General features: G+C 71.8%; 47 protein-coding genes, 2 tRNA genes and 1 pseudogene (1 of these 50 only partly in view). 22 read left to right on the top strand and 28 right to left on the bottom strand.

Annotated features, from left to right (window positions below; genetic code table 11):
- Positions 1 to 13: 13 nt before the first annotated feature.
- From ACZ63E_RS42600 to ACZ63E_RS42575, 6 genes are read left to right on the top strand one after another with little or no spacing between them, the layout of a single operon-like run.
- A complete protein-coding gene (locus ACZ63E_RS42600) occupies positions 14 to 1360 on the top strand; it encodes a ferredoxin reductase family protein (RefSeq protein ID WP_465342015.1) in 1347 nt (448 codons plus the stop codon).
- A gap of 10 nt (positions 1361 to 1370) precedes the next feature.
- Entirely contained in the window at positions 1371 to 1823 is a 453-nt protein-coding gene (locus ACZ63E_RS42595; protein ID WP_465342010.1) for an FMN-binding protein, read from the top strand.
- Positions 1820 to 2560 (top strand): FAD:protein FMN transferase, encoded by a 741-nt coding sequence (locus ACZ63E_RS42590; RefSeq protein ID WP_465342009.1) that lies wholly within the window; start codon positions 1820 to 1822, stop codon positions 2558 to 2560. The genes ACZ63E_RS42595 and ACZ63E_RS42590 overlap by 4 nt, the downstream gene beginning before the upstream one ends.
- Positions 2561 to 2614: 54 nt before the next feature.
- The gene (locus ACZ63E_RS42585) at positions 2615 to 2995 is read left to right on the top strand and encodes a VOC family protein (protein WP_465342008.1); all 381 of its coding nucleotides are present in this window, start codon (positions 2615 to 2617) and stop codon (positions 2993 to 2995) included.
- Positions 2992 to 3816: a class I SAM-dependent methyltransferase gene (locus ACZ63E_RS42580; protein ID WP_465342007.1), complete on the top strand. Its 825-nt coding sequence runs from the start codon at positions 2992 to 2994 to the stop codon at positions 3814 to 3816. The genes ACZ63E_RS42585 and ACZ63E_RS42580 overlap by 4 nt, the downstream gene beginning before the upstream one ends.
- A 9-nt stretch (positions 3817 to 3825) precedes the next feature.
- Positions 3826 to 4806, top strand: coding sequence for an asparaginase (locus ACZ63E_RS42575; protein ID WP_465342006.1), 981 nt, complete (start codon positions 3826 to 3828; stop codon positions 4804 to 4806).
- Between the two features lie 6 nt (positions 4807 to 4812).
- On the opposite strand, the gene ACZ63E_RS42570 is transcribed toward ACZ63E_RS42575, so the two are convergent.
- From ACZ63E_RS42570 to ACZ63E_RS42550, 5 genes are all read right to left on the bottom strand, one after another.
- The gene (locus ACZ63E_RS42570; protein WP_465342005.1) at positions 4813 to 5238 is read right to left on the bottom strand and encodes a hypothetical protein; all 426 of its coding nucleotides are present in this window, start codon (positions 5236 to 5238) and stop codon (positions 4813 to 4815) included.
- Complete coding sequence (locus tag ACZ63E_RS42565) at positions 5231 to 5533, bottom strand: PadR family transcriptional regulator (RefSeq protein ID WP_465310410.1); 303 nt, start codon at positions 5531 to 5533, stop codon at positions 5231 to 5233. Before ACZ63E_RS42565 ends, ACZ63E_RS42570 begins: the two co-directional genes overlap by 8 nt.
- 57 nt (positions 5534 to 5590) lie before the next feature.
- Positions 5591 to 6070, bottom strand: coding sequence for a cysteine dioxygenase (locus ACZ63E_RS42560; protein ID WP_465310409.1), 480 nt, complete (start codon positions 6068 to 6070; stop codon positions 5591 to 5593).
- Between the two features lie 193 nt (positions 6071 to 6263).
- Positions 6264 to 7280 (bottom strand): NAD(P)H-dependent glycerol-3-phosphate dehydrogenase, encoded by a 1017-nt coding sequence (locus ACZ63E_RS42555; RefSeq protein ID WP_465342004.1) that lies wholly within the window; start codon positions 7278 to 7280, stop codon positions 6264 to 6266.
- Positions 7280 to 7999, bottom strand: a complete 720-nt coding sequence (locus tag ACZ63E_RS42550; protein ID WP_465310407.1) for a lysophospholipid acyltransferase family protein — start codon at positions 7997 to 7999, stop codon at positions 7280 to 7282. Before ACZ63E_RS42550 ends, ACZ63E_RS42555 begins: the two co-directional genes overlap by 1 nt.
- Positions 8000 to 8702: 703 nt before the next feature.
- On the opposite strand from ACZ63E_RS42550, the gene cofC reads away from it, so the two are divergent.
- From cofC to ACZ63E_RS42535, 3 genes are read left to right on the top strand one after another with little or no spacing between them, the layout of a single operon-like run.
- Complete coding sequence (gene cofC, locus ACZ63E_RS42545) at positions 8703 to 9314, top strand: 2-phospho-L-lactate guanylyltransferase (protein WP_465342003.1); 612 nt, start codon at positions 8703 to 8705, stop codon at positions 9312 to 9314.
- A 42-nt stretch (positions 9315 to 9356) separates the two neighbouring features.
- A complete protein-coding gene (locus ACZ63E_RS42540; protein WP_465342002.1) occupies positions 9357 to 11711 on the top strand; it encodes an RNA degradosome polyphosphate kinase in 2355 nt (784 codons plus the stop codon).
- Entirely contained in the window at positions 11708 to 12661 is a 954-nt protein-coding gene (locus ACZ63E_RS42535) for an NUDIX hydrolase (protein WP_465342001.1), read from the top strand. The genes ACZ63E_RS42540 and ACZ63E_RS42535 overlap by 4 nt, the downstream gene beginning before the upstream one ends.
- Positions 12662 to 12746: 85 nt before the next feature.
- On the opposite strand, the gene ACZ63E_RS42530 is transcribed toward ACZ63E_RS42535, so the two are convergent.
- From ACZ63E_RS42530 to leuC, 4 genes are all read right to left on the bottom strand, one after another.
- A complete protein-coding gene (locus ACZ63E_RS42530; protein WP_465342000.1) occupies positions 12747 to 15545 on the bottom strand; it encodes an AfsR/SARP family transcriptional regulator in 2799 nt (932 codons plus the stop codon).
- Positions 15546 to 15830: 285 nt separating this feature from the next.
- A complete protein-coding gene (locus tag ACZ63E_RS42525) occupies positions 15831 to 16469 on the bottom strand; it encodes an HU family DNA-binding protein (RefSeq protein ID WP_465341999.1) in 639 nt (212 codons plus the stop codon).
- A 218-nt stretch (positions 16470 to 16687) separates the two neighbouring features.
- Complete coding sequence (gene leuD, locus ACZ63E_RS42520) at positions 16688 to 17290, bottom strand: 3-isopropylmalate dehydratase small subunit (RefSeq protein WP_465341998.1); 603 nt, start codon at positions 17288 to 17290, stop codon at positions 16688 to 16690.
- 22 nt (positions 17291 to 17312) lie between these two features.
- On the bottom strand, positions 17313 to 18740 hold the full coding sequence (gene leuC, locus ACZ63E_RS42515) for a 3-isopropylmalate dehydratase large subunit (RefSeq protein WP_465341997.1): 1428 nt from the start codon (positions 18738 to 18740) through the stop codon (positions 17313 to 17315).
- A 147-nt stretch (positions 18741 to 18887) separates the two neighbouring features.
- Between leuC and ACZ63E_RS42510 the strand changes: the two genes are divergently transcribed.
- The 3 genes from ACZ63E_RS42510 to ACZ63E_RS42500 all read left to right on the top strand — a co-directional run bounded on the left by ACZ63E_RS42510 (position 18888) and on the right by ACZ63E_RS42500 (position 20598).
- The gene (locus tag ACZ63E_RS42510) at positions 18888 to 19589 is read left to right on the top strand and encodes an IclR family transcriptional regulator (protein WP_051183801.1); all 702 of its coding nucleotides are present in this window, start codon (positions 18888 to 18890) and stop codon (positions 19587 to 19589) included.
- Positions 19590 to 19706: 117 nt separating this feature from the next.
- A complete protein-coding gene (locus ACZ63E_RS42505) occupies positions 19707 to 19961 on the top strand; it encodes a hypothetical protein (protein ID WP_465341996.1) in 255 nt (84 codons plus the stop codon).
- 58 nt (positions 19962 to 20019) lie between these two features.
- Positions 20020 to 20598 (top strand): hypothetical protein, encoded by a 579-nt coding sequence (locus tag ACZ63E_RS42500; RefSeq protein WP_465341995.1) that lies wholly within the window; start codon positions 20020 to 20022, stop codon positions 20596 to 20598.
- 216 nt (positions 20599 to 20814) lie between these two features.
- Here ACZ63E_RS42500 and ACZ63E_RS42495 read toward each other — a convergent pair whose 3' ends face one another.
- Positions 20815 to 22872, bottom strand: a complete 2058-nt coding sequence (locus ACZ63E_RS42495; RefSeq protein ID WP_465341994.1) for a glycoside hydrolase family 3 C-terminal domain-containing protein — start codon at positions 22870 to 22872, stop codon at positions 20815 to 20817.
- Positions 22873 to 23036: 164 nt separating this feature from the next.
- Between ACZ63E_RS42495 and ACZ63E_RS42490 the strand changes: the two genes are divergently transcribed.
- Entirely contained in the window at positions 23037 to 23522 is a 486-nt protein-coding gene (locus ACZ63E_RS42490; protein WP_465341993.1) for a hypothetical protein, read from the top strand.
- A gap of 521 nt (positions 23523 to 24043) precedes the next feature.
- On the opposite strand, the gene ACZ63E_RS42485 is transcribed toward ACZ63E_RS42490, so the two are convergent.
- From ACZ63E_RS42485 to ACZ63E_RS42470, 4 genes are read right to left on the bottom strand one after another with little or no spacing between them, the layout of a single operon-like run.
- Positions 24044 to 25021 carry a hypothetical protein gene (locus tag ACZ63E_RS42485; RefSeq protein ID WP_465341992.1) on the bottom strand — a complete coding sequence of 326 codons (978 nt, stop codon included), beginning with the start codon at positions 25019 to 25021 and terminating at the stop codon, positions 24044 to 24046.
- The gene (locus tag ACZ63E_RS42480; RefSeq protein ID WP_465341991.1) at positions 25018 to 28419 is read right to left on the bottom strand and encodes an AAA family ATPase; all 3402 of its coding nucleotides are present in this window, start codon (positions 28417 to 28419) and stop codon (positions 25018 to 25020) included. Before ACZ63E_RS42480 ends, ACZ63E_RS42485 begins: the two co-directional genes overlap by 4 nt.
- 1 nt (position 28420) lies before the next feature.
- A complete protein-coding gene (locus tag ACZ63E_RS42475; protein WP_465341990.1) occupies positions 28421 to 29581 on the bottom strand; it encodes an exonuclease SbcCD subunit D in 1161 nt (386 codons plus the stop codon).
- A gap of 38 nt (positions 29582 to 29619) precedes the next feature.
- Positions 29620 to 31359, bottom strand: coding sequence for an ATP-binding protein (locus ACZ63E_RS42470; protein WP_465341989.1), 1740 nt, complete (start codon positions 31357 to 31359; stop codon positions 29620 to 29622).
- Between the two features lie 664 nt (positions 31360 to 32023).
- On the opposite strand from ACZ63E_RS42470, the gene ACZ63E_RS42465 reads away from it, so the two are divergent.
- From ACZ63E_RS42465 to ACZ63E_RS42455, 3 genes are all read left to right on the top strand, one after another.
- A complete protein-coding gene (locus tag ACZ63E_RS42465) occupies positions 32024 to 32686 on the top strand; it encodes an HU family DNA-binding protein (protein ID WP_465341988.1) in 663 nt (220 codons plus the stop codon).
- Between the two features lie 444 nt (positions 32687 to 33130).
- Positions 33131 to 33319, top strand: a complete 189-nt coding sequence (locus tag ACZ63E_RS42460; RefSeq protein WP_465341987.1) for a hypothetical protein — start codon at positions 33131 to 33133, stop codon at positions 33317 to 33319.
- Between the two features lie 187 nt (positions 33320 to 33506).
- Positions 33507 to 33920: a histone-like nucleoid-structuring protein Lsr2 gene (locus tag ACZ63E_RS42455; RefSeq protein ID WP_465341986.1), complete on the top strand. Its 414-nt coding sequence runs from the start codon at positions 33507 to 33509 to the stop codon at positions 33918 to 33920.
- A gap of 1093 nt (positions 33921 to 35013) precedes the next feature.
- On the opposite strand, the gene ACZ63E_RS42450 is transcribed toward ACZ63E_RS42455, so the two are convergent.
- The gene (locus tag ACZ63E_RS42450; RefSeq protein WP_465310389.1) at positions 35014 to 35205 is read right to left on the bottom strand and encodes a hypothetical protein; all 192 of its coding nucleotides are present in this window, start codon (positions 35203 to 35205) and stop codon (positions 35014 to 35016) included.
- Positions 35206 to 35459: 254 nt separating this feature from the next.
- Between ACZ63E_RS42450 and ACZ63E_RS42445 the strand changes: the two genes are divergently transcribed.
- Positions 35460 to 38279, top strand: a complete 2820-nt coding sequence (locus tag ACZ63E_RS42445) for a helix-turn-helix transcriptional regulator (RefSeq protein ID WP_465341985.1) — start codon at positions 35460 to 35462, stop codon at positions 38277 to 38279.
- A 220-nt stretch (positions 38280 to 38499) separates the two neighbouring features.
- Here ACZ63E_RS42445 and ACZ63E_RS42440 read toward each other — a convergent pair whose 3' ends face one another.
- The 5 genes from ACZ63E_RS42440 to fae are packed head-to-tail and all read right to left on the bottom strand — an operon-like array spanning position 38500 to position 43717.
- The gene (locus ACZ63E_RS42440; RefSeq protein WP_465341983.1) at positions 38500 to 39636 is read right to left on the bottom strand and encodes an iron-containing alcohol dehydrogenase family protein; all 1137 of its coding nucleotides are present in this window, start codon (positions 39634 to 39636) and stop codon (positions 38500 to 38502) included.
- Positions 39637 to 39650: 14 nt separating this feature from the next.
- Positions 39651 to 40577, bottom strand: a complete 927-nt coding sequence (locus ACZ63E_RS42435) for an NAD(P)-dependent oxidoreductase (RefSeq protein WP_465341982.1) — start codon at positions 40575 to 40577, stop codon at positions 39651 to 39653.
- A 1-nt stretch (position 40578) separates the two neighbouring features.
- Positions 40579 to 42069 carry an aldehyde dehydrogenase family protein gene (locus ACZ63E_RS42430; protein ID WP_465341980.1) on the bottom strand — a complete coding sequence of 497 codons (1491 nt, stop codon included), beginning with the start codon at positions 42067 to 42069 and terminating at the stop codon, positions 40579 to 40581.
- Positions 42057 to 43166 (bottom strand): mandelate racemase/muconate lactonizing enzyme family protein, encoded by a 1110-nt coding sequence (locus ACZ63E_RS42425; RefSeq protein WP_465341979.1) that lies wholly within the window; start codon positions 43164 to 43166, stop codon positions 42057 to 42059. The genes ACZ63E_RS42430 and ACZ63E_RS42425 overlap by 13 nt, the downstream gene beginning before the upstream one ends.
- The gene (gene fae / locus ACZ63E_RS42420) at positions 43163 to 43717 is read right to left on the bottom strand and encodes a formaldehyde-activating enzyme (RefSeq protein WP_465341978.1); all 555 of its coding nucleotides are present in this window, start codon (positions 43715 to 43717) and stop codon (positions 43163 to 43165) included. Before fae ends, ACZ63E_RS42425 begins: the two co-directional genes overlap by 4 nt.
- A gap of 135 nt (positions 43718 to 43852) precedes the next feature.
- Here fae and ACZ63E_RS42415 point away from each other — a divergent pair, with 135 nt between their 5' ends.
- The 4 genes and pseudogenes from ACZ63E_RS42415 to ACZ63E_RS42400 all read left to right on the top strand — a co-directional run.
- On the top strand, positions 43853 to 44641 hold the full coding sequence (locus ACZ63E_RS42415) for an IclR family transcriptional regulator (RefSeq protein WP_465341977.1): 789 nt from the start codon (positions 43853 to 43855) through the stop codon (positions 44639 to 44641).
- 84 nt (positions 44642 to 44725) lie between these two features.
- Positions 44726 to 45181, top strand: coding sequence for a VOC family protein (locus ACZ63E_RS42410; protein WP_465341976.1), 456 nt, complete (start codon positions 44726 to 44728; stop codon positions 45179 to 45181).
- Positions 45182 to 45623: 442 nt separating this feature from the next.
- Positions 45624 to 46040, top strand: coding sequence for an IS5 family transposase (locus tag ACZ63E_RS42405; protein WP_465341974.1), 417 nt, complete (start codon positions 45624 to 45626; stop codon positions 46038 to 46040).
- Positions 46037 to 46234, top strand: a pseudogene (locus ACZ63E_RS42400) (transposase); the annotation flags it as partial. The gene ACZ63E_RS42405 and the pseudogene ACZ63E_RS42400, both read left to right, overlap by 4 nt.
- Positions 46235 to 46628: 394 nt before the next feature.
- Here ACZ63E_RS42400 and ACZ63E_RS42395 read toward each other — a convergent pair.
- From ACZ63E_RS42395 to gltX, 6 genes are all read right to left on the bottom strand, one after another.
- Positions 46629 to 49079 (bottom strand): phospholipase D-like domain-containing protein, encoded by a 2451-nt coding sequence (locus ACZ63E_RS42395; RefSeq protein WP_465341973.1) that lies wholly within the window; start codon positions 49077 to 49079, stop codon positions 46629 to 46631.
- 2 nt (positions 49080 to 49081) lie between these two features.
- Positions 49082 to 52333, bottom strand: coding sequence for a hypothetical protein (locus ACZ63E_RS42390; protein ID WP_465341972.1), 3252 nt, complete (start codon positions 52331 to 52333; stop codon positions 49082 to 49084).
- A gap of 338 nt (positions 52334 to 52671) precedes the next feature.
- Positions 52672 to 52744, bottom strand: a tRNA-Glu gene (locus ACZ63E_RS42385).
- A gap of 102 nt (positions 52745 to 52846) precedes the next feature.
- Positions 52847 to 52918, bottom strand: a tRNA-Gln gene (locus tag ACZ63E_RS42380).
- 59 nt (positions 52919 to 52977) lie between these two features.
- Positions 52978 to 53712, bottom strand: a complete 735-nt coding sequence (locus ACZ63E_RS42375) for an HAD family hydrolase (RefSeq protein ID WP_465342014.1) — start codon at positions 53710 to 53712, stop codon at positions 52978 to 52980.
- A gap of 280 nt (positions 53713 to 53992) precedes the next feature.
- Positions 53993 to 55483 carry a glutamate--tRNA ligase gene (gene gltX / locus ACZ63E_RS42370; RefSeq protein WP_465341971.1) on the bottom strand — a complete coding sequence of 497 codons (1491 nt, stop codon included), beginning with the start codon at positions 55481 to 55483 and terminating at the stop codon, positions 53993 to 53995.
- A gap of 95 nt (positions 55484 to 55578) precedes the next feature.
- On the opposite strand from gltX, the gene ACZ63E_RS42365 reads away from it, so the two are divergent.
- Positions 55579 to 56826 (top strand): FAD-dependent oxidoreductase, encoded by a 1248-nt coding sequence (locus tag ACZ63E_RS42365; RefSeq protein ID WP_465341970.1) that lies wholly within the window; start codon positions 55579 to 55581, stop codon positions 56824 to 56826.
- On the opposite strand, the gene ACZ63E_RS42360 is transcribed toward ACZ63E_RS42365, so the two are convergent.
- Entirely contained in the window at positions 56823 to 57593 is a 771-nt protein-coding gene (locus tag ACZ63E_RS42360; RefSeq protein ID WP_465341969.1) for a fumarylacetoacetate hydrolase family protein, read from the bottom strand. The genes ACZ63E_RS42365 and ACZ63E_RS42360 overlap by 4 nt on opposite strands.
- Before the next feature lie 31 nt (positions 57594 to 57624).
- Positions 57625 to 57671: the final stretch of a citramalate synthase gene (cimA, locus tag ACZ63E_RS42355; protein WP_465341968.1), read on the bottom strand. 1558 nt of this gene lie beyond the right edge of the window; the window shows 47 of its 1605 coding nt (coding positions 1559-1605); the start codon falls outside the window, past its right edge — the gene reads right to left on this strand; it ends in the stop codon at positions 57625 to 57627.

Below are 57671 nucleotides of genomic sequence, written 5' to 3'. Positions count from 1 at the left end.
CCGTGTGACCAGCATGACGCAGACCGCCGAGGCCACGCGCCCGGCGATCCGCCCCCGGATCGCCGCGAAATCCGGCCTCTTCCTTTTCCTGGGCGCCAACGTGGCCGCCGTCACGGTCCTCTTCACCGAGGCCGGGCTCTCGGACAACGTGCTGATCACGATCGGCAGGCTGGCCGGGCTGTACGGCGCACTGGCCATGGCGTTCCAGCTGCTGCTCGTGGCCCGGCTGCCCTGGCTGGACCGGCGGCTCGGGATGGACCGGCTCACCTCGTGGCACCGCTGGACCGGCTTCACGATCCTGTGGACCCTGCTGGCGCACCTGGTGTTCATCACCTTCGGCTACGCGGAGGTCGAGAGCAGCGGCGTCGTCGACGAGCTCGTGGAGATGGCCAACCGGCTCGAGGGGATCCTGCGGGCACTGGTCGCCTTCGCCGTGATCCTCATCGTCGGCGCGGCTTCGGCGAAGTTCGCGCGCAAGCGGATGGCCTACGAAACCTGGCACTTCGTCCACCTCTACACCTACGCCGCCGTGTTCCTGGCGTTCAGCCACCAGGTCGCGCTCGGCCAGACCTTCACCAGCTCCCCCGCCGCGAAGACGTACTGGTGGGCGCTCTGGCTCGGCGCCGGCGCCGCGGTGCTCGCCGGGCGCGTCGTGCTGCCGCTGTGGCGGAACGTGCGCCACCAGCTGCGAGTCACCGCGGTGGTTTCCGAAGCCCCCGACGTCGTTTCGGTGTACATGACCGGGAAGCACCTGGACAAGATGCCGGCCAAGGCGGGCCAGTTCTTCCTCTGGCGGTTCCTCACGAAGGACCGCTGGTGGCAGGCCAACCCCTTCTCGCTGTCCGCCGCGCCCGACGGCCGCACGCTGCGCCTGACCGCGAAGGCGCTCGGCGACTCCAGCGCGTCGCTGCGCTCCCTGCGGGTCGGGACGCGGGTGTTCGCCGAAGGCCCGTACGGCGCTTTCACGACGATCCACCAGCAGCGGCCCGACGCGCTGCTCGTGGCCGGCGGGGTCGGCATCACGCCGATCCGCGCGCTGCTGGAGGACATCGAAGGCCACGTCGTCGTGCTGTACCGGGTGCGCACCCAGGCCGACGCGGTGCTGCTGCCCGAGCTGAACGCGCTGGCCAAGGCCCGCGGCGCGATGGTGAGCGTCCTCACCGGACCCGACCAGGCGGTCGGCCCCCGCGGCACGATGCTCGGCCCGGCGAACCTGCACATGATGGTGCCGGACGTGCACGAGCGCGACGTGTTCGTCTGCGGCCCGCCCGGGATGACCTCGGCCGTGCTGCGCAGCCTCCGGGAGCTGCGGGTGCCGAACCGTCAGGTCCACGCCGAACGTTTCAGCCTCGCGGCCTAGGGGGATTGCTGTGAAGAAGACCATCTTCGTCGTCGCGCTCTCGATCGCGGGGTTCATCGCGGTCTGGCGGTTCGAGCCGGAACCGTTGCGCAGCACCGCTGTCGCGCAGGCGCCGCCGCCGAGCGTCAGCGCACCGTCCACATCGGCCCCTCCGCCGTCGACCGGCACCACGACGTCCACTCCGGACAGTGCAAACGCGACGGTCACGACCCAGGGCACCCCGGAGTCCAGCAGCTACGGCACCGTGCAGGTCCAGGTGACGTTCACCGGTTCCCGGCTCGTCGCGATCACCCTGCTGCAGGCGCCGGACAGCGGCCGGGCGCTCACCGCCCTGCCGCGCCTGCAGGACGAGGCGATCCAGGCGCAGGGGGCGGACATCGACACGATCACGGGTGCGACCGAGACCAGCGAGTCGTACAAGACGTCGCTGCAGGCCGCCATCGACGCGAGAGGCAGCAGATGACCACGCGCGTCGACCAGGTGATGGGCCTGCCGATCTCGCTCGACCTGCGGGACGAAGAGGACTTCAGCGAGGTCGTGGACGAGGTCTTCGCCTGGTTCCGCGACGTCGACGCGCGGTTCTCCCCGTTCAAGGAGGACAGCGAGGTCAGCCGCTACGACCGCGGCGAGCTGACGGCGGCCGAGCTGAGCGACGACCTCCTGGAGGTGCTGGAGCTCTGCGCGTACTACGAGCAGCTCTCCGGCGGCGCGTTCCGCGCGCGGCTGCCCGGCCGCGGCCTCGACCCGTGCGCGGTGGTGAAGGGCTGGGCGGTGCAGCGCGCCGCCGACCTGCTCAAGGCCGAGGGCGCGACGACGTTCTGCCTCAACGCCGGCGGCGACGTCGTCACCGCGGGCGAGCCGGAACGCGGCCGCCCGTGGCGGGTCGGCGTGCGCCACCCCGAGCAGCCCCTCGCCGTGTGCGCGGTGCTGGAGTCGCGCAACGGCGCAATCGCGACGTCGGCCGCCTACGAGCGCGGCTCGCACATCCTCGACGGCCGCTCGGGCGCCCCCGCGACCGGGCTGATGAGCGTCACGGTCGTGGCCGGGGACCTGGTCACCGCCGACGCGCTGGCCACCGCGGCGTTCGCGATGGGCGCCGAGGGCATCACGTGGGCGGCCGACCGGCCGGACTGCGAGATCCTCATCGTCGACGACAGCCGGCGCGTGCACCGGACCGCGGGACTCGCCCTGGCTTCCTGACGGCGTCGCCCAAAACCGGTCGCCTCCGCGCGGGCGCTCGGCCAGACTCGGGGCATGCCTTCCGCCGTGTTGCACGTGTCCGTCGACTGCGCCGATCCCTACACGCTCTGCCAGTTCTGGAGCCAGGTCACCGGGAAACCCATCCCGGACATCGACTCCCCCGGTGACGACGAGGTCGGCATCGAGCTCGAAGGCGGGATCGACCTGCTGTTCCTGCGTGTGCCCGAGCCGAAGACGGTGAAGAACCGGCTCCACCTGTGCCTGCGGCCGGACGACCCGCGCGACGAGGAGGTCGACCGGCTGATCGGCCTGGGCGCCACGCTGGTGCACGACCGGCGCAACCCCGACGGCACCGGCTGGGCCGTGCTCGCCGACCCGGAGGGCAACGAGTTCTGCGTGCTGCGCAGCGCGGCCGAGCGCGCGGCGACGTCGTGACGGACTCGTTCGCGGTCAACAAGGCGAACTGGGACGAGCGCGCGGTGCTCCACGCGGCGTCGCCGGACTACTGGTTCGCCGAGCTCACCGCGGATCCGGCGTTCCTCAGTCCCGTGGTGCGCTTCGACCGGCCGCGCCTGGGCGACATCGGCGGCCTGCGCGGGGTGCACCTGCAGTGCCACATCGGCACGGACACGGTGTCGCTCGCCCGGCTGGGCGCGCGGATGTCCGGTTTGGACTTCTCGGGCCCGGCGCTGACCGAAGCGGCGCGGCTGGCGAAGGCGGCGGGCGCGGAGATCGACTTCCACGAGGCGAACGTCTACGACGCCGTCTCGGTGCTGGGAGCGGGCGAGTTCGACCTGGTCTACACCGGGGTCGGCGCGCTGTGCTGGCTGCCGTCGGCGGCTCGCTGGGCCGAGGTGGTCGCGGGCCTGCTGCGCCCGGGCGGGCGGCTGTTCGTCCGCGAAGGACATCCGATGCTGTGGACGCTCGACGAGACGGCCGACCCGGCGTGGCCGCGGTACCCGTACTTCGAGCACGCCGAACCGCTGGTGTTCGACGAACCGGAGTCCTACGTCGAGACCGAACGGCCGCTGACCCACAGCGTCAGCCACTCGTGGAACCACTCGCTGGGCGAGATCATCACGGCGCTGCTGGACCAGGGCCTGACGCTGACGGCGTTCACCGAGCACGACAGCGTGCCGTGGAACGCGATCCCCGGCCAGATGGAGGCCGACGAGACCGGCAACGAGTGGCGGCTGAAGGACCAGCCGTCGCGCGTGGCCGCGAGCTACACGCTCGAGGCGGTCAAGGCTGCCTAAGGTGGCGGCATGCCCTTGATCGCGGTCGCCACGCTGGGCGGCACCATTTCGATGGCCCCGGACACCGGCGAAGCGGGCGGCGCGGTCCCCCGCCTCGGCGCGGCCGACCTCCTCGGCGGCCTCGGCGACCTGCCGGTGGACGTGCTGGCCGAGACCCTGGCGGGCGTCGGCAGCGCGTCGCTGGACTTCGCGACGCTGCTGCGGTGCGTCGACTGGGGGCTGCAGCAGGGGGCGGACGGGTTCGTCGTGGTTCAGGGCACGGACACGCTCGAGGAGACGGCGTACTTCCTCGACCTGCGCTGGCCGTCGGAGATCCCGGTGGTGGTCACCGGCGCGATGCGCCACGCGGGCCTGCTCAGCCCGGACGGCCCGGCCAACCTGCGCAACGCCCTGACGGTGGCGGCCGACCCGCGCAGCCGCGGGCGTGGCGCGTTGGTGACGCTGAACGACGACGTGCACGCGGCGCGCTGGGTGCGGAAGGCGCATTCGAGCCACCTGGACGCGTTCTCGTCGGCGCCGGCGGGCCCGCTCGGCATGGTCGTCGAGCACGCGGTGCACTATTTCCACCCATCCCCGCCACGGCCGCCGGTCCTGACCGGCGACCAGTTCGACGGCCTGGTCCCGGTGGTGGAGGCCGGGCTCGACGACTCCGGCGCGGTGCTGGAGTTCACGGCGTCCCAGCCGGGAGTGCGCGGTGTGGTGCTGGCGGCGACCGGCGCCGGGCACGTGTCGGCGGGCACTGCCGACGTGGTCGAGCGGCTGGTGGCTTCGCTGCCGGTGGTGGTCGCCTCACGAACGGGCGCGGGCCCGACGCTGCGCTCGACGTACGGCTTCCACGGCTCGGAGTCGAGTCTGATCACGATGGGCGCGACGATGGCAGGCTGGCTCGACGCGCGGAAGGCGCGGATCCTGCTCCACACCCTGCTGGCGGGCGGCGCGGACCGGGAGACGATCAACCGCGAGTTCCGCCTGCGCGGCGACCTCGACTGAGCCCGGTCAGTGCGGCGGCGGACGTTCGGTTTTTGCGGACTCCATCACCCACCGCTTCTCGTACTTCTTCCAGTCCTCGGCGGTGACCACCGGCGGGCGGGCGGAACCGCGCCCCGCGTAGTCGGGAGTCCGGACGGACCGGGCCGGGGAACCGTTCGGCGCCTTTCCCCTCTCCCGGTTCCGGACCCGGATCTGGTGAACCCGGCTGGGCGGCCCTTCGAGGAAGGCGGCGCCGAGCACGTCAGCCACCCAGAACGGACGCCAGATCGGCTTCACCGCGTACATTTCGGCGACCAGTTCCCGACGCCGCGGGTCGTCCTTCGGATAGAGCTTCACCGCGAGCCGCAGGACGAATCCCGGGGCGAACCCGTAGATCACGAGCGCCACCAGGAGCGTCTCCCACGAAGCAGCGTGTTCCAGCAGCTCAACCACGGGCCCACCCCACCCGGAGGTCGCGCTGTTCGACGGCTCGGGCCGCCGCGGCGAGCTCGGACCGGCCCTTGTCTGTCAGTTCGTAGTAGCGGCGCGGCGGGCGTTTCCCGGTGATGGCGGCGGGGTCCTCCCACCCGTCCGTCACCAGGCCCTCGGCCAGGAACCGGGACAGCATCGGGTACAGCACCCCGGACGGGACCCCGGAGGCCTTGCCGAGGGAATACCCCCAGTGGCGTCCGTGCGGGTCCGCCAGGAACGCGACCGCGACGTCGGCGAGAGCCCGTGTTTTGCGCACGACTCTTATCCTACCTAGGTAGCTCTGGTAAGTCTACCTAGGTAGGACTGAGCTGGGTCAGTCGAGGACCGGGCCGCCCAGGGGGTCGAGGTGGTACGAGCGCATCTCGCGCTCCGCGTCGCGGTAGACGTGCACCGAGACCGCCGGGTCCGGGCCGTCGTTGCGGACCTCGTGCACGTACCCCGGCCCGAACACCCGGGACTGGCCCGCCGCGAGCGCGTGCAGCTCGGTGACCGCGCGGCCGCCCGGGGCGCGGCGGGCGACCGCCTCGGTCAGGCGGCCGCTGACCACCGTGAACGCGCCGCTGGCGAACGCGTGGTCGTGCAGGTCGGTGTGCTGGCCCGGCAGCCAGCTCATCAGCCACACCTCCTGCCGCTCGTCCTTCGTGACGAGCGTCGCGAACCGCTCGTCGGGGTCGTAGCGCAGGAGGTGCTTCCAGCGCTCGCGGTCGGCGGCGACCTCCAGCGCGACGCGCACCGGGTGGCGCAGCGCGGGGTTCTCGGGACGCAGCAGGGTGTTGTCGGGAACGGCGAACATGAGGGTCCTCACGGAAGCAGAAAAGGGGTGTCGAACTGGGTCGTGCGGTCGGTCAGCGACAACAGCGACACGCGCACACGACGGCGCAGAGGTCGTGGCGACCCCGCAGCTCAGTCATCCCGTGCGCGAACATACGACCAGGTTGGCAGCCACCCCGGAACCGGTCAAGACCTCTCAGCAACCGGGAAGAAGGTCAGGACCACTCGTGCTTCTGCGAGCGCCCCAGCAGCTCCGCGCCGGCCCGCCGCGGGTCGACCCCTTCGTGGCAGACGCGGTGCATCGCGTCGGTGATCGGCATGTCGACACCGAGGCTCAGCGCGAGCGCCCGGATCGACGAGCACGACATCACGCCCTCCGCGACCTGCCCGCCGGTGGCCGCCTGGGCCTGCTCCAGCGTCTCGCCGCGGCCGAGGCGCTCACCGAAGGTCCGGTTGCGCGAAAGCGGCGACGAGCACGTCGCCACCAGGTCGCCGACCCCGGCGAGCCCGGCGAACGTCAGCGGGTCGGCGCCCAGCTTCGCGCCGAGCCGGGCCATCTCGGCCAGGCCGCGCGTGATCAGCGTCGCCATCGTGTTGGTGCCGAGGCCGAGGCCCGCGGCCATGCCGGTGCTGAGCGCGATGACGTTCTTGCACGCCCCGCCGAGCTCGCAGCCGACGACGTCGGTGTTGGTGTAGGGCCGGAAGTAGGAGTTGGCGCAGGCCCGCTGGATCGCGACGGCGCGCTCGTGGTCGGCGCACGCGAGCACCGCCGCGGCCGGCTGCCCGGCGGCGATCTCCTTGGAGAGGTTCGGCCCGGTGACGACGACGACCTGGTCGGCGTCGATCCCGACGATTTCGCCGATGACCTCGCTCATCCGCTTGAGCGTGCCGAGCTCGACCCCCTTGGCGAGGCTGACGAGGATCGCGTCCGGCGGCAGCAGGGGGCGCCACTCCGAGAGGTTCGCCCGCAGGCTTTGGCTGGGCACCCCGAACACGACGGCCTGGGCACCATCGAGGGCCTTCGTCGGATCGCTGGTGGCGGTGATGTTCTCCGGCAGCACGGTGCCGGGCAGATAGGCGCTGTTGACGTGCCGCTCGCGGACGTCCTCGGCGACCTCCTCGCGGCGCGCCCACATCGTGACGTCACGGCCGGCGTCGCCGAGGACCTTCGCGAAGGCGGTGCCCCAGGAACCGGCGCCGAGCACGGTGACCCGCTGGACGTCGGCGCGCATCAGGCGGGGTCCCCCGGCTTCGCCGACGGCGGTTCTTCGTGCCGGACCTCGCCGAGCAGCCGGGTCACCTCGTCCATCATGACCTTGGTGACCTCACGCAGCTTCGACGCGCTGCGGACGCTGCCCTCGCGGTAGGCCGACAGGTCGAGCGGGTCGCCGACGCGGTGAGTGATGGTCTTGCGCGGGAAGGGCTTGAACTTCTTGGTGTAGCCGTTGAAGAGCTCACTGGTGCCCCAGCGCGCGATGGGGATCACGGGAACGTCGTTCTGCAGCGCGAGCCGGGCGGCGCCGGTGAAGGACTCCTTCGGCCAGCCGGCCGGGTCCTTGGTGATGGTGCCCTCGGGGTAGATGACGACGACCTTGCCGTCTTGAAGGGCCTGGTGCGCGGCCTTGAGACTGTCCCCGGCGGCGGCCGAGCCGCGCGAAACGGGGATCTGCCCGGAGCCGACGAAGACCTTCCCGAAGACGGGGGTCCGGGTGAGGCTTTCCTTGCCGAGGAAGCGCGGAACCCGCTTCGCCCGGTGCACGAAGACGGCGTCGACAACGGGATCGAGGTGCGAGATGTGGTTCAGGACGAGCAGCGCGGGCCCCTGCCGCGGCACCTTCTCATCGCCGACGTAGACCCGCCGCGCAATGCCGGTGAGCGGGTAGAACACAGCGGCGGCCAACCCCACCCAGAAGCCGCCCTTCTCACGCCGGGCCACGATCTCCTCCTCCACGTCACACGTCTGCGTCAGATCCTGCCGCGCCGGGGTCGGCGCAGTCCAGGGAGGGTGGGTTCAGCCTGTTCCGCGCAGGCCGAGGGGGCTTTTCGGGGTGACGCCGGGTGCGTGGTTGGTTCCGGTGCGATCGGCGGGGAGTGGGTTGTCGCGAATGGGTCATTGGGGACGTCCCGCGCCCCGAATGGGTCATTCGCGACACCCGAGACCCGGCGAGCAGGCAGAGGCTTCCACGGGACCAGCCAGCCGGTTCCTGCACGATCACCCAAGGCGCACCGTCGCGAATGAGTCATTGGAGACGTCCCGCGTCCCGAATGGGTCATTCGCGACACCCGAGGCCCGGCGAGCAGGCAGAGGCTTCCACGGGACCAGCCAGCCGATTCCTGCACGATCACCCAAGGCGCACCGTCGCGAATGAGTCATTGGGGACGTCTCACGTCCCGAATGGGTCATTCGCGACACTCGAGACCCGGCGAGCAGGCTGAGTTCCGCGCCTCCACCTGCGGTCCCACCAGCCATCAGCCCCACCCCAGCAGAGCCCACCCTCCCTGGGGGCCACCCCGTCGTCAGCGTATCGCCCCCCCACCCCCAAAAAACCCCGCCCGCAAACCCCCACCCCTTAAGTTGTCCACACCACCCGCACCCTGTGGACAACCACCCCGCAACCCCACCCCCTCCCCCGCTTTCCGGTAAAGATGGACACGTGGATGTGGACCTGGTCGTGCCGATGAAACACCCCCGCGACGGCAAGTCGCGCCTGCGCGGGGCCATCCGCACAGACCTGCACCCCGCGCTGGTCCTGGCCCTCGCCGCCGACACGCTCGCCGCCGTCACCTCCGGGGGGCAGGTGCGGCGGGTGCTGCTCGTCGCCGCCGATCCTCAAGCCGTGGCCGACCTCGCCGACCTCGGCATCGAGATCGTCCGGGAACCGACCCAAGGCGGCCTCAACGAAGCCTTCCGCCACGGCGAGAACCTCCTGCGCGCCGACGACCCGCACGCCGTGGTCGGCGCCCTCCAAGCCGACCTGCCCGCCCTCCGCGCCGGGGACCTCACCGACGCCCTCGCCGAAGCCGCCGGACAACGCGCCTTCGTGGCCGATCGCCAAGGCACCGGCACCACCCTCCTGCTGTCCGCGCCCGGCGCGCCCCTTGACCCCCACTTCGGCGTCGGCTCGGCGAAGAAGCACGCCGGCTCCGGCGCGACCAGCCTCCGGCAAGCGCTCCCCAGCCTGCGCAGCGACGTCGACACCCCGGAAGACCTCGCCCACGTGCGGGCCCTGGGTGTCGGGAAACACACTGCCGAGCTGTTCACCTGACCTTCACCGCGGCCTGCGCAATTCCGCGTGGCTTGGTGAAGAATGGGAGCCGTGAGCACAGACGACGGCAGCACGCCCGCACCGCGGAGGCGACGGAACCCGGCCACTGGATCTTCGGAGACGGCGAAGAAGTCCACCACCGCCAAGAAGACTCCGTCGAAGTCGACCGCGCGCGACACCGCCGCCCGTGCCACCGCCGGGAAGGCCAGAGTCCGCAAGAGCACTCCGGCGACCACCCGCAGCCGCAGCTCCGTGCAGGGCAACGCGCGCAACGCCGAGGAGTTCCGCGCCGTCCCGTCCGCGCCGCCCGCGGTCACCACCACCGCGCCGACCGCCGCCGAGACGCTGCCGGACGACCGGTACTTCAACCGTGAGCTCTCCTGGCAGGACTTCAACGCCCGCGTGCTCGCGCTGGCCGAGGACGAGTCGCAGCCGCTGCTCGAACGGACGAAGTTCCTCGCCATCTTCGCGTCCAATCTGGACGAGTTCTACATGGTGCGCGTCGCCGGCCTGAAGCGCCGCGACGAGACCGGCCTGCTGGTGCGCAGCGCGGACGGGCTCACCCCGCGCGAGCAGCTGGACTACATTTCCAAGCGCAACCAGGACCTGGTCGAGCAGCAGACCGGCGCGTTCGAGAAGGGCCTGCGCCCGCTGCTGGCCGAGCACGATATCCGGATCGTCGGCTGGGCTGACCTCACCGGCGCCGACCAGCTGCGGCTGTCCAGCTACTTCTCCGAGCAGATCTTCCCGGTGCTGACGCCGCTGGCCGTCGACCCCGCGCACCCGTTCCCGTACATCTCCGGCCTTTCGCTCAACCTGGCCGTCACGGTCCGCGACCCGGAAGGCGGCACCGAGCGCTTCGCGCGGGTGAAGGTGCCGAGCAACGTGCCGCGCCTGATGCGCGTCGAGACCGAGCGCACCAGCCGCACCGCGACGTTCCTGCCGCTCGAAGAGCTCATCGCCGCGCACCTGGGCGAGCTGTTCACCGGCATGGACGTCACCGAGCACCACGTCTTCCGCGTCACCCGCAACGCCGACTTCGAGGTCGACGAAGACCGTGACGAAGACCTCCTGCAGGCCCTCGAGCGCGAGCTCGCGCAGCGCCGCTTCGGGCCGCCGGTGCGCCTCGAGGTCGCGCAGGACATGAGCGAGCACATGCTCGAGCTGCTGCTGCGCGAGCTGGACGTCGACCCGGCGGACGTCGTCGAGGTGCCCGGCCTGCTCGACCTGACCTGCCTGCACCAGCTGTCCGGTGTGGACCGCAAGGAGCTGAAGGACCGGCCGTTCGTGCCGGCGACGCACCCCGCGTTCGGCGAGCGCGAGACGCCGAAGAGCGTCTTCGCGACGCTGCGCGAGGGTGACGTGCTCGTGCACCACCCGTACGACTCGTTCTCCACGAGCGTGCAGCGGTTCATCGAGCAGGCGGCGGCCGACTCGAAGGTCCTCGCGATCAAGCAGACGCTGTACCGCACCTCGGGCGACTCGCCGATCGTCGACGCGCTGATCGACGCCGCCGAGGCGGGCAAGCAGGTCGTCGCGCTGGTCGAGATCAAGGCGCGCTTCGACGAGCAGGCGAACATCACCTGGGCGCGCACGCTGGAGCGCGCGGGTGTGCACGTCGTGTACGGCCTGGTCGGGCTGAAGACGCACTGCAAGGTGTCGATGATCGTGCGCCAGGAGGGCTCGACCATCCGCCGCTACTGCCACATCGGCACCGGCAACTACAACCCCAAGACCGCGCGGCTCTACGAGGACATCGGCCTGTTCACCGCCGACCCGAGCATCGGCGCGGACGTCACCGACCTGTTCAACGTGCTCACCGGCTACTCGCGGCAGGACACCTACCGGACGATCCTCACCTCGCCCCACGGCATCCGCCGGGGCATCGTGCGGGCCATCGGCGAGGAGATCGAGCTGGCCCGCGCCGGGCAGCAGGCCGGGATCCGGATCAAGTGCAACTCGCTGGTCGACGAGCAGGTGATCGACGCGCTCTACCACGCGTCGCAGGCCGGGGTGCCGGTCGAGATCGTGGTGCGCGGGATCTGCACGCTCAAGCCGGGGGTCGAAGGGCTGTCGGAGAACATCCACGTCCGGTCGATCCTGGGCCGGTTCCTGGAGCACTCGCGGATCTTCAACTTCCGCGCCGGCGGCACGCACTGGATCGGCAGCGCGGACATGATGCACCGCAACCTCGACCGGCGGATCGAGGCGCTGGTCCGGGTGAAAGACCCGAAGCTGACCCGGCAGCTCGACGACATCTTCGACTCGGCGCTCGACCCCGCGACGCGGTGCTGGGTGCTGACCGCGAGCGGCGAATGGTCGCCGTTCCCCGCCGACGGCTCGCGGGTGCGCGACCACCAGCTCGAACTGGCGAAGCTGCACGGGGCCGCCGGATGACCCAGGAGGTACGGGCGGCCGGCGCGGTGCTCTGGCGCCGCGCCGGGAGGACGACGGAGGTCGCCCTGGTGCACCGCCCGCGGTACGACGACTGGTCGCTGCCGAAGGGAAAGCTCGACCCGGGCGAGACGATCGCCGAAGCCGCCGTCCGGGAGCTGCGGGAGGAGACCGGGTTCGACGCGGTCCTCGGCCGCTACCTGACCCGGTCGGCGTACCCGGTGCCCGCGAAGAACGGGTCCGGGACGGTGCCGAAGACGGTCGACTACTTCGCCGCCGAAGCGGTGTCCGGCGAGTTCGCGGTCAACCACGAGGTCGACGAGCTGCGCTGGCTCGACGCGCCGGCGGCGGAACGCACGCTGACGCGGCCGGAGGACGTCCGGGTGCTGCGGACGTTCTGCGAGCTGCCGGTGGGCCTGACGACGCTGGTGCTGGTGCGGCACGCGAAGGCGGGCAAGCGCGACGACTGGAACGGCGACGACGACCTCCGGCCGTTGTCGGACGCGGGACAGCGCCAGGCGTCGGCGTTGCGGCGGGTGGTCACGCTGTTCGGGCCGGACCGGGTGCTCTCGGCGCCGCGGCTGCGGTGCGTCCAGACGGTCCACGGCATCGCCGAGGACATCGGCGCCGACGTCCGGCACGAGCCGCTGCTGTCGGAAGAGGGCTACTGGCCCGACCCGGTGCTGGGGCTCGCGCGGCTGCTGGCGATCGCCGGTGACGGTGGGACACCGGTGATCTGCAGCCAGGGCGGGGTGATCCCGGACCTGGTGAGCGTGCTGGCCGACCGCGACGGCGTCGAGCCGGCGGCGGCGCGCGGCGGGGTGGTGCCGAGCAAGAAGGGCTCGTTCTGGGTCCTGTCGTTCCGCCCGCCGACCGTCCGGGACGGCCCGCTGCTGCTCTCGGCGGACTACCACCCGAGTGCGTTGCCGACTCCCTCCCCCAGCCACTCCTGACACGGACGGCCTGCGAACCGGCGCGACAGCGTCGTGACAGTGGACCTTGGTGTACTGGTCTCGGGCCCCGTTGGGCTGCGCCGGGCTAGGGGTACGGCGCATCCCGCGCGGGGAGTCGTCCCGCGGGCACCGTCGCCAGCAGGGCCTGGATCTCCGCGCTGCGGGGGTCCCCGAGGCGCTGGCTGACGGTCAGCGCCTCGGCCCAGTGGTCACGGGCCTCGTCCAGCCGCCCGGTGCGGTGGTTCAGCCGGCCCAGCGTGATGTGGACGTCGATGGTGCCGTAGTCCGCGTTCAGCTCCTTCAGCTCTTCGAGCGCCTCGAGACCGGCCTTCTCCGCTTCGTCGTGCCGTCCGGCGCCTTCGAGGGCCTCGGCGACGTTCCCCAGCGCGAGCGCCGCGTGGTAGCGGTCGCCGAGCTCGGCGAAGGCGACTCGCGCGGCCAACGCGGCTTCGGCGGCGTGGTCGTAGTCGCGCAGGCCGATGCGGCTGGCGCTGACGTTGAGGAGCGCGTGCGGGACGAAGGTGCGCTGCCCCTGGTCGCGGGCGAGGTGGACGGCCTGGAGCGCGTGGCGTTCGGCCTCGGCGTACTCGGCGCGGACGTAGTAGGCGCCCGCGAGGTTGGACAGGATCGCCACCGTGAGCGCCGTGTTCTCGCCGGTCTCCGACGCCGCGCGCGCCTCCTCCAGCGCTTCGAGCGCCTTGTCCGGCTGCAGGGTGCGCAGGTACGCCGAGCCGAGGTTGTTGGCGCTGTACTGGAGGCCGGTGCTGTCCCCCGCATCGCGCGTCGCGGTGACGGCGGTGCGCGCGGTGGTGATCCAGTCGTCGCGGTCGTGGCGCTCGGCGAAGAACCCGCGCAGCAGCCACGCCAGCTTCCAGGCGTGGCCGGGCCGGCCGTGCTCGGCGGCGACCCCGACGAGCGCGGTGAGGGCCGGGCGTTCGGTGGCGTACCAGGCGATCGTCTGCTCGTGCTGGGTGAACCGGACGGCCGGCACCGGCGCGGGGTCGAGCGTGATGTCCTCGGTGAGCAGGTCCGGCCGGACGAGCTTGATGGCTTCGGCGACCGTCGCGAGGTACCAGTCGAGCAGCCGCCGCAGCGCCGCAGCGCGGTCGGCCTCCGTCGTCTCGGTCTCGACGAGCTCGGCCGCGTAGACGCGCAGGAGGTCGTGGAACTGGTAGCGGTCGGTGCCGGGCTGGTTGAGCAGGTGCGCGGCGGCGAGCTGGTCGGCGAGCTCACGCGCCTCGCGCAGTCCGGCGCCGGCGAGCGCGGCGGCCGAAGACAGGCTGAAGCCGTGCCCCGGGTGCAGGCCGAGCAGCCGGAAGAACCGGGCGGCGGCCGGGCGCAACGCCTTGTAGGACCAGGAGAACGCGGCCCGCAGGTCGGTGCCGGCGTCCTGCGGGTCGCGCAGGGTGTCGAGCCGCAGCCGCTGGTCGCGCAGCTCCTCGACGATCCCGGCCAGGGAGACGCCGGAGAAGCGTGACGCGCGTTCGCCGGCCAGCGCCAGCGCCAGCGGCAGGCGGCCGCAGAGCTGCACGAGCTCGGCGACGGCGCCGGGTTCGGCGGCCAGGCGCCGGGGTCCGACACTGCCGGCGAGCAGCGCGGTGGCGTCGCGGTCGTCGAAGGAACGCAGGGCGATGCGCCGGGCGCCGTCGCGAGCGACCAGGCCGCGCAGCTGGTTGCGGCTGGTCACGACGACGAGGTTGCCCGTCCCGGGCAGCAGCGGGCGGACCTGGTCGGCGTCGCGGGCGTTGTCGAGCAGCATGAGGGTGCGGCTGCCGGCGAGCCGGCTGCGCAGCAGCGCCGAGCGTTCTTCCACTGTGGAAGGCAGGGTCTCGGGTGGGACACCGAGGGCCCGGAGGAAACCGGCGAGTGCGGCCTCCGGCGTCACCGGCGTGTCCGCGGAGTGGCCGCGCAGGTCGAGGAACAGCTCGCCGCCGGCGAAGCGGTCGCGGACGCGGTGGGACCAGTGCACGGCCAGCGACGTCTTCCCGACCCCCGCGGTCCCTTCGATGACCACGATGCCGGACGCGCCCCCGGGCGGGAGCCGGTCGAGCTCGGCGAGCTCCGGCTCGCGGCCGGTGAACCCGGCGACGTCGAAGGGCAGCTGCCGCGGCACGGTCGCGCCGGCGGCCGGCCCGGCGTCGGCGGCGAGCAGCTCGGCGTGCAGCCGGCGCAGGCTCTCCCCCGGCTCGACCCCCAGCTCGTCGGCCAGCAGCGCGCGCAGCCCGGCGTAACGGGCCAGCGCTTCGGCACGGCGGCCGGACCGAGCGAGGGCGCGCACCAGCCGTTCCCACAAGGACTCCCGCAGCGGGTGCTGGGCGACGAGGTCGGTCAGCTCGGCGACGAGCCGGGCGTCGGGCACCAGCCCGGCGTCGAGGTCGATGCGCTGCTCCACCGCGAAGAGGTACCGCTCGGTCAGCAGCGGGCCCCATTCCGCGGTGAGCGCGGGTGAGCCGACCCCTTCGAGCGGTGTGCCGCCCCAGGCGTCGAGGGCGGTGGTGAGCAGGTCGCGGCGGCGCGCGGGTTCCGTCGCGGCGGCGGCCTGGTCCAGCGTGCGCAGGAACCGCAGGGCGTCCACCCGGGACGGGTCGACGACGAGCCGGTACCCGTCCGGTTCGGTGACGACGGTTTCCTCGCCGCACAGCCGGCGCAGGCGCATTACGTAGGTCTGCAGGCTGCCCCGGATGTGCGCGGGCGGGGCTTCGCCCCAGACCCCGCGGGCGAGGGCGTCGATCGTCACCAGGCGGCCCGCGGACATCGCGAGGGTGGCGAGCAGCGCGCGTTGCCGCGAACTGGTCAGCACGACCGGCGAGCCGCCGGCGGACGCCTGGAACGGACCGAGCAGCCGGATCTCGATGGTGGTCGCCCCCAGGTTCGCTCCGCGCACCGCCGGGCCCCGCCGAACGCGGGCCCCGAGGAGGCAGCGTGGCACCACTCGGCCGGGCGCTCAAGCCACTTTGCGAAATTGCCCGGAACCGGTCCCGGGAACGGGTTCGGCCGGGCGGGAAGTCCGATGGGGACGGCGAATCACGTTGCGGGGTCGGTTGATCACGCGAACCGGGTGCGGCGCAGGACATCGCGTTCGGGCGAAAAATTGTTCATGTTCGCGACGGCGAAAACAGCGGCCGTGAGAAGGCCTCGCACACCTCGGCGCGGGGCCTTCCCACTCGCCTCACTTCTTCTTCGCGGCCGTCGAAGCCCGCCTCGCCGGCGCCTTGGCCGCGGCGGGCTTCCGCGGCGTGGCCGCCTTCGTGGCGGCGGGCTTCGCGGCTGTCGTCCTGGCCGCCGTGGTCTTCGCCGCGGTCGTCTTCGCGGCCGCCGCCCGCGGAGTAGCCGCCTTCGCCCGGGTGGTCGTCGTCTTCGGGGCCGCCTTCGCCGCCGTCGCACGGGTGCGCGTGGTCGTCGCGGGCTTCGCCGCCGCGGCGCGGGACGCCGTGGTGCGAGTCGTGGTGGCGCGGGTCGCCGTCGTGCGTGACGCCGTCGCGCGGGTTCCGGCCGCGGCACGCTTGACCGGGGTGGCCCTCGCGAGCTTCTTCGCGCCGGAAACGACGTCCTTGAAGGTGGTCCCGGCGCGGAAGGCGGGCACGTTCGTCTTCTTGACGCGCACGGCTTCGCCGGTGCGCGGGTTCCGGGCCGTCCGGGCCGCGCGGGCGCGCTTCTCGAACACCCCGAAGCCGGTGATGGTGACCTTTTCGCCCTTGTTGACCGTCCGGATGATGATGTCGACCAGACCGTCGACCGCCGCGGCGGCGGCCTTCTTGTCGCCCAGGCGCTCGGTCAGCGCCTCGATCAGCTGGGCCTTGTTGGCCATCGCAGTCCTCCCGGGAAGGAGCCCCTCGTCCTCGGCCGCGCCGGCCGATCTGCACCACGGTATTACCAAGGCAGCGCAAATCCAACCGGCCCGCGGGCGCCTTTCCGTTGCCCCGGGGCGGGTTCCGCCTCCCGGCGGCGATCTCCGGCGACTTGTTCCAGGACGCGCAAAAAGGGCGGGATCCCTTGCCCGGCAAGGAATCCCGCCCCGGAGACGGACTAGCTCGCGGCGACCGGGGTGGTCGTCGGCTTCCACGACGGGCGGGCCGCCTCGAAGCCGTCGATCTCACCGGCATGGCGCAACGTCAGCGCGATGTCGTCGAGGCCTTCGAGCAGCCGCCAGCGGACGTAGTCGTCGATCTGGAAGGGCGCGGTGAAGTCCTTGGCGCGCACGGTCTTGGTCTCGAGGTCGACCGTCACCTCGGTGCCCGGCTCGTTCTCGAGCAGCTTCCAGAGCAGTTCGACGTCGTGCTGCTCGCACTGCGCGGCGACCAGGCCGCCCTTGCCGGAGTTGCCGCGGAAGATGTCGGCGAACCGAGCCGAGATGACCGCGCGGAAGCCGTAGTCCATCAGCGCCCAGACGGCATGCTCGCGGGAGGAACCGGTTCCGAAGTCCGGGCCCGCGACCAGCACGCTCCCGCTCTTGAACGCCTCCTGGTTGAGGATGAAGTCCTCGTCGCCGCGCCAGGCGGCGAACAGGCCGTCCTCGAAGCCGGTCCGGGTGACCCGCTTGAGGTAGACCGCCGGGATGATCTGGTCGGTGTCCACGTTGGACCGGCGCAGGGGGACGCCGACGCCGGTGTGCTGGGTGAACGGTTCCATGGTGGGTGCTCCTCTCGGGAGGTCAGGCGGTGACGAGGTCTTCCGGGGACGAGAGCGTGCCGCGCACGGCCGTCGCGGCGGCGACCAGCGGCGAGACCAGGTGCGTCCGGCCGCCCTTGCCCTGCCGGCCCTCGAAGTTGCGGTTCGACGTCGACGCGCTGCGCTCGCCCGGCTTCAGCTGGTCCGGGTTCATGCCCAGGCACATCGAGCAGCCGGCCTGCCGCCACTCGGCGCCCGCGGCGGTGAAGACCTCGTCGAGGCCCTCCTCTTCGGCGGCCTTGCGGACGCGCATCGAGCCGGGAACCACCAGCATGCGGACCGAGTCCGCCACCTTCCGCCCGCGCAGCACCTCGGCCGCGGCCCGCAGGTCCTCGATCCGGCCGTTGGTGCAGGAGCCGAGGAAGACGGTGTCCACCGAGATCTCGCGCAGCGGCGTGCCGGGCTTGAGGTCCATGTACGACAGGGCCTTCTCGGCCGCGACGCGGTCGTTCTCGTCCGGGATCTGCTCCGGGTCGGGCACGTCGGCGCCCAGCGGGAGGCCCTGGCCGGGGTTGGTGCCCCAGGTCACGAACGGCGTCAGCGCGGCCGCGTCCAGGTGCACCTCGGCGTCGAACGCGGCGCCGTCGTCGGTGCGCAGCTGCCGCCAGTTTTCGACCGCGGCGTCCCAGTCCGCGCCCTGCGGAGCGTGCGGGCGGCCCTTGAGGTACTCGAACGTCGTCTCGTCCGGGGCGATCATCCCGGCGCGGGCGCCGGCCTCGATCGACATGTTGCAGACGGTCATCCGGGCTTCCATGGAGAGCGCCTCGATGGCCTCGCCGCGGTACTCGAGGATGTAGCCCTGGCCGCCGCCGGTGCCGATCTTGGCGATCACCGCGAGGATGATGTCCTTCGCCGTGACGCCGGGGCGCAGCTGCCCGTCGACCGTGATCGCCATCGTCTTGAATGGACGGAGCGGCAGCGTCTGGGTGGCCATGACGTGCTCGACCTCGGACGTCCCGATGCCGAAGGCGATGGCGCCGAACGCGCCGTGCGTGGAGGTGTGGCTGTCGCCGCAGACCACGGTCATACCGGGCTGGGTCAGGCCGAGCTGCGGGCCGATGACGTGCACGATGCCCTGCTCGGCGTCCCCCATGGGGTGCAGCCGGACACCGAACTCCTTGCAGTTGCGGCGAAGGGTGTCGACCTGGGTGCGCGAGACCGGATCGGCGATGGGGAGCTCGATGTCGACGGTCGGGACGTTGTGGTCCTCGGTCGCGATGGTGAGGTCGGGGCGGCGCAGCGGCCGCCCGGCCAGCCGGAGGCCGTCGAAGGCCTGCGGGCTGGTCACTTCGTGCAGCAGGTGGAGGTCGATGTAGAGCAGGTCCGGTTCGGCGCCTTCGCCTCGGCGCACGAGGTGGCTGTCCCACACCTTCTCCGCCAGCGTGCGGGCCTTGCCGGTCGGGCTGGTCATCTCCGGCTCCTTTCCACGGTCACTGTGGTGGTGGAACTCGGGCGCACACCTGCGGAACCGGTGCGAGCCGCGAACGGAGGGGCGCAGCTCGAGTTCGGGTTTCCCAGATACTGGACTTCCCAAAGTGCGGGACGCTAGTATCGGTTCGTGGGACAGCATAGCGGTATCGGAGTACTGGACAAAGCAGTGGCCGTCCTGCAGGCGGTCGCGGACGACCCCTGCGGCCTCGCGGAACTGTGCACGCGGACCGGTCTGCCGCGCGCCACCGCGCACCGGCTCGCGGTGGGCCTCGAGGTGCACCGGTTGCTGCGCCGCGGCCCGGACGGACGCTGGCGTCCCGGTACCGCGCTGGCCGAGCTCGCCGGCGGTTCGACGGACCCGCTGCTCGACGCGGCAGGCGTCGTCCTGCCGAAACTGCGCGACGTCACCGGCGAAAGCGTCCAGCTGTACCGGCGCGACGGCGTCCAGCGCGTGTGCGTCGCGACGGCGGAGCCGCCGTCCGGCCTGCGGGACACGGTGCCGGTCGGCTCCCGGCTGCCGATGACGGCCGGCTCCGGCGCGAAGGTGCTCGCGGCGTGGGCGGATCCCCACACGCAGCGCACGATCCTGGCGGACGCGGTCTTCGGCGAGCGCACGCTGCTGGAGGTGCGCCGGCGCGGCTGGGCGCAGAGCGTGGCCGAGCGCGAGCCGGGCGTGGCGAGCATCTCGGCGCCGGTGCGCGATTCGGCGGGCACGGTCGTGGCGGCGGTGTCGGTGTCGGGCCCGATCGAGCGCATCGGCCGCAAGCCGGGCGCCCGCTGGGCGGCCGACCTCCTCGCGGCGGCGGACGCCCTGCAGGAACGCCTGTAACTCCCGCCCCAGGAGTCACAGGCCGGCGTGCACCGTTCGGGGGAACCTCGCAAAACCCGCGTATTCGGTGACCGCGGTCACGTCTCCTTCCTGTCGGAAGCACAGAGGGGGAAGACCATGGACACCGAACTGAACCGCCGGGCGCTGGCGATGTTGAGAGCGGTCGGCGCCGGGCGCGCCGAGCTGACGTGCAGCTGCGAGCCGGACCTGCGGGTGGACGGCCTGCCGTGCTGCGACCAGGCGACGGCGCACGACCTGGCACGGGCCGGCCTGATCCGCCCGGCGCGGATGGTGGCCGTCGGGCAGTGGACGCGGGCGGAGCTGACCGACGACGGCCGGGAGGCCCTCGGCGAGACGCTCGCGGCGGCCTGACGCAACCGTTCGGGACACTCGCGCGTGTAGCCGCAAAGAGGGACCGCGAGGGGGAGCCATGAAGATCGTTCCGGGACTGCTGGGCGCGTGCCTGGTGCTGACCGCGTGTTCGGGGCAGCCCCAGGCCGCGGCGCCGACCGTGACCGTGACCGCGCCGCCGACCCTGCCGGCCACGCCGTCCGCCGACCCGGCCACGCTGAGCTGGATGGACGGCTTCTGCTCGGCGGTCAACGGCTACCGCAAGCGCACCGAGGCCGAAGCGGGGCAGTCGCCGGCCGAGCCGACCTCGATCGAGGAGGCGCAGAAAGCGATCAGCGCGGAGCTGGGCGGGATCGCGGCGCGCGCGGGCGAGGTCGTCGACAAGCTGACCGCGCTGCCGCCCGCCCCGGTCCCGCTCGCTGAAAAGGTGCGCGCGGCGTTCACGACGAAGTACACGACCTCCCGCGACCGGGCGGCGAACGCCAAGACCGCGCTCGACCGCGCGAAGCCGGGTGACGAGGCCTCCCAGGAGCCGGCGGCGAAGGCCATGAGGCTGGCCCAGCAGGACCTCGACGGCACCTACGACCCCGTGGCCCCGCTCGTGGAGTCGCCGGAACTGATGACGGCGGCGGCGAGCGCGCCCGGCTGCAAGGCCTAGCGGCGTTCCGGCGGCCCTTGCGGCGGTGCCATGAATGACTCATTCATGACCCCGACGACAGGGGTCCCGGCAAAGTCGGATTCGCACGGCGGCCAAGCTGCCATCGGCGACTGCCACCCCTGCGGCAGGCCGCCTCACCTCGCTCCGACCCCCGACGCAGTGAATGACTCATTCATGACGCTGGACGCAGTGAATGAGTCACTCACTGCCCTTCCGTCAGCGCCGCTTCAGGGACGCCTGCAGCGGCAGGGACCGCGACGAGTCGCCCACCTGCACCGTGAAGCCGCCCTTCACCGGCGACCACGCGTGGCTCGCCGCGTCCCACACCGAGAAGTCCCGCTGGTCCAGGTGGATCGTCACGCGGCGGGACTGGCCCGGCGCCAGCTCCACCCGCTCGAAGCCCTTCAGCTGCTTCGGCGGCTCACCCGCGGCCGCCGGGAAGCCCAGGTACAGCTGAGCCACTTCGGCGCCCGCCCGGCGTCCGGTGTTGCGGACCGTGAACGTCGCCGTCGCGCCGTCGCCGGTGGTGCGGACCGACAGCCCGGAGAAGGCGAACGTCGTGTACGACAGGCCGTACCCGAACGGGAACAGCGGGGCGCGGCCCTGCGCGTCGAACCAGCGGTAGCCGACCTGCAGGCCCTCCGAATACGTGGCCACGCCGTTGATCCCCGGGAACTGCGCCGGGGTGTTCGCCGGGGTGTCCGCGTCCGCCGCGGGGAACGTGATCGGCAGCTTCGCCGACGGGTTGCTGTCACCGAAGAGCACGCCGGCCACCGCGGCGCCGTCCTGCTGGCCCGGGTACCACGCCTGCAGGATCGCCGGCACGCTCGACGCCCACGGCATGAGCACCGGCCCGCCGCTCTTCACCACGACGACCGTGTGCGGGTTGGCCGCCGCGACCGCCGAGACCAGCGCGTCCTGGTTGCCCTCCAGCGCGAGGCTCGGCCGGTCCTTGCCCTCGGCTTCGTTGTCGCCGACCATCACGACGGCCACGTCGGCGGACGCCGCCAGCGCGGCCGCCCGCGCCGGGTCGCTCCCGTCGTCGAGGGTCACCGCCGCGCCCGGGACGCGCTGCCGCAGCCCCGGCAGCGGGTCCACTGTGGACGTCGGGATGACGGCCGAGCTGCCGCCGCCCCCGGTCTTGGCCTGCGTCGCGAACGGCCCGACCAGGGCGATCGACCGCACCGCACGGTCGTCGAGCGGCAGCTGGGCGTGGTCGTTGCGCAGGAGCACCATGCCGCGTTCGGCGAACTGCTTGGCGGCCGCGTCGTGCTCGGCGGTCGGCAGCGGGGTGAGCACCGGCGGGTGGTCGAACTGCCCGAAGGCGAACATCGTCCGGAACCGCGGCAGCAGCAGCTCGTCGACGCGCTGTTCGGTCACCTGCCCGGCGAGCACGGCCTGCTTCATCTTGTCGCCGTACCAGGTGCCGTCGATCATCTCGAGGTTCATGCCCGCGTTCGCCGACCCGACGGTGCTGTGCGCGGCGCCCCAGTCGGACTGGACGAACCCCTTGAACCCCCACTCGTCGCGGAGCTTGCCCTGCAGCAGGGCCTGGTTCTCGCAGACGTACACGCTGTTGATCTGCGGGAAGGCGCACATCACCGAGCCGGCCCGGCCTTCGGTGACCGACTGCTCGAAGTGCGGCAGGTAGATCTCGTTGAGGGTGCGCTCGTCGATGTGCTCGTCGATGCTGAAGCGCTGGGTCTCCTGGTTGTTCGCCGCGTAGTGCTTGACCTCGGCGATGGTGCCGTTCTCCTGGATGCCGCGGATGTCGGCGGCCGCGAGCGCCCCGGCGAGCACCGGGTCCTCCCCCATGCCTTCGAACGTCCGGCCGTTGCGCGGCACGCGGGCGATGTTGATGTCGGGCGCTTCGGACACGTTGTGCGCGAGCGCGCGGGTCTCGCTGCCGATCAGCCGGCCGTAGCGGCGCGCGACGTCGGTGTCGAAGGTCGACGCGAGCGCCATCGTGGCGGGCAGCGCGGTCGCGGGCTTCTGCGGTTTGTCGTCGGCGGGGCCCATGCCGGCCGGGCCGTTGGCGATGCGGAAGCCGGGCACGCCCAGGCGCGGGATCGGCGGCACGTACCGCTGGTGCTGGGCGTCGGGCTGCAGGTGCAGCTGCGAGATCTTCTCGTCGAGGGTCATCGCGGCGACGAGCTCCGCGGCCCGCCGGTCGGGCGGCTGGCGGGCGTCACGCCAGGGTTGCGCGGCGGCCGCCGCCGGCGTTGCCAGCGACAACCCCAGGACTACCACGAGAACGAGCCGGCCGTGACGCATCGCAGTCTCCCTCGGCACCGAACGGGATCGACGGCGGACAAGCTAACCCATACGTGACGGGGAAACATAGACTCGATAGTCGTTCACGTACTTGAATTCGAGAGTGGACTCAACCATTTCCCCGGCTCAGGCGTGGAGGCGGCAGCACCGAGAGGGGACGAGTCATGGTCAAGAAAACACTGATCGGCCTAATGGCGGCGAGCGCGGCAACCCTGGCCCTGGCGGCCCCGGCGAGCGCGGCCGAGGTCAGCTGGGGGCTGACGGCACAGGTCGAGCCCGGCGGCCGCGTCGACGCGGAAACCCGCGCGGCGGTCGGCAACGGCTGCACGCCGGCCACACCGGTCACGTCGAAGGGGTTCGCGGCGCCGCTGCAGTTCACCGAAGGCGGCAACTTCGGCCGCGCCGGCGGCCACACCACGGCGATCAAGACGCCGGGCAGGTACACCGCGACGTTCACGTGCTCGGACGGCCGCGTCGCCACGGGGTCGTTCACGATCCTCGGCACCCCGCCGCCGAGCTCGACGGCCAAGCCGAAGCCGCCGGCCACAAAGCCCCCGGCGACGTCCACGAAGGCGCCCAAGCCGGCAAAGCCGCAGGTCGCGGTCAAGCCGGCGGGAGCACCGCAGACGGGCGACGGGTCACTGAGCTGACCCTCCACAAAGGACACCCCGGGGCGGCGGTGGTCTCCCCAGGCCCCCGCCCCGGGGCCCGGGGTTCCGGCCAAGTCGGATTCGCCGGTCAGCTCGCAGCGCGGACGGCCAGGTACACCACACCGGAGGTCGCGATAGCGGCCCGGGAAGGGTCATGAATGACTCATTCATGACCTCTGACGAGGTGAATGAGTCATTCACGACATCGCAGCGGCCCGCCGACCACTTTCGCCCCGACTTTGCCGGAACCCTGATCCCGGGGCCCGGCCCGGGGCCGGCCCGGATTCGCGCGGCGACTTTGTCGCCGCGAATGACCCATTGGAGACCTCTGGCGTCCCCAATGACCCATTCGCGACACTGGAACCGGCCCTTCCCGGCCGAGCGCCAGGATCCTCGGCGAACCCCGCCTCCCCCGCGCCATAGCGAGCCCCGCCTGCCCCGCGCCTCAACGAACCCCTGCCCCGCGCCACGGCGAGCCGCACCCACTCCGCTCCCCCAGCGAACCCCGGCTGCCCCGCGCCTCAGCGGGCCGCGGCCAGCCGTAGTGCCCGATAGACGAACTGCTGGTCCCCCAGCCGATGCCGCAGATCGCGCTCCAGACCCGCGATCGGGTACAGGTTCTGCGGTGCCCGCGAGTCCTTGTACTCCACCGACGCGAACCGCCCCAGCACCGACTGCGTGAGGTTCGCCAGGTCCGCCACCTCCGCACGCCCCAGGTGCGGAGCCGCCTCGACGCGGACCACCCCCGACCACGGTGGGCCGCCGGGCGACGGCAAACGCAGGTACCACGAGTGCCGGATCCACGTCGTCCCCATCAGGAACACCGGCGTGCGCTGGTGCGGCCCGAGGTCGCCGACCATCGTGTTGAGCTCGCCCGGGAGGTACGTCGTCTGGTGGCTCTTGATGAACCCGACCGCCCGGGGCAGGTGCGTGCGCCCGCTCAGCGGGCCGTCCACCACCAGCAGGTCGGTGCCGACGTGCCCCTCGATCGCCCGGCGCGCCTCGGTCGCCGTCTCCAGCTCGACGTCGGCCAGCTGTTCCTGCAGCGCCGAGGACAGCACCACCGGCAGCGGCTTGTCGTCCTTGGCCGTCGCGCGGAACGGCTCGTAGACCCCCGCCGACGTCGGGATGCCCTCGGCCTCCGCCGCGACCGTGAACAGCCCGCGCCGGACGTTCGCGCCGACGACGTGCGCCCGCCCCGCGCAGCAGCACACCACCCCCGCCGCGTACGACGCGCAGATCCCGATGGACGCCGAGTTCCCGGCCGGGTCGTCGATCCAGACACGGGCGTCGATGCGGCGGACGCCGTCGACGAACAACACCGCGTCCGGCGGGGAGGCCACCGGCGACGGGTCGATCGGCGCCCACTCGGCCGCCGGCACCTCGACGTCGAGCGCGACCTCGGCCTGCGAGCGGGCCAGCTCCTCGGCCTCCATCGAGCTGCCGTAACCCGGGTCCCACGCGTCGATATTGAAGCTCATCCCGGCCACCGCCGTCATGCGCCCTCCCTGCTGATGTGCGAGCCGGTGCCGTCGCGCGTGACCTGGAAGCGCACCGGCACGCGCTCGGCCAGCGCCGGCACGTGCGTGATCACCCCGACCATCCGGGAGCCGGACGCGGAGAGGTTCTCCAATGTGGACGCCACGACGTCGAGCGTGGCCTCGTCGAGCGTGCCGAAACCCTCGTCGAGGAAGATCGACTCGAGCTTGGTCGCGCCGTCGGCCGCCATCGCCCCGAGCTGCGACGACAGCGCGAGGGCCAGCGAAAGCGACGCCTGGAACGTCTCCCCGCCGGACAGCGTCTTCACCGGGCGCCGGGCGTCGGCCTCGTTGTGGTCCACCACCAGGAAGTCGCCCTTGTCGTGGGTCAGCTCGAACTGCCCGCCGGACAGCTCCAGCAGCGACGCGGATGCCTCCGCGACGAGCGTGTCGAGCGCCCCGGCGATCAGCCAGCGCGGGAACTTGTCCGAGCGCAGGAGATCCGCGAGCAGCCGCGCGACCTGCGCCTCCGACTCCGCCGCCGTGATGTCGCCGTGCAGGCCCGCCACGCGCGCGACCCGCCGCCGCATGTCGTCGTGGTCACCCTCGGCGCGCGCCCGTGCGGTGGCGACGGCGACCGGGACACGGTCCCGCACCGGCCCTTCCGGCAGGTCGACCCCGAGCGCGGTGACGTCTTCGGCGACGGCGCGTTCGGCCACCCGCAACGCTTCCGCGGTTTCTTCTTCGGCGGCCTTCGCGACGGCCAGCCGCTCGCGGTGGTCCTTCGCCTGTCCGGACGCCCAGTCCGTGAGCGCGGACCAGGCGTCCAGCAGGCTCTCACCGTCGATCGGCGGAGCGCCCAGGCCGACGAGGGGATCGCGGGCCCGGGACAGCTTCTGCCGTTCGGCGTCGACCTCCTTCGTGACGCTCGCCTGGCCGTCGGCCGCTTGTTTCGCGGTCGCGCGAGCGGTCCGCAGGTCGCCGTCCGCGGCCTTCGCGGCTTGCTCGAGCTCCGCGACGCGCGCGAGTTGTTCGGTGACGACGTCGGCGGACGGCGCGTCGGCCAGCATCGTGACCAGTTCACCGTGCCGGCGCCGGGCGGTCGCCAGCTCGGTGCTCGCCGACTGCTCGGCCAGGCCGGCGTCGACCGCGCGAGTGCGCCGCTGCTCGGCGTTGCGCTCGGCGGCCGCGAGATCGTCCGCGGCCACGACGGCTTCCTTGCCCGCGGCTTCGGCCGCCGCTTCGAGCGCGGCCAGCGCGGTCCGCCGTTCCTCCAGTGAAGAAGCCGCCCACGCGGTGAGCCGCTGCCAACCGGCCGGGACGTCGTCGCCGTCGATCGCGGGCGCGCCCAGCTCGACGAGCGGGTCACGCGCCGCCCGCAGGGCTTCCCGGGCCGCCGCGGCCGATCGCTCGACGACGTCGGCGTCCTGCTGCGCCGCCGCGCGTTCGGCGCGGGCCGCGGCCAGTTCCTTGTCCGCGGCGCCGGCCGCTTCGGCGACGCGGGAGCGGCCCTCGATCGTCGCCGACAGCCACTCGCCCCGCTCGCGCACAGCGGCGACGAGGTCCGCGAAGTCCTGCTCGGAGAAAGAGGCCTCGACCGGCCGCCGCAGCACCGCGGACTCGGGCGGCCCGTCGACCTCGGCGAGCACCAGCCGCAGTTCTTCCGCCTGCGCGGCGGCGGACACGGCCGCGTCGGTGTCCCGGTCCGCCGCCCGTTCCAGCTTGCGCACCGCCGTCTCGGCCGCCGCGCGCTCGCGTTCGGCCCGCTCGACCCGGTCACGCGCCTCGGCCAGGTGAGCGTGGCCGCCGGAGTCGGGCAGGGCCGAAACGTCCTGCTCGCACACCGGGCACGGGTGCCCGACGGCGAGCCCGGACCGCAGGGCCAGCGCCTGTCCCGCTCGTTCCGCTTCGGTCAGCGCGGTCTTGGCCGCGGTGAGTTCGGTGTCGGACCGGGCGAAGGCGGTTCGCGCCGTTTCGAGCTCCGCGCGGCGCGCGGCCTGCTCGGGCGCGGCCTTCCGTTGCGCTTCACACAACGCATAAAGGGTGCGGGCATCCGAACGGGCGGCGGCGAGCGGCGCGACGTCCGGCTGGGCGGCCAGCGCGGCACGCGCTTCGGCGTCCGCCGCTTCGGCCGCGGTCAGCCGGGCGGCCGCGTCCGCTGTGCGTTTCGCCACCCGCGCCGAATCCGCCGACAGGTCCCCGAGATCCGCCGGCGGCCGCAGCCCGGCCAGCCGGTCACGCTCCTGACGGGCCCGCGCGGCTTCCGCGGCCGCGTCTTCGGCGGCCCGGGCGGTGGTGTCCCGCGTCTTCCTCGCCGCGTCGACGACGGACACCGCTTCGGTCACCGAAACCGCCGCGGCGGCTTTGGCCGCCGACGCCGTTTTTGCCGCTTCTTCCCGGTGAGGCAGCGCCGACTCGGTGTCGGCGAGTTCCGTGCGGGCGGCCCGGATCCGCTCCAGCCCGCTCCGGTCGGGCGCGGCGGCCAAAGCGGCGCGGGCCGTTTCGTCCGCCTTTTCGGCCCGCTCCAGCCCGGCCCGCGCGGCCGTCGCGTCGTCGGCCGCGGCACGGCGGCGGGCTTCCAGGTCCTCAACACCGGCCGGGCGTTCCAGCGCGTCGAGGACGCTCAGTTCTTTAGTAACTGTCGTGACGAGCAGCCGGGCGTCGTCGTGCGCGCGCGTCGCGTCGTTCAAGCCGGGCAGCGCTGTATTTACCCGCGCTTCCAGCTCCGCGAGGGCCGTCATCCGCGTGGCGAGCTCCGCGACGGCTTCCTCGGTCGCGTCGGCGTAGTTGCCGAGCTGCTCCGCGAGCACGGCGGCACGCTGCTTCTGCTGTTCGGCCGTCACCCCGGCCCGGCGGCCGATCCGCTCGTAGACCTCCAGGCCCAGCAGCTTGATCAGGATCTTCTGCCGGTCGGCGGCCTTGGCGTGCAGGAACTCCGCGAAGTCGCCCTGGGGCAGCGCCACGCAGGTGCAGAAGTGCTTGAACGTCAACCCGAGCAGGCGTTCGATCGCCGGCGTCACCTCGGAGTCCGCGGCCACCGGGTCGGCGTCGTCCTCCGGGCCGCCGAGCGCGGTCGGGTCGGCGAGCCGTTCCAGGCGCACGTTCTTCACGCTGACCGTGGGTTTCTTCCCGCCGCTGCGCCGCACTTCCCGGACGACGTGGTAGCGCGCGCCGCCGGCGTCGAAGACCAGCCGCACGGTGGCACGGTTCGCCGTCGGGGCGAGCGCGGGCGCGACGAGCCCTTCGTGGTCCCAGCGGGCGACGGAGCCGTAGAGGGCGAAGGTGAGCGCGTCGATCACCGTGCTCTTGCCCGCGCCGGTCGGCCCGACGAGCGCGAAGTAGTCCGTGTCTTCGAAGCTGACCTCGGTCTTGTCGCGGAACGACGCGAAGCCGGTCATCTCCAGCAGCACAGGCCGCATCTCACACCCCGCTCGTCTCTTCGTCGTGCAGCCGCGCGAAGAGCGCCTGCACCCTCTTGTCCTCGACCGTCCGCTCGTCGCAGTAGGTCGCGAACAGCTCTCCCGGTGACCGGTCCGCGACCGCGCGTTCGCCGCCCGAAGTCGTCACCGGCGCGGCGAACTCCGGGTCGATGCGGATCTCGAGCGCGTTCGGCAGGGCTTCCTGGATCTCCTCGCGAAGCCCGGCCCTGGTCGCTTCGCGGACGTAGACGCGGAGGTAGTCCTCGCCGAACTCCGCCGCGCGGCCGACGAGCTCCGCCACCGTGCCGTGGACCGTCCGCAGCCGCCGCCCCGCCGTCAACGGGAGGTCCGTGATCTTCGCCGGTGTGCCCGGACTCACCTCGACCGACAGCACGACACTCGTGTTGTCCTGCTCGCCGAAGTCGACGGCGAACGGCGAACCGCTGTAGTGCACCGGGCACGGCGCGGGCAGCGACTGGCGCCGGTGCAGGTGGCCGAGCGCGACGTAGTGCGGATCGGCGCCGAACGCCGTCGCCGGCACGTGGTACTCGAAGATCGACTGCGCCGCGCGCTCCCCGCCGCCCATCGTCCCGCCGGTCACCGTGAGGTGGGCCATGAAGAGGTGCACCGCGCCATCGGTGAACCCGGACTTGAGGTGCGCCAGGATGTCGCGCACCCGCTGGTCGTACTCGCCGACGTTGTCCGCCGGGGTCCCGGCGAGCAGCTCGGCGGCGCGCACGGCGTAGCGCTGGGAAAGGAAGGGCAGCACCGCGACTTCGACGCGCTCGCCGGTCGAGCGGGCGTCGAACGCCACCACCCCGCCGTCGGCGGCCGGGCGCGGCGTGCCGACGAGGTGGATGCCCGCCTTGCGCAGCAGCGGCCGGTAGGCCTCGAACGTCGCGGCGTGGTCGTGGTTCCCGGCGATCGCGAGGACCTCGGCCCCGGTGTCGCGCAGCGCCATCAGCGCCTGCACCACGAGCTCCTGCGCGGCCGCCGACGGCGCCGACGTCTCGTAAAGGTCACCCGCGACGAGGATCGCGTCGAAGGGCTCCTTCCTCGCGATCCGGACGATTTCGCCGAGCACCGCGCGCTGCTCGTCGAGCCGGTTGCGCCCCTTGAGCGTCTTGCCGACGTGCCAGTCGGAGGTGTGCAGGAACTTCACTCGGCTTCCTTCCGTTCGGGTGGCGGGCGGAGGCGGGCTCAGAACGGAGGCGGGTCGTCACCGAACGGATCGCTGCTGCCCGTCGGCAGGCCGGCGAAGGGATCGGACTTCGGCGTCGCCGTGGTCGTCGGCACCCGGCCGGCCTCGGAAAGCCGCGTGGCCCAGGCCGGGAACGGGAAGCCGACCGCGATCGGCACCGGGATCTCCGGCTGGCTCACGAACATCGTGCCGGGCGTCGCGAGGGTCGCGCGGACCCGCTGGCTGGCCGGGAGGAAGCCGTACTCGGGGCGCGAAGCCTCCGCGGCGTCGAGGCGCCCGACGATCCGCACCGAGCTGTTGCTGACGATCCGGCGCTCGACTTCGGAGGCGGTCTGCTGCGCGCCGATGAGGATGACGCCGAGGGAGCGGCCGCGCTCGGCGATGTCCAGCAGCACCTCTTTGATGGGGCTGCTGCCTTCCCGGGGTGCGTACTTGTTGAGCTCGTCCAGCATCGTGAACAGCAGCCCGCCCGCGCCGGCCGCCTCCTTGCGCGCGGTCTCCGCCGCGAGCGTCACGCCGACCACGAACCGCTGCGCGCGCTCGACGAGGTTGTGGATGTCCACCACGGTCACCTGCTGGTTCTCCGTGGACAGCTTGCGGGCGGCGTGGTCGGTGAGGTCACCGCGGATGAGCCCGTTCAGCGCGCGCTGGCTCGAGCGCAGGCGGCGGATGAACGCGTTGACGGTGCCCGCGCCGGTGACCGCACCCGCCCAGCTCGCGCGGGTTTCCTCGTCGGTGACACGCTCGCAGATGACGTCGACGAGCTCGGCGTAGGTGCGGCACAGGACACCGTCGACGTTGGCCGCGCCGTCCTTCCCGGCCGGGGTGCTGTCGAGGCGCAACCGGTTCGCGACCTGGTGGATGACCATCGTGTACTGGTTGCGCTCGTCCTCGGCGTCGGCGAAGACGTAGGGCAGCAGGTCGCCGGCGCAGAACTCCGCGATGGTCCACCAGAAGGCGCCGACCCCCGAGGTCCGCCCGGTGACGTAAGGCTTCCCCGTGGTGTCCGACGGCGTCGGCGGGGCGTAGAAGCCGACCGAGGCGAAGGGCTCCGCCGGCAGGCCCAGCTTGGCGTACTCCTCCTGGAGCTTCGCGTCGAGGTGGATGTTGGGGGTGTCGAGGAACAGCAGGTCCTCGCCCTTGACCGAGAAGACGAGGGCCTTGGCGTTGTGGGCGTTCGAGAGGGCGCCGCCGCGGAAGATCGAGTGCAGCAGGAACAACGCGAACGACGTCTTCGTCGCGACGCCCGAGACCCCGCTGATGCTGACGTGCGCACCCCGCGTGCCGTCGAGGAAGTCCAGGTTGAGGTACACGGGTTCGCCGTCACGGCCCAGCCCGACCGCCACCTGGCGGGTCATGTTGTCGAAGTACAGCGCCTGCGCGCGATCCTCCCCCTTGGCGCGCTCGACGACCGACCCCGGCCGCGGCGGCACGTAGCATTCGGGCTCGACGCGGGTGGTCGCGATCTCGGCGATCTCCTGCACCTGGGCGGGCAGAACGCCGTCGGAGATCAGGAAGACGTCACTGCCGAAGCTGGCGCCCTCGTGCCGCGCGCTCACCTGCGTCACGACGCCGTAGGACGTGACTTCGCCCAGGCCAGGGAGTTCCCGCCGGGTCACGACCACGTCGTCGAGCTGCAGATAGGCTTCCGGATCGATGGCCACGTGGAACTGCAGCGGCGTCGAGTCCTCGGTGCCCGCCACCCGTCCGACGACGGTCGTGAGCGTCTCCTGGTCCACGGTTCTCCCTGTCCGCCCGGCTCTTCCTCCGGCCGCAGACTAGCTCGCCGGTCCGACAGTCCCGCGCCCAACACGGCGTTGCGGCCGTGGGGTACTCCGAGTGTCGCCGCAGGCCACGGCTGCGCCGAACGAGTGAGTTCACCCTTCGGGGAAGATCTTTCGGCCGTCGCGGACGATCCCGGCGGGCTCCTCCGGTTGTGCCGCAACGGGCCCGCCGGTCCCGCCCGGGAGGTCGCGGCGGGCGGGCCCGGCGTTACCGCGCCCGCTTCCGCCTGGCTCCACTGCGAAGCGGCGTCCGAGCGCCCTCCGGAGGGGCCGCGATCCCCGATCGCTGCGCGGGATCGGGGCCCGCGTGGGCTCCGACACACGCGGGGAGGGCCGCTCCGGCGTGTCGGGGCGAAAAAGTCTCCGGAGGGGCATCGGGTCCTATATGGACGACCACTGTGGACGGCAGCGCGACAGGGTTTTGCCTGCTCAGGGCCATGGTCGACCTCCGGGGCCGGTTCGGGGAGCCGTCCGGGGAGGGCCGCCGGGGAGGCGGAACCCGCCCCCGCACAAGGAAATATTTCGACCCCCGGTTGGATTTTGTGCGGTATTGGTAATACCGTGTGCAGTGTCGGCCGAGATGGGCCGTGTACGAGTAGTTCCACTATGGAGGACTGGAATGACGAACAAGGCCCAGCTGATCGAGGCGCTGTCGGAGCGTCTGGGCGACAAGAAGGTGGCTTCGCAGGCCGTTGACGGTCTGGTGGACATCATCATCCGGACGGTCAACAAGGGCGAAAAGGTCAACATCACCGGCTTCGGGGTGTTCGAGAAGCGCGCCCGCGCCGCCCGCACCGCGCGCAACCCGCGCACCGGTGAGGCCGTCCGCGTGAAGAAGACCAACGTGCCCGCCTTCCGCGCCGGGACCACGTTCAAGGACGTCATCTCCGGCTCGAAGAAGCTGCCCAAGGCCACGCCGGTCAAGCGCGCCACCGCGGCGTCGACGACCACGCGGGCCGCCGTCGCCAAGGCGTCGGCCCCGGCGAAGACCACGAGCACGCGGGCCACCACGACCCGTGCGGCCCAGGCCAAGCCGGCCACCGCCCGCGCGACGGCCACCCGGACCCGCGCCACCGCGGCGAAGCCGGCCGCCAAGGCCACCGCCACCAAGGCGGCCCCGAAGACCGCGGCCAAGGCTCCCGCCAAGGCGACCGCGGCCAAGGCCACCACCACGCGGGCGAAGGCCGCCGCCAAGCCGGCCGCCACGAAGACCGCCGCGGCGAAGAAGACGACCGCTGCCAAGGCCCCGGCCAAGCGCACGTCGGCTGCCAAGAAGAAGTAGTTCAGCACCGAACGCCGGAAGGGCCCCGCACGAGCTTCGTGCGGGGCCCTTCCGGCGTTTCCGGGCCCTCGGGGTCTACAGCGGGTCTTCCGGTGCCTCTGGGGCGTTCCTGTGGCTCCACCGGTCAGTGGGATGGCGCAGCGCCGTGCGGGGGCGCTTCAGAGCCCGGCCCCCAGGAGTTCCCTGTCGGGCACTTCCGGAGTTGCGCCAGTTAGTGGTGAACACCGTTTCCCTGCTGCCGCACAAAACCGGAACCGGTCCCGCCGAGCGGACCACCGAGCCGGGTGGACTGCTTTCCCGCCCCACCCGGCCACCCGACGGGGTGAATGGGCCCCCGCGCAAAACTCCGCGATTCACCGCCGACGGTTGCGCCGCCGTCCGGCGGGGTAGCCGGAGAAGCGGAAGCCGCGCCACTCGCGGCGCGGCGCCCGGCGAGGAGTTGTGATGACGGAGAACGAAAACCGGCCGGAGGATCCCGACGCGGAACTCGCCCGGACCCGGCGGAACATCCAGGAAGCCAAAGACGCCGCTGAGGAGGCCGGTCTCGCCGACCCGCCCGAGGCCGACGCCCCCGAGGCCGGGGCAGGGGATCAGCCCGCCCAGCACGGCGAACAGGACACGACGCCGTCGTAAGAGGGCGGCATTCCGGCGCCATTTCCGGTCCAATCGGGAGGCCTGCGCCGGAGTGTGTTCGCCGTCAAGCGGCGGAGAATTGCCGTGCGGATCCCGGAGTGGATACACTCCACCGAAGAACGTCGACCATTGTGCAACTTGTCACACGTCGTGTTCTCGGACGCACATCCAGCTGAGGAGTTTTCCCGTGGCCCAGAAAGTCCTTGTCGAGATCCTGGACGACATCGACGGCAGCACCGCCGCCCAGACCGTCCAGTTCGGGCTCGACGGTGTGACCTACGAAATCGACCTGTCGGACGAAAACGCGTCGGCCCTGCGCGACGAGCTCGCCCGCTTCATCGCCGCCGGCCGTCGCATCGGCGGCCGCAAGGTCCGCGTCGCGACCGGCCAGTCCACGACGACCAGCACCACCGACCGCGAGCGCAACCAGCAGATCCGCGCGTGGGCCAACTCCAACGGCTACGAGGTCTCCGAGCGCGGACGCCTGTCTTCCGAGGTGATCTCCGCCTACGAAGCGGCTCAGGTCGCGGAGGCGGAAGCGCCGGAGCCGGCCCCGCGCAAGCGCGCCCCGCGCAAGAAGGTCGCCGCCGCCAAGAAGTGACCACGGTGGCCACGTGCATCACTGGGGAGAGATCACGGGAGCCGGCCCGCCGGCGGCAAGGGTTCACACCCACGCCGCCGGCGGAGGCCTGCTTTGGGGGAAGAGTGCGGCGCCGGGTTTGTCTGGGGATGGCCATGCTGCTGCCGGGGACCGGGCTCAGCCGCATGCGGGGCTGAGAGCAGACCACGCGAACGCAAGCGAAGCGAACGGCATCCGGCCTCCGCCGCACGAGGGACTGAAGGCGGACCGCGCCGGCGCACGCGAAGCGAAGGACACTCGGCCTCTGCCGCACGCGATATGAGGGAGACCTACCCCTACCGCACGCGATGCGAGGGGCCGCTCGTGTCTTGCGGGAGCCCCGACCCCACCGCACGTGAAGTAAGGGCACATCGGCGGCACACGACCGCCGGAGGCCCAACCTCTACCGCTCACACGGGCTGAGTGCCCAACCACGCGGCGCACGCGACATAAGGAAGACAGGCGCCCGCCGCACGCGGAGCGAGGCCCTCCGCCGCACAGGCAGGGCCGGAGATCCAGCCTCACCGCCCGCGAAGGGCTAGTGGCACCACGCCACCGCACGCGAAGTGAAGGCCCCTCCGCCGGTAATGCAGGGCCAGAGATCCACCCCTCACCCCCTCGCGAATGGCCAGGGGCACCAACACACCGCCGCACGCGGAGCGAAGGCATCTCCGCCGCTGGCCGAGTGAAGACCCCTTCGCCGCACGCGAAGGGCCGCACACCCAGCTTCACCGCCCGCGAGGGACCGAAGGCGCAACCCCCTGCCGCACCGGAAGCGAAGACACCCGGCCTCCACCGCACCAAGCGAGGGCGACTCAGCCCCCACACCCCGCGAAGCCCAGGAGGCACAACCACCCCACCGCACCTGAAGCGAAGGGCCCACCACCCCACCACCCGCGAAACAAGCGAAAACCACCCCCACCACCCACGAAACGAAGGCCGCCCAAGGTCCACAAAACCCAGCCCGATCAAGATCTCAAACCCACCGGACACACAACAACGGCCGCAACCAGAATTGGTTGCGGCCGCAGGGTTTGCGATTGTCCGTCCGCCGGGGAGTTGCGGACGAAGTCCCTTAGTTGTATCCCATTTCGTCGGGCGAAACGCCGTTGTACCCCATTTCGTCCGGGCTGACGACGGTGACGACCGGTCTGGTGCTCGGGCCGCTGGTGGCGGCGGACGCCGTGGTGGCGCCGAGGACCGCCGCAGCTGCGAGGATGTTCAGCACGGCCGCGGCGCCAAGGGCGACCGCGCGGTGAACCCGCATCATTCCTCCGGGTGGTCAATCGTACGAGACTGACTTTTCGGGCTGGGCGACGATTGCAGAACAGCCCTAACTGGAGACGAATGGCCGGTTAATGGACTGCCAACGCCAGGAGGACAGCCGGTCCTGGAACAGTTTTGCGAACACCAAGCCAAATGGATGTTTCCCGCACGGAAATCACCGGCGACCAACCCACGGGTCGGTCGCTCCGCGTACACCTCTTGTTAAACAAGAGTTTCCCTTCTATTATCGTCTGTGTGCACGCGCTCACGGACGGTGCTGAGCTTCTGGTCGGCCGGGACGGCGAGCTGTCCCGGCTGGCAGGCTGGGTCTATGACGTGGCCGCCGGGCGCGGGCGGGCGGTCCTCGTGGACGGCGAACCGGGCATCGGCAAGTCCGCGCTCGTGCGCGCCGGCTGTGCTCTCGCCACCGAGGCCGGATGCCAGGTCTACCAAGGCGCCGGCGACGAGCTCGGCCAGGACCTCCCCCTTCTTCCCCTGCTGGACGCCCTGCGCATCAGCGCGGCCGCGCCGGACCCGCGGCGGGGCGCCATCGCCGGGCTGCTACGCGGGGAATCCGCCGCAGGCAAGAGCGTCGACCTCGCCGCCGCGGCCGCCGAGCAGCTGCACGCCCTCGTCGAAGAGCTCTGCCAGACCGGGCCCGTCGTGCTCGTGGTCGACGAGCTGCACTGGGCCGACCGGACGACAGTCGCGACGTGGAGCCGGCTCGCCCGCTCGGTGCGGCAGCTCCCCCTGCTCCTCATCGGCGTGCTGCGGCCGGTACCCCGCCGCGACGACCTGCGAGCGCTGCGCCGGATCGTCGAGCCCGCCGAACGCCTCCGCGTCGGCAGGCTCCCCGAAGCCGCGGTGCTCGAACTGGTCGCGACGCTGGCCGGCGGCAAGCCGGGCGCGCGGCTGGAAGAGCTGGCCGACGGCGCGGCCGGCAACCCCTTGTACCTCACCGAACTGCTCGGCGCGCTGACCCGGGGCTCGTGCCTGGCCGTCGACGAAGCCGGGATCGCCGAGCTGACCGGCGGGCCCGCGCCGGACTCGCTGCCCGAGGCGATCGCCGACCGGCTGGGCTTCCTGGCCGAACCGGCCCGGACCGTGCTGCGGGCCGCGGCGTTGCTCGGGGCCGGCTTCTCGGTCGCGGACCTGGCGACCGTGTCGGGCGCCCGGCTGCCCGACCTGCTGCCCGCGCTCGACGACGCGCGCGACGCCGGCGTGCTGGTGGCGGCCGGGGAAGACCTCGCCTTCCGGCACCAGCTGATCCGCACGGCCCTCTACGACGAAATGCCCGTCGCGGTCCGGATCGCCTGGCACGAGTCCGCCGCGCGGGCGCTGGCCGAGGCCGGCGCCCCGGTCGAGCGGGTGGCCCGGCAGCTGCTGCCCACGGTGTCCACAAAGGACGGAACCGAGCCGGTGCCGGACTGGGTGGTGGGCTGGCTGCTCCGCGCGGCCGCGCCGCTGATCGGCCAGGCGCCCGCCGTCGCCGTCACGCTGCTGCGGCGGGCGTTGCGGGACGTCGCGCCCGGCGACACGACGATCGCGGTGCTGGCCGGCCGGCTGGCCGACGCGCTCTACCGCGTCGGCGACATCGCCGAGGCCGAGCGGGTCGCCTGCCGCGCGCTCGCCCGGGCCGCCGATCCCGACCTGCTCGTCGACCTGCACACGACGGTGACGCAGTGCCGCGGGATGACCGGGCGCTCCGCCGAATCCCTCACCGCGCTCAAGGAAGCCGTGACCGAGCCGGGCCTCAAAGCCCGGCACCGGGCCCGGCTGCTCGTGCTCACCGCGCGCACGCACCGGGACCTCGGCGAGGTCGACACCGCCGCCCGCGTCGCCACCGCGGCGCTGGCCGAAGCCGGCGAAGACCGCTGGGCCAACGGGTGGGCGCTGCACGTGCTCAGCCTCGTCGCGATGATGCGCGGCGAGTGGACGGCCGCGCTGCCGTTGTTCGACCGCGCGATGGCCACCGCCCACGGTGATCCGGCGCTGCTCGACCTCGGGCTGCTGCTGCGCATCAACCAGGCCGTGACCCTCGGCGCGCTCGACCGCTACCCGGAAGCGCTCGCCGCCGCCGCCCGGGCGCGCGAGCTGGCCGACCGCACCGGCAGTGTCGTGCGGCTGACGCAGGTGCAGAGTGCGCTCGGCCAGCTGCTGCTCGGCAGCGGCAGGTGGGACGACGCGCTGGCCGAGGTCGACGTCGTCCCGGACGACCTCAAGGACCCGAGTGTGGCCTGCTGCGACCACGGCGTCGCGGCGATCATCCACTTCCACCGCGGTGAAGCGGCCGCGGCGCGGCGGCACCTCGACGTCGCGGCGCCGTTCTCGGAACGCATCGGCGGCCGCGTCGTGGAAACCCTGGCCCGCGCCCGCAGTCTCGACTTCGAACAGGCCGGCGCGACGGCCGACGCGCTCGCGGCGCTGACCGCCGGCTTGACCGGCGAAGACGAAGGTGAGGACCTGCTCGGCGACGCCGCCCGCCTCGCCGTCGCGAACGAAGACGAAAACACCGCGGCCGGCATCGAAGCGCGGGCTCGCGCGCTCCTCGCCGGTTCCGCCCTGCCGCACCGCAGCGCCTTGGCCCAGTACTGCGCCGGCCTGGTCCACCGGGACGCGGCGACTCTGCTGCAGGCCGCCGACGGCTACCGCGACGCGAGCCGCCCACTCCCCCAGGCCAAAGCGCTGGAAGCCGCGGCGGTCGCGTTCGCCGAGGCCGGCGACCGCGGTTCCGCGCGGGCCGCGTTCACCCACGCCCTCGACCTCTACACGGAGCTCGGCGCACAGTGGGACGTCGCGAGGCTGCGCGCGCGGTTCCGGGCATTCGGCATCCGGCGCGGCCCGACGGTGAAGCACCGCCAGGTCACGCACGGCTGGGACAGCCTGACCCCGACCGAGGGCAAGATCGCCGGGCTGGTCGTCGAAGGCCTGTCGAACCCCCAGATCGCGGCCCGGCTGTTCCTGTCCCCGCGTACGGTCGCCACTCACGTTTCGCACGTCCTGACCAAGCTCGGTGTGCACTCCCGCATCGACATCGCCCGGGAAGCGGCCCGCCACCAGTCCGCGTCGGGCTGAGGAGGGCCGAGACTCACGCCCGGGACCGGCTCCGTAGTTGCGGTCCAGCCGCAGGGTGGGGGTCTCCCGGCGGGCGATCAGGTTCCACTCGTCGTGCGCGTCCACCGGCGCTAGGGACGGGTCCACGGCGAGGCTGTCGAATTCGTTCACCTTCATGTCACCGACAGTGCTCCGGGGAGCGCGGGGAGACATCGGTCGACCGACGGATCTTGGAAGCCGATCAGTAGACGCCGTGCAGCAGCTCGGTCACCTCGGCCTCCGACGGCGGGCGCGGCGCGTTCTTGGTGACGGCGTCGGCGACCGCGGCCGCGGCGATCGCCGGGAGGTCGTCCCGGGTGACACCGAGCTCGCGCAGCGGGCGCTTGATCTCGATGGCGCCCGAGATCTCCCGGACCGCTTCGATCGCCGCGTCGCTCCAGCCGGCCGCCGGGGTGACGTGCAGCGCACGGGCAGTCGCCTCGTAAGCCGCCTCGGCCGCGGGGGCGCTGAACGCCATGACCTCCTCGAGGACCGCGGCGAGCGCAACCCCGTGCGGGGTGCCGGTGTGTGCGGTCACCGCGTGCCCGATGCCGTGGACCAGCCCGAGCCCGGACAGCGTCAGCGCGTGGCCGGCCAGGTGCGCGCCGAGCATCAGCCCGGCGCGCGCTTCGAGGTCACCGCCGTCGCGGTAGGCCACCGGCAGCCAGCGCCCGACCAGGCTGACCGCCTGGGCGGCGTAGGCCGCGGAGAACGGCGTCGAGCCCAGCGAGGCGAGCGACTCGATCCCGTGCACGAGCGCGTCGAGACCGGTGGCGGCGGTGCCCCGCGCGGGCAGCCCGAGGGTGAGCTCCGGGTCCAGCACGGCGATCCGCGGTTTCACCGACGAGTGTCCGATGTAGACTTTCCGGCGCGCGCAGACGTCTTCGGTGACACCAAAACCGTTGGTCTCGGCCCCGGTGCCCGCCGTGGTGGGCACGGCGATCAGCGGCAGGCCCGGCTCGGCCTCCCACAACCGGTCCGCGTCCGCCGCGGCCGCGCCCGGGTTCCCCGCCAGCAGCGAGATGCCCTTCGCCGCGTCGAGCGCCGAGCCGCCGCCGAGGGCGAGCACGGCGGCGTCGCCGAACTCGCGCAGGCGGGCGGCGCCGCGGTCGAGCTCGGCCGTCGACGGGTTCGGGCCGACGTCCTCGTGGACGCCGTGCTCGAGCCCGGCCGCCGCCAGGATCTTCTCGACCCGCCCGACGATCCCGGTGGCCCGCAGGCCGCGGTCGGTGACGACGAAGACCCGGCTCCGGCCCAGTGCTTCGACGAAGCCCGGCAGCTCGGCCACCACACCCGGGCCGAACTCGGTGCGGCCGGTCGGCTCGACGGTAAGGCGCACGGCGACTCTTCCCTTCAGGCGGCCGGGACGGCGGGGTCGAGGGGGTCGGGCAGCCGGAAGTCCGCGCCCGCCCACGATTCGTAGAGCCGGACCGGGCTCATCTCGCCCGCGCGGTCGCCGTAGACCGCCTTGGCCCGGCGGAAGACCTGCTCGACGAGCGCGGACAGCTCCGCCGGCACTCCGACGTCGCGGGCGAGGTCCACGGCGAGGCCGAGGTCCTTGCACGCCAGCACCATCGCGAACGAGTCGTCGTAGTCGCCGTCGACCAGCACGGACAGCACGTCCCGCTCCAGGAAGTGCGACGCGGCGGGACTGGCCAGCAGCGCCGAGCGCAGCACACCGAGGTCGACCCCGGCCTTCACGCCCATCGCGAGGACTTCGGACGTCGCGACGACGTGGGCGAACCACAGCAGGTTGATCATCAGCTTGACGGTGTACCCGTGGCCGGCCGCGCCGACGTGGAGGATCTTCTCGGGATCGCCGAGCACTTCCAGCAGCGGCAGGGCGGCGCGGAAGTCACCCGCGTCACCGCCGACGAAGATCTGCAGGGTCCCCGCTTCGGCGCCGCGGGCCATGCCGCTCACCGGGGCGTCGAGCCGGCGCACCCCGCGGCGGTCCAGGACTTCCTCCGCCACCCGGCGGGCCACCGCGGGCGTCGAAGTGGACATGTCGATCCAGAGCGCGCCCGGCGCGAGCGCCTCGGCCGCGCCGCCGCGCAGGAGGACGTCCTCGACCACGCGCGGGGTCGGGAGCATCGTGACGAGCACGTCCGCGTCCACCGCGCAGGTGGCGGGGTCGTCCACCCAGCGCGCGCCGAGGTTCAGGTGCTCCAGCGCCGCTTCCGAGCGGACGTCGTGCACCGTGACGTCGTGGCCGGCGAGGATCAGGTGGCGGGCCATCGGCGCGCCCATGGCGCCGAGGCCGATGAAACCGATCTTCATGTTAGGTCTCCGGAAGGTCGAGCCAGGTGGTCTTGAGGGCGGTGTAGGCGTCGATCGCGTGCAGCGACTTGTCGCGGCCGGCGCCGGTCGCCTTGAAGCCGCCGAAGGGGGTGATCACATCGCTGGCGTCGAAGGTGTTGATCCACACCGTGCCGGCGCGCAACCGGCGCGCGACGCGGTGAGCGGTCGTGACGTCGCGCGTCCAGACCGACGCCACCAGGCCGAAGTCCGTGTCGTTGGCCAGCCGGACGCCTTCTTCGGGTGTGCCGTCGTAGGTCTGCACGGCGAGCACCGGCCCGAAGACCTCCTCGCGCGCGATCGTCGAGCCCGGCCGGACGTCGTCGACGATGGTGGGTTCGAGGCGCAGGCCGTCGCGGGTGCCGCCGAGCACGATCGTCCCGCCCTCCTCGCGGGCGGTGTCGAGGTAGCCGAGGACGCGGTCGAGCTGGACGTCGTCGACGAGCGGGCCGAACACCGTCGCCGGGTCGAGCGGGTCGCCGCTCCGGAACGTCTCCCCGGTGAGCTTGACGATCTCGGTGAGCAGCTCGTCCTTCAGCGCGGCCGGCACGACCAGCCGCGAACCGGCGTTGCAGGTCTGGCCGGCGTTGTAGAAGATGCCCCACGCGACCGCGGACGCCGCGGCGGAGAGGTCCGCGTCGGGCAGCACCAGCTGCGGTGACTTGCCGCCGGCCTCGACCGCGACCTGCTTTCCGTTGGACTCCCCGGCGTAGACCTGGAAGAGCCGCGCGACCTCGGCCGAGCCGGTGAAGGCGATCTTGTCGACGTCCGGGTGCCGCCCGAGCGCCTGGCCGGCGACCTCGCCGCGGCCGGGCACGACGTTGAGGACACCGTCGGGCAGCCCGGCCTCGCTCGCCAGCCGGGCCAGCAGCAGCGACGCCAGCGACGTCTGTTCGGCGGGCTTGAGCACCACCGAGTTGCCGGTGGCCAGCGCCGGGCCGAGCTTCCAGGACGCGATCAGCAGCGCGTAGTTCCACGGCACCACCGCGCCGACGACCCCGAGGGGCTCACGCGTGACCCAGGCCAGCGCGTTTCCCGGGGTGGGCGCGACTTCGTCGTAGGTCTTGTCGATCGTCTCGGCGTACCAGGCGATCGTCTCGGCCGCCTTGGCGACGTCGACGCGCTGCGACTCGCTGATCGGCTTGCCCATCTCGAGCGTGTCGAGCAGCGCGAGCTCGGCGGTGTTCGCCGTGATCGCGTCGGCCCAGCGCAGCAGGATCCGCTTGCGCTCGCGGGGCGGCAGCTCGCGCCAGCGGCCGTCGTCGAAGGACTCGCGGGCCGCGCGCACGGCGCGGTCGACGTCCTCGGCGCTGCCGGCCGGCAGGTGGGCGAGCACCCGGCCGTCGCGCGGGGACACGCTCGGGAACGTTCCGTCCGAAGTGGACTCGACAAACCGGCCGCCGACGAACGGTCTCGTCTCGGGGGTCAGCCGGCCCGCCGCCGCCACCCAGTCCTGGTGGGTCAGATCCGCCACCGCCGCACCGCCTCCTCGTCCAGTTCGATCCCGAGCCCCGGCCGCCGGGGCACTTCCAGCTCCCCCGCCGGCGTGATCATCAGGGGCTCGGCCAGCATGAAGTCGCGACGCTCCGGTGTCCACCCCGGTGGGTCCCAGGGGAACTCGAAGAACGGGCCGCCGCCGACCCCGGCCGCCACGTGCAGGTTGGCCAGCACGCCGATGCCGTTGGTCCAGCTGTGCGGGGTGAACGCGCGGTGCTTCAGCTGCGCGAGCTCGGCCAGCGTCCGGGCCCGGTGCATGCCGACCGCGAGCACGACGTCCATCTGGTAGACGTCGAGCACGTCGTCTTCGAGGTAGCGCAGCAGCTCCGGCACGGAGTGGTGCATCTCCCCCGCCGCGATCCGCACGCCCGGGTTCTCCGCGCGGAGGGTCTTGAAGCCCGCGACATCGGCGTAGGGCAACGGTTCTTCGACCCAGAAGACGTCCAGCTCGGCCAGCCGCCGCACCAGCTTCCGGGTCTGCGCCAGGTCGGCGGCGGGAGCCGTGTCCCCGGCCATCCGCCAGGACTGGTTGAGGTCGACCATGATCTCGAAGCCCGGGCCGAGCGCGTCGCGCACCGCGGCGACCGCGGCCACCCCGGCGTCGGCGCGGTCGCGGTCGATCCGGATCTTCATCGCGCGGAACCCGGCTTCCCGGGCCCGCAGCGCGGTCTCGACCCGCTCCTCCGGCGGCTTGAGCTCGGCCGAAGACGCGTAGGCGGGCACCGAGTGGGCCGAGTTCCCGAACAACGTCGCCACCGGCAGACCGGCGACCTGGCCGATGATGTCCCAGAGCGCGACCTCCAGGGGCCAGAAGCAGCCGCCGTGGAAGTTGGCCGTCTCGATCGCCTTGACGTGCCGGACGATGTCGAGCGGGTCCTCCCCGAGGAACAGGTGCTCGACGGCGGCGAAGCCGGCCATGGTGTCGCCGGAGCCGATGCCGGTGACGCCTTCGTCGGTGTGCACCCGCACGATCGTGGCGTCGAAGTGCCGGCGCGGGTCCGGGTCCCAGGCCGCGGTCAGCGGCGGGTCGAGCTCCAGGCGCAGCCGGTCGAGGGTGATGGCCGTGATCTTCACCGGGCCACCGCCGGCTCGGTCCGGCGCAGGACGTCCGGATCCGGGGTGTAGAAGGGGTTCGCGGCGCCGGCCCGGGCGGCGTCGAGGACGTCGGTGACGTGCGGGGTGCCGAGCACCGCGGCGCGGATCGCCCGGGCCGCGGCGAGCCGCTGGTTCGCGAACGCCTCGTCGAGGTCGTCCACGGCCGGGTTGACCCAGATCGCGGCGATCAGCAGCAGGTCGCCGGTCTGCCCGGCGGGCAGGTCCCCGGCCTCGACGGCGTCGGTGACGCCCTGGGCGAGCCCGGCCTGCGCGGCGCCCCAGGTGGCGCGCTGGTGCAGGTCGGTGCCGGCCGCCGCCTTGGGCACGAACAACGTCGGCGGCTGCACCGGCACGGACGGCCGCAGCACGGTCACGAACGGCACGTGGCCCGCGCTCGGCGTCGCGAGCGCGGTCGCCCACGCGGCTTCCACCGGACCGCCGCGCCGCCCCAGCACGACGTTCGTGTGGGCGGCGTTGGCGCCGTCGCCGACGAAGGCCTCGCCGACGAGGGCGGTGGACGCGAAAGTCATGGGGTGCTCCAGATCGCGGGGAGTGCGGCCGGAATCGACGGTAAGAGCGCCCCGAAACGGCGGGCAAGGGACGGCCGGAGATTGCAACCGGGGTTGCGCTGGCGCCAACCACACGGCGTGGTTAGTTTCGGACTGGTGAACACCCCGGACGACGCCGCCCGGCACCAGGGCCACGGCCTGCGCCGCGACCTCGGCCTGCTGGAGGCGCTCGCCTCCCCCGAGGCCCAGCGGGCCGGCGAGCTGGGCGTGGTCCGGCTCGCCCAGCTCACCGGCCGGGAGAAGAGCCAGGTTTCGCGCGCGCTCAAGGCGTTGGCCGAAGAAGGCGTGGTCGAACGCGACCCGGACACGCTCGGCTATCGGCTCGGCTGGCGGCTGTTCTCCCTCGTCGCCCGAACGGTGGAAGACCGGCTGGCCCGCGCCGCCGAGCCGGTGATGCGGGAGCTGTCGGCCGACCTCGAGGAGACCAGCCACCTCTGCGTGCTGCGCGACCAGGAGGTCCTGACGCTGCTGTCGGTGTCCGGGCACTCGTTCCGCGTCCACGGCTGGGAAGGCCGCGGCGTCCCGGCCCACTGCACGTCGGCCGGGCGGGTCCTGCTGCTCGACGCGACCCCGGACGAGCTGTACGTCCGGTTCCCGGCGCAGGCACAGCTGCTGCCCGAGCTGTGGGCGAAGATCGGGCAGTGCCGCCGGGACGGTTACGCCCGGGTTTACGAGGAGTTCGAAGAGGGTCTGGTCGGGGTCTCGGCGCCGATCCGCGACTTCCGCGGCCGGGTGGTGGCGGCGGTGAACATCTCGGCGCCGACATCGAGACTCGGCTCGGACCTGGACGCGGCGGGCCGCACGACGGCCAGGGCGGCCGCCCGCGTGTCGGCCCACCTCGGCTGGGAGGGCCCGAACCCGCCGCCGGCCGCCCACCTCACCTGATCCACCGGGATCGAGGACCGCAACTGTCCGCTTGTGCTGCCAAAGTGGACCGGGTCAGCGTCCCCAGCCCCATGGAGCACCCCGATGAGCCGACAGGTCCAGGTCACGTTCGACGCGCACGACCCGCGAGCGCTGTCCACGTTCTGGCGCGACGTCCTGGACTACGAACACCCGGCCCCGCCCGGCGCGCCCGCGGGCGGCGACCCGCTCGCCGCGTGGGACGAGTTCCTCGCGCGGATCGGCGTGCCGGAGGACCAGCGCAACTCGCGTTCGGCGATCGAGGACCCGGACGGCGAGGGGCCACGGTTGTTCTTCCAGCAGGTCCCGGAGGACAAGATGGCGAAGAACCGCGTCCACCTCGACGTCCGGGCGGCCCCGGGTTTGCAGGGCGAGGAGCGCATGGCGGCCCTCGAAGCGGAGTGCGAACGTCTGGTCGCCCTGGGCGCATCACGGGTGCGCCGGTTCGAGCCCGAGCCCCCGCTCAGCGGCGGGTTCATCGTGATGACCGACCCGGAAGGCAACGAGTTCTGCCTGGACTGACGAAGGGATGGCTTGGCAGGCTGATCGACCGGGCCACAATGGACAGACGTTCGGCGGGAGCGGTGTTGTTGGTCTGTTCGTGTGATCGACGGTCCCCGATCGGGACGATCGCCGTCCGGGCCACGGCCGGCCTGGTGCTCGGCTGGTGGGCGGTACTGTGCAAGGTCGTCGAAGGAGCAGTCCCATGGCCGTGCACGAATGCGAGCGCGGTCGACGCCTACGCCATTCGGGGTGGCACTGAGGCCGATGCTCCTCCAGCGCCGGCCGGCCCGGGCGGGTGCGGTGATCGCCGCCCGGTGGCCGCCGCGCTCGTGTGACCACGGGCGGTCTCACGGCCCCAGAAGCCGGGGAACCACTGGCAGTCAGGCGACCGACCAGGCCTTGAACCCGCCTAGGGCGTGTCCTGTAAGTGATCTAGCTGCGGTCCGGTTGGATTGCGCACGTGGTTGGTCGCGGTGAGTTGACGGACAAGGCGTGGGCGGTGATCGAGCCGCTGCTGCCACCGCAGCAAGGCGGCGGCCGGAGGTGGCGGGATCACCGCCAAGTCATCAACGCGATCTTGTGGAAGCTGCGCACCGGTGCTCCGCGGCGGGACCTGCCTGATCGCTACGGTCCCTGGAAGACCGCGCATGAACGGCTGCGGCTGTGGACCAAAGACGGCACCTGGAACAAGATCCTCGACCGGGTGATCGTCAAAGACGACGCCGTCGGCGACCTCGAATGGACCATCTCAGTCGACTCGAGCGTGGTGCGAGCACATCAACACTCGGCTGGCGCCCGGAAAAAAGGGGATGCAGCGACGGAGTCGAAGCCCTCGCCGTCGGCGGGGAAGGGCTCGGGCGGTCCCGCGGCGGGCTGAGCACAAAGATCCACCTGGCCGTCGACGGCCGTGGCCTGCCGATGCGGTTCCTGATCACCGCAGGCCAAGCGGGAGACAACCCGCAGCTGGTTCCGTTGCTGGATGGCATTCGTGTCGCCCGCCTTGGGGCCGGGCGTCCGCGGCGCCGGCCGGAGACGGTGATCGCGGACAAGGCGTATTCGCATCCCTCGACCCGTCAGGCGATGCAAGACCGGCGGATCACGTTCGTCAGCCCGGAACGCGCTGACCAGATCGCCTGCCGCGCGGCCAAAGGCTCCCGCGGCGGGCGACCACCGACCGCTGCCATCGTGACGTCCTTCTCTTTCGAGGAACCGCGGCAGCCCTGGCCGGGGCGACCCACCGAAACCGCAGCAGGACGAAAGCGGAGGCGAACACGGGAACCGCCACGTCACAAACTCCACCTTGGCCGACCTGAGCCGCCGGTTCACCGACGACGTAATCCGGTGCCGCCGGAGAGAAAACCTGCCAAGCAAAGATCTTTCCGGCGCAGCGGACGTCGGCGCCGGCTCGCGATCAGCCGACGATGTCGATTTCGAACGCTTCCGCCGCGCTGTACTCGAGATCGGCCTACACCGCTCCCGGCAGCTCGAACCGGCGGTGCGACAGCAACCGGTCGTCGTAGTGCGGGTTGTTCTTGGGGTTGTGGCCCAGTCCGGTCCGGTCCGAGCCCCACGCGAAGATGTTGCCGACCCACATCGGCTTCGAAACTCCGTCGGCGTTGAGCCTCGGCCGGACGACTACGGCGGCGCCGGTGCTGCCGGACAGGTTGAGCCGGACGGAGTGCTGGCCGGCGTCGGGTGGGGTGACCGTGATGCGTTCCATGAGCTCGACTCCGGTTTCGGTGGACGGGGATGACGGCGAGTCGACGCCCGGCCAGTATTCGGCGACGACGGAGATGTCGATGCCGGGCTCGACGTCCAGCAGGTACTGCGCGGCGATCGCGCCGGCGGGGATCTCGGGTTTGCCGGTGGCCGTGGCGATCCAGTAGAGCGGCGGTTCGACGTCCTGCGCGGCGAACGCGGCCTTGACCTTGGGCCAGGTCGACCGGTTGCAGTAGATGACCGGGTACGCAAAACCCGACCGTCGTCGCATGACCGCCCAGCCGGGCGCCTCCTCCGGTGTGGCGTCCCCCGGTTCGACGTCGAGGACGTGCCCGTCGTTCGTCGAGGCCTTCTTGACGATCCGGACCTTCACCGCGTCCGGGAAGAGCGCCCAGTCCGCAGCACTCCACGGCGCGAGCTTGATCCGGTCGACGTACCCGGCGAACATGGCCGGGCGCCGGTCCTTCTCGAGGATGTTCCGCGCGGTGAGCGCGTCGTACATGGTGCGCATGACTTTCCTTCCGGGCGAGCGCGACCGGTTACTTGAGCCCGTCGGTGTCGAAGATCCGCGGGACCGCTCCACGGCATCGGGATCCGTGCCGAACGGGGTGCCCGTGTCGGGGTCGTTCTCCAGCTGCGAGGCGTCGTACACCATGGCGCTCGGCGGCGGCGACTTCCAGCGGCGAAGGCCGGGTCCCCATTCGCGGACGAGGTTGTGGGGGACGCCGAGGTGCTTGTGCCACAGGTTGATCCGCAACGCCATGGCGAACTGGTCCGGCCCTTCCCGGACGAAGCCACGTTCGCCGATGCCCGCGACGATCTCGGAGTCGAAGGTGAAGCTGCGGTCCGTGCAGTTGGCCGAGCCGGTGATCGTGTAGGTGTCGTCGAAGATCCACGTCTTGGAATGGACGTACTCACCCGAGAACGGGCGGCGGTTCGGGTCCGGGCACGGCTTGAGCGCGTACATGCTCCACCGGGTCCGGCTCGGGTCCGCGGCGAGCAGGTCCCGCCGGTACTCGTTGCGGTAGATACGCAGCTGCGGGAACTCCTCGTTGGCGATCGCGTCGGAGTTGCACAGCAGGATCAGCAGGTGCCGGAACCCGTCCTCCTGCACCTTCTTGACCAGTTCCTCCCGGATGATGCGGCTGGACAGGTACTGGTCCTCGAGGTAGATGGTGCGGCTCGCCTTGCGGATGCCGTCCAGGACCATGTCCAGGGCGCTGTGTTCGCCGGAAGGGGCGAACGCGTAGACGTCCTGACGGCTGAACTTGCGCATCTCCGCGTAGGTGCGGCCGATCAGCACGAGCCGCTGCGGGGGCTTGGCGCCGGGCGGCAGGGTGCAGCTGGGCACGTCGGCCGCCACCGGCGGTGTCGCGGGGAAGGCGAACCGGAACGGGACGAGCGGATCGGCCCGGAACTTGGCGGTTTCCAGCGCGGGTGCGTCGGGGTGGTCGGTCCAGCGTTCCCGGAACGTGCGCAGGACCTGGGCCGCGGCCGGCCCGGTGATGCGGACGTGGACGTCGTGCAGCGGCTCGGTGCCCTGGTTGGACAGCCGTGTGTTGTTCAGGTCCATGCCGCCGAGGAAGGCGATGGTGCCCGCCTCGCCGACCACGACGACCATCTTCTGGTGGTGGACGCCGATGCACAGGGACGTGCCGTCGGTGCGCTGGGGACCCGGGAGCCTCGCGTCCGCGATCGCGGCGCCGTTCGGCAGGCCGTTGACGAAGTCCACCCACGGTTTGTTGTCGGGGATCGGCGGCTTGACGAAGGGTGGTTTCCACGTCATGGTGCGGATCTGGGCGGGTGACGCGGCGAGCAGGTCGCTGAGCAGGTAGCGCGACGACGTCGGCGGGTCCGGACGGTCGAGCAGCCAGGTGTCGGTGGCCAGCCACCAGCCGGTGACGTAGATCCGGTGTTCGGGGCTCGTCGCGGTCTTGATCGCCGCCGCGATGTCGTTGAAGCAGCAGCGGCCGTAGGTGTAGCCGATCACCTGCCCGCTCGTCGGCGGGAAGTGGGCGCCCGCCCGGGCCGGGCCCCGCTGGGGGCCCGGCTCCGGCCGGGGCAGCTTGGCCAGCTCCGCGGCGTCGCGGGCGCAGTCGAGCGTCGGCTTTGCCTGCGGTGCGGCGGGTTTGGCCGGCGGCGTCGTCCGCGGCGGGACCGGCTTGGCCGGCGGCGGGATCCGGGGCACGGGGTCCACGGTCAGACCTGCTGGCCGGTCTTGGGGTCGTACTTGACTTCGACGACGGCGACCTGGTCGGTCGGCAGGACCTCGATCCACTGGTCGAAGACCTCGTACCCCTCTTCGCTCTCGGCCTTGAAACCCTTGTCCAGCGGGTCGAACCCCTTTTCGTAGACCATGTCGGGGCGCAGGTAGTTGAGCGTGACGCCGGGCTCGAGCTTTTCGCTGACCACTTCCTGACCGGCCGTGTGCTTGGCCAGCACCGTCACGGCGACGTAGCGCAGGACGTCCCGGATGGTCAGCTCCGCGGGCTCGAGGTCGTGGTAGCGGGTCACCAGTTCCGGGTCCGGCCAGGGGTACTCGCGCAGCCGGTCGAGGATCTTGCCGCTCTCGCCCGGCGACGCGGGCTGGTACAGGTCGTCCAGGCCCGCCGCGTCCTCGATGCTGGGGTCGGACAGCCAGTTCAGCGCGGCGAGCTCCCGGCCGGGCCGGATCGGGATGACGGCCTTGACCCAAGGTGCGTTGAGAAAGGCGTTGCGCTGCTGGTCGCCGTCGAGCTGCAGGACCCAGCCGAGCGAGCTGCCCAGCCGGGCGGGTGCGGAGTCGCCGGTGATGAAGTAGTTGTCCGGGCGCTGCGCGTCCTCGGCGTTGGACCAGCCGATCGTGTACTCGTCCAGCCCGGTCGGGCTGGTGCGGACGATGCGGTCGACGGCGACCTTCAGCGACGGATCCGGGGTGGCCGTCCCACCCGGGGTCTCGAGCTTCGGGTTGCCCAGCCGGTCCAGCTCCGGCGCGAAGGTCGGGTGCGCCTGGTGCAGCCGCGGCCGCCACCACTCCGGAGCGACGAAGTAGAGCATCGCGTCGACGTCGAAGATCGAGTTGATCAGCTCGGCCAGCTTGTGCATCATCACCGGCTGGGTCGGCGCCCGGCCGTCGACCTGCATCAGCTGTTCGAGGAGCCGGCGGTAGACGACGACGCGTTCCTCTTCGCGGAGCACGTCGTAGTCCCGGATCTGCACCTTGCTGGCCGCGGCCACGCGGTCCTGCGCCGCCTTCAGGTACGCCTCGCGCTGCTTCTGGTCCAGCTCCAGGTCACGCTTGCCCGCCAGGAGCTTGTTCTGCTCGGCGATCTGCTTGCGTTTCTCTTCGGTCGGGCGGTAGGTCACCGGCACGGTGAACGCGAAGAGCTCGTTCTTCTCGCCGTGCGACTCGTACAGGAAGACCGACAACGCGGGCTTCTTCGGCTCCGGGACGCCCTCGGGCGCGTCCGCCTTCGCGCGGTCGAGCTTGAACTTCACCGCCGCGACTTCCTTGGTCCAGCTGGGTTCACCGACCCGGGCCGGCTCGTACCCGTCGCGCGGGCTCAGCTCGACGTCGACGATCCAGAAGCCGGTCCCGCCGCCACCGACCGGCCGGACGTACCCGTTGAACGGGTAGCCGAACATGACCTTGACGTCTTCGGTGTACTCCTCGGGCGGGGGCAGCTCGTTGGCGGGCGCCACCGCGCTCGCGTCCGGCGGGGCGGCCAGGTGCACCAGCTTGGCCAGGCCCAGCGCCGCGCCGGGGTCGTCGACGAAGGACTGCCAGCACAGCTGGGTGCCCAGGTCCTGGACCTGCACGCCGACCCGCCGCATCTTGCGGCGCAGCTCGTAGTTGATCAGCTTGTCGGTGGTGTTCGCCAGCACGTACCGGCGGCTGGAGACGTCCGTGGTTTCGGTGACCGTGCGGAACGTGGTCTTGAAGCTGCGTTTGATCTCGGTGCTGAGGCGCTCGCTCTGCTGGCGCATCTGCTTGTGCGTCTGTTCCCGTGCCTGCTTCTGGGTGTCGTTCATGTCCATGGTGGCGGTCTCGTTGGCGTCACCCCACACCCAGCGCTGGTTGGACGACACGGAGAAGCCCAGCTTGGTGCTGTGCTCGTTCTCCTCCTTGATCGCCGTCGACACCTCGTCCTCGAGCTTGGTCTCGCTCTCCCGGCGCTCGGTGATCTCCTGGCTCTCCTCGACGGTGCGCTCGACCAGGCTGCGCCGCGTCTGCGACTCGATCAGCTCGACCGAGCCGCCCGGGCTGAGCCAGACGTGCTGGACGGGCGGGCCGAGGAACGTGTCGAACTCGAAGAAGTATTGGCGGAACAGGTGCACGATCCCCACCGGCGAGAGGCTGACCCGGTTGAGCGCCTCGCCGCGGCTCAGGTGCTCCAACGGGTCCAGTAACCGTTGCAGGCCACGGAACTGGCGGGTGTCGACGACGTCCTGCCGGGGCGGGGAGAACAGGTCGGCGAGGGTGGGCACGAGGTTCTGCTCGGCGAGGTAGTTGAGGAGGCCGGCGACCATCGACTCCTTGGCGCCCATCGTCTCGACCAGCGTCCGGAACTTCGCGGGGTCCGTTTCCACGGTGCCGGCCCGCCGGAACACCTCGGGGGCGACTTGGGCGCCGAGCAGCGTGTCCAGGTTCTCGCGTTTCAGCATCGGCAGCCAGGTCGCGGGATCGCGCAGGTCCTTCTCGGCGATCTGCACCTGGATGAGGTCGGCCAGGATCGACGTGATCAGCGGGCTGTACGGCCTGGTCGCCGGCGTGCCACCGGTCTTCACCAGCACCGAGTCGCCGGCCGCGACCGCGTCGGTCAGGTGGATGCCGCCCGGCACGTACGTGGCCTGGGGCTGCACGGCCTGGGACACCGTGGCCAGCAGTGCGTCGTCGGCGCGCTGGAGGCCGTCGAGGAACCGCGCGACGGTGCGCTGGGAGCGCCATCCCAGCAGCGGCTGGATCAGGCCGAAGGACTCGCTCGCGTACGGCAGGGTGCCCGCGAACTCCGTCAACGGCCGGCCCGTCGTCACCCGGCGGCGCATCGACGGCCCGGCCAGCGTCTGCGCGGGCGCGACCGGCCCGCCGGGCGTGAGGGCGAACGGCAGCACGGTCCACGGCCGGCCGGTGCCGCTCGCGCCGACGAGCAGCAGCTCGCGGTCGGCCTGGGCCGCCGGGGCGATGAACGAGATCGTCTGGGTGTTGCTCGAAGAAGTGATGGTCTTGCCCGCGTACTGGCGGCTGGTGCCGTCGTCGTGCTCGAGGAACGCGGTGGCGAGCGCGGGCACGCCCGGGTACCGGCGCGGGTCCTGCACGTCGACGTCGGCGGGCAACGCGAGGGCGATCCGCTGCCCGTTGCCGATGTCGGACGAGGGTGAGGCCACCACCGTGTAGGTCCAGATCTGGTAGTAAGCATCGGGATCGGCCGGGTTCAGCGGATTTCGCCCGGTGAAGGTCACAGTCAGCGCCACGGCGGTTCACCCCTCGCTCGGTGCCTGAACGGCACAATCGATCTTCTTGCCGTGCAGGCATCGAGCGAAAGGCACACGAGGTTCGGCGAAGGGGCGCTGTCGGTTGCGCTTCAGGGCAGCCGGTCGGCTGAGACGCGTCTGCACGGGACGTCCGAAAAGGACGATCCTCGAAGCGGAGCAGGAAAGTTGCTCTCCAAGCCTGGCGAAAGATCACGGTCGAGCTACCCGGTGATCAGCTGTCCAAAGCCGAGGAAAGGATCTCGGACGCCATGACATCCAGCAAACCAAAAAACGCAGCTGACCTGGGTCAGCTGCGTTCGGGTGGATCTACTACCGAGTACCCCCGATGGGATTCGAACCCACGCTACCGGCGTGAGAGGCCGGCGTCCTAGGCCGCTAGACGACGGGGGCTTAGGATCTTTCCCTGGTTTCCCAGGGGCTTTTCTGTTTTTCTTACCGGAGAGAACTTACCAGAGGCGATTTCTCGACCTGCAGGGGGGTCACTCTCCGCAGCTGGGGTACCAGGACTCGAACCTAGACTAACTGGACCAGAACCAGTCGTGCTGCCAATTACACCATACCCCAGTGAGGTACCCTGCCGACCTGAAGAACCGGTCCGGCTCAGCACCGCACGAGAAGAAATACTAGAGCACCCCGTTCCGGACCGTGAAGGCGGGGGTCCCACTGACCCGCTGCGCCGGGACGCCGATCGTCGCGTACTCCGAAACCAGCAGCTCAGGCAGCTCGGCGAGACCACTGACCGTGTGGACGCCCTCGGGGGCCCGCTCGCCGATGCCGTCGCGGTCGAGCCAGACCGCTCCCAGGCCCGCGTCGCGGGCGCCGATCGCGTCGGTGTCGAGCTTGTCGCCCACGTGGACGGCCTGGGCGGGAGGACAGCCCAGGCCGAGGCACACCGTGTGGAACATCACCGGATCGGGTTTTGCCACGCCGAGCTCGCCGGCGATGGCGACGTGGTCGAAGTACGGGGCGAGGCCGAGGTCCGCGATCTTCTTGCGCTGGTGCACCCCGGACGCGTTGGTCACGGCGGCGAGCAGCAGGCCCGCGGCGCGGAGCCAGTCGAGGCACTCGAGGACGTCGTCGAACAGCTGCCACGAGTGGTCGAGCAGCTCTCTTCGGCGACGCTCGAAGGAGCTCACCTGCTCGGCGTCGGCGAGGATTCCCAGCTCCCCCAGGAAGCAGTCGGTGCGGCGCTGGTGCATCGTCGCGTAGTCGATCTCACCCGCGACGACCAGCGCGACGTGCTCTTCGGTGATCAGGTCCCACAGCGGCCACAGGTCACCCCGGCCGGTGAGGATGTGGAGGACGCGGCGGATCGCGGCGGTGCAGTCGATCAAGGTGTCGTCGATGTCCAGGCACACCAGCCGGAGCTCGGGCGGCGCCCAGGGCTCGGACGCCGCCGCGGCGGGGGAGGTTCGCGAAGGGGTCCGGGGTGCCAGGGCGAAATCCACCCAGTGAGGCTAGGGCAACCGCAGCGTTCGCGACGCTGCCAAAGAGGTGATTGCCGGTGGCCCGTTCCGGCGCACCGGCTCTACTCCCAGTTGGCGAACCGTCCTCTGTTGGTTATCCAGCGAACCTTATTCAGCCGTCGGCCGGCGCCAAGTCGCGGCAGGCAGGCGGCTTGCGGTCCGTGGCGCCGTCCTAACCAGAATAAGGTTCGACCAGTGCACGCCGAAGACGTCCCAGTGAGACATCACGGCCGAGCAGCTCCATCGATTCGTACAGCGGCGGCGAAACGGTCCGCCCGGTGATCGCGACGCGGACCGGCGCGAAAGCCTTGCGGGGCTTGAGACCCAGACCGTCCACAAGGGCGTCCTTGAGCGCCTGCTCGATGGCCGCGGTCTCCCACGACGGCAGCGCTTCGAGGGCCGCGATCGCCGCCGCGAGCACCGGCTGCGCGGCTTCGCCGAGGTTCTTGGCCGCGGCGTCCTCCTCCGGCGCGAACTCGTCTTCCGCAACAAAGAGGAAGCGCACCATCGGAACCGCGTCCGACAGCACCGTGACGCGTTCCTGCACCAGCGGCGCGATCGCGCTCAACCGGGCCGCCTGCTCCTCGCTCGGCGGTTCCGGAAGGACACCGGCCGTGACGAGATAAGGCGTGACGCGCTTCACGAACTCCGCCGCCGGCAAGGCCCGCACGTGGGTTCCGTTGATGGCTTCGGCCTTCTTGACGTCGAAGCGGGCCGGGTTGGCGCTGACCTTCGTGACGTCGAAGGCGGCGACCATCTCTTCGACGCTGAAGACGTCGCGGTCGTCCGCGATGGACCAGCCCAGCAGCGCCAGGTAGTTGAGCAGGCCCTCACGGGTGAACCCGCGGTCGCGGTAGTTGAAGAGGTTCGAAGAAGGGTCGCGTTTGGACAGTTTCTTGTTGCCCTCGCCCATCACGTACGGCAGGTGGCCGAACTGCGGCGTGAACTCGGCGACGCCGACACGCTCCAACGCGGCGTAGAGCGCCAGCTGGCGGGGCGTCGAGGGCAGCAGGTCCTCACCACGCAGCACGTGCGTGATCTTCATCAGCGCGTCGTCGACCGGGTTGGTCAGCGTGTACAGCGGCTCGCCGTTGGCGCGCACCAGCACCGGGTCCGGGATGGTGCCCGCCGGGAAGCTGATGTCGCCGCGGACCAGGTCGGTCCACGCCAGGTCGGCGTCCGGCATGAGCAGCCGCAGCACCGGCGCGCGCCCCTCGGCGCGGTAGGCCGCGCGCTGCTCGTCGGTGAGGTCGCGGTCGAAGTTGTCGTAGCCGAGCTTCGGGTCCAGGCCGGCCGCCTTGCGCCGCGCCTCGACCTCTTCGTTCGTCGAGAACGCTTCGTACAGCTCCCCCGCTTCGAGCAGCTTCGCGGCGACGTCGGCGTAGATCGCGCGGCGCTCGCTCTGGCGGTACGGGCCGTAGGGGCCACCGACCTCGGGGCCTTCGTCCCAATCGATGCCGAGCCAGCGCAGCCCGTCGAGCAGCTGCTCGTAGGACTCCTGCGAGTCGCGCGCGGCGTCGGTGTCTTCGATCCGGAACACCAGCTGACCCTGGTTGTGCCGGGCGAAGGCCCAGTTGAACAGCGCCGTGCGGATCAACCCGACGTGCGGGGTGCCGGTCGGCGAAGGACAGAAGCGCGCGCGAACCACCGATGTCTCACTCATAGCCCGATCAGCGTATCCGCCCTCATATCGCTTGACGCCGGGGACCGGCCGGGTGCATCCTCAGCTTATTCAACAAGTGATGAATAGATGGGGAGATGATCGAAATGGAGCGCACGGGGTGCGTCGTCATCGGAGGCGGGCCGGCCGGGATGGTCACGGGCCTGCTGCTGGCCCGGGCGGGTGTCGAGGTGACGGTGCTGGAGAAGCACGCCGACTTCCTGCGGGACTTCCGCGGCGACACGGTGCACCCGTCGACGCTGACCCTGCTCGACGAGCTGGGCCTCGGCGAGAAGTTCCACGCGCTGCCGCACAGCGAGCTGCGCGCGGCGGGTTTCCCGGAGGAGGACGGCACGCTGATGAAGCTGGCCGACTTCACCCGGCTGAAGGTCCCCCACCCGTACATCGCGATGGTGCCGCAGTGGGACTTCCTCGACCTGCTCGCCGAGAGCGCGCGCAAGGAGCCGACGTTCGTCCAGCGCATGGAGACCGAGTGCACCGGCCTGGTCCGCGAACACGGCCGCGTCGCCGGAGTCACCTACCGCACGAGCGCCGGGGAGACCGGGGAAATCCGCGCCGACCTGGTGATCGCCGCCGACGGCCGCTGGTCGCTGGCCCGGCGCGAGGCCGGCTTGACGCCGCGCGAGTACGACTGCCCGTTCGACGTCTGGTGGTTCCGGCTCTCGCGGGGCGAAGGGGAGGAAGGCGGCATGCTGCTGCCGAAGATGCGTGACCGCCGCTTCGCCGTGCCGCTCCCCCGGCCCGACTTCTACCAGGTCGCCTACCTCGCACCGAAGGGCGAGGACCTGCGGAAACAGGGCATCGAGGCGTTCCGCGAGAACGTGACGCAGATCTGCCCGGAGTTCGGCGACCGCGTGCACGAGCTCGAGACGATGGACGACGTCAAGTTCCTCGACGTGCGGCTCAACCTGCTGCGCGCATGGCACGTCGACGGGCTGCTCTGCATCGGCGACGCGGCCCACGCGATGTCGCCGATCGGCGGCGTCGGCATCAACCTGGCGGTGCAGGACGCGGTCGCGACGGCGACGCTGCTGGCCGAGCCGCTGCGCCGGGGCCGGCCGACGCCGGCCGCGCTGGCGAAGGTGCGCGCCCGGCGCCTCGCGCCGACGCTGCTGGTGCAGGGGCTGCAGCGCCTGATGCACCGGACCGTGGTGCGCGGCGTGATGAGCGGCAAGCGCAACGGCCCGCCAGCGCCGATGATCAAGGCGTTCGCGCGGTTCCCGCGGCTGTCGTACGTCCCGGCCCGGCTCCTCGGCCTCGGGCTGCGGCCGGAGCACGCCCCGGCGTTCGCCCGGCGGCCGATGGAGCCGGTGTCGAGGGGCTAGACGTTCTCGACCGGGTTGGTCAGGGTGCCGATGCCGTCGATGGTGATCGAGACGCTCTGACCGCCCTCGATCGGGCCGACGCCCTCGGGCGTGCCGGTGAGGATGACGTCGCCGGGCAGGAGCGTCATGACGCCGGAGACGAACTCGACCAGCTCGGGGATCTTGTGGACGAGGTCGGACGTGCGGCCGTCCTGCTTGAGCTCGCCGTCCACCTCCGAGCGCAGCGCCAGGTCGGAGGCGTCGAGCGACGTCTCGATCCACGGGCCGAGCGGGCAGAACGTGTCGAAGCCCTTGGCGCGGCCCCACTGGCCGTCGGACTTCTGCAGGTCGCGGGCGCTCACGTCGTTCGCGACCGTGTAGCCGAGGATCACGCTCGCCGCGCGGGCGGCGGGCACGTTCTTCACCGGCTGGCCGATGACGATGGCCAGCTCGCCCTCGAAGTCCACGCGTCCGACGTTCGAGGGACGGCGGATCGGCGCGTTCGGGCCGACGACCGTGGTGGACGGCTTGAGGAACAGCATCGGGGCGCTGGGCACCTCGTTGCCGAACTCGGCCGCGTGCTTGGCGTAGTTGCGGCCGACGGCGATCACCTTGGACGGCAGGATCGGCGCGAGCAGCCGGACGTCGGCCAGCGGCCACCGCTTGCCGGTGAAGTTGGGGTTGCCGAACGGGTGCTCGGCGATCTCCAGGACCTGGGCGTCGTCACCGTCCCCTTCGACCGAAGCGAACGCGACACCACCGGGATGAGCAATACGGGCTAGGCGCACGCCGTAAGTCTACGTGCGCCTCACCCGTGACTCAGGCCACGGTCGTGCTCTTGTGGACGAGCGCGTCGCAGAGGGCCA

Source organism: Amycolatopsis sp. NPDC104819 (assembly GCF_055583145.1).
Note: the sequence above shows the minus strand (reverse complement) of the source record. Positions and strands in the feature narration are given on the sequence as shown.

Bases quoted from the DNA above. Each gene is read 5' to 3' on its own strand.
- leuD (WP_465341998.1), bottom strand. From the start codon at position 17,290: ATGGAACCGTTCACCCAGCACACCGGCGTCGGCGTCCCCCTGCGCCGG.
- fae (WP_465341978.1), bottom strand. From the start codon at position 43,717: ATGACTTTCGCGTCCACCGCCCTCGTCGGCGAGGCCTTCGTCGGCGAC.
- ACZ63E_RS42450 (WP_465310389.1), bottom strand. From the start codon at position 35,205: ATGCGGGTTCACCGCGCGGTCGCCCTTGGCGCCGCGGCCGTGCTGAAC.
- ACZ63E_RS42555 (WP_465342004.1), bottom strand. From the start codon at position 7,280: ATGCGCGCCGACGTCCAGCGGGTCACCGTGCTCGGCGCCGGTTCCTGG.
- gltX (WP_465341971.1), bottom strand. From the start codon at position 55,483: ATGAGTGAGACATCGGTGGTTCGCGCGCGCTTCTGTCCTTCGCCGACC.
- ACZ63E_RS42525 (WP_465341999.1), bottom strand. From the start codon at position 16,469: ATGGCCAACAAGGCCCAGCTGATCGAGGCGCTGACCGAGCGCCTGGGC.
- ACZ63E_RS42495 (WP_465341994.1), bottom strand. From the start codon at position 22,872: ATGCGTCACGGCCGGCTCGTTCTCGTGGTAGTCCTGGGGTTGTCGCTG.
- ACZ63E_RS42585 (WP_465342008.1), top strand. From the start codon at position 2,615: ATGCCTTCCGCCGTGTTGCACGTGTCCGTCGACTGCGCCGATCCCTAC.
- ACZ63E_RS42560 (WP_465310409.1), bottom strand. From the start codon at position 6,070: ATGTTCGCCGTTCCCGACAACACCCTGCTGCGTCCCGAGAACCCCGCG.
- ACZ63E_RS42600 (WP_465342015.1), top strand. From the start codon at position 14: ATGACGCAGACCGCCGAGGCCACGCGCCCGGCGATCCGCCCCCGGATC.
- ACZ63E_RS42500 (WP_465341995.1), top strand. From the start codon at position 20,020: ATGAAGATCGTTCCGGGACTGCTGGGCGCGTGCCTGGTGCTGACCGCG.
- ACZ63E_RS42480 (WP_465341991.1), bottom strand. From the start codon at position 28,419: ATGCGGCCTGTGCTGCTGGAGATGACCGGCTTCGCGTCGTTCCGCGAC.
- ACZ63E_RS42485 (WP_465341992.1), bottom strand. From the start codon at position 25,021: ATGACGGCGGTGGCCGGGATGAGCTTCAATATCGACGCGTGGGACCCG.
- ACZ63E_RS42490 (WP_465341993.1), top strand. From the start codon at position 23,037: ATGGTCAAGAAAACACTGATCGGCCTAATGGCGGCGAGCGCGGCAACC.
- ACZ63E_RS42540 (WP_465342002.1), top strand. From the start codon at position 9,357: ATGGGAGCCGTGAGCACAGACGACGGCAGCACGCCCGCACCGCGGAGG.
- ACZ63E_RS42590 (WP_465342009.1), top strand. From the start codon at position 1,820: ATGACCACGCGCGTCGACCAGGTGATGGGCCTGCCGATCTCGCTCGAC.
- ACZ63E_RS42460 (WP_465341987.1), top strand. From the start codon at position 33,131: ATGACGGAGAACGAAAACCGGCCGGAGGATCCCGACGCGGAACTCGCC.
- leuC (WP_465341997.1), bottom strand. From the start codon at position 18,740: ATGACCAGCCCGACCGGCAAGGCCCGCACGCTGGCGGAGAAGGTGTGG.
- ACZ63E_RS42535 (WP_465342001.1), top strand. From the start codon at position 11,708: ATGACCCAGGAGGTACGGGCGGCCGGCGCGGTGCTCTGGCGCCGCGCC.
- ACZ63E_RS42410 (WP_465341976.1), top strand. From the start codon at position 44,726: ATGAGCCGACAGGTCCAGGTCACGTTCGACGCGCACGACCCGCGAGCG.
- ACZ63E_RS42365 (WP_465341970.1), top strand. From the start codon at position 55,579: ATGATCGAAATGGAGCGCACGGGGTGCGTCGTCATCGGAGGCGGGCCG.
- ACZ63E_RS42435 (WP_465341982.1), bottom strand. From the start codon at position 40,577: ATGAAGATCGGTTTCATCGGCCTCGGCGCCATGGGCGCGCCGATGGCC.
- ACZ63E_RS42505 (WP_465341996.1), top strand. From the start codon at position 19,707: ATGGACACCGAACTGAACCGCCGGGCGCTGGCGATGTTGAGAGCGGTC.
- ACZ63E_RS42575 (WP_465342006.1), top strand. From the start codon at position 3,826: ATGCCCTTGATCGCGGTCGCCACGCTGGGCGGCACCATTTCGATGGCC.
- ACZ63E_RS42465 (WP_465341988.1), top strand. From the start codon at position 32,024: ATGACGAACAAGGCCCAGCTGATCGAGGCGCTGTCGGAGCGTCTGGGC.